The sequence below is a fragment of the Pseudophaeobacter sp. A-200-2 genome (genome assembly GCF_041008815.1).
GTDB lineage: Bacteria > Pseudomonadota > Alphaproteobacteria > Rhodobacterales > Rhodobacteraceae > Phycobacter > Phycobacter gallaeciensis_A.
The window spans coordinates 170,252-224,853 of record NZ_JAXGFU010000002.1 but is presented as its reverse complement, the minus strand read 5'-3'; the positions used below and the strand labels follow the sequence as shown (position 1 = coordinate 224,853).

Genomic DNA, 54,602 nt, shown 5'->3' with positions numbered 1-54,602 from the left:
CAGAAGGCGACAACGCACCGCTGGTACCCAGCGCCGACTAACCTACTACAGCTAGAAAATAAAATGGGGACCGTAACAGCATCTTGCGGTTCCCTTGCGCTTATTGCGCGAATCCTTTATACGTAAAGTCCCGTGATGCTGCGGTTTTTACAGGCCGTCGGGCAGCTGAAATCTGACTTCTCACGGGGGCAGCCGAACACTCATGGCGCGATTTATCTTTATCACTGGTGGCGTTGTTTCATCGCTTGGCAAAGGGCTGGCATCTGCAGCCCTTGGCGCATTGTTGCAGGCACGCGGCTACTCCGTTCGCCTGCGCAAGCTGGATCCGTATCTGAACGTCGATCCCGGCACGATGAGCCCCTTTGAACACGGCGAAGTCTTCGTCACCGACGATGGCGCAGAAACCGACCTCGACCTTGGTCACTACGAGCGGTTCACTGGCGTACCGGCGCGCAAGACCGACTCGATTTCATCGGGCCGCATCTACACCAACGTGCTGGAGAAGGAGCGCCGCGGCGACTACCTCGGCAAGACCATTCAGGTGATCCCGCACGTCACCAACGAGATCAAGGACTTCATCTCGATCGGCGAAGACGAGGTCGATTTCATGCTTTGTGAGATCGGCGGCACCGTGGGGGACATCGAAGGCCTGCCCTTCTTCGAAGCAATCCGTCAGTTCAGCCAGGACAAACCGCGCGGTCAGTGTATCTTCATGCATCTGACCCTGCTGCCCTATATCAAGGCCTCTGGCGAGCTGAAAACCAAGCCAACCCAGCACTCAGTGAAGGAACTGCGCTCCATCGGTCTGGCGCCTGACATTCTGGTCTGCCGCTCCGAAGGCCCGATTCCGAAGAAAGAGCGCGAGAAGCTGGCCTTGTTCTGCAACGTGCGCCCCGACAGCGTCATCGCCGCGCAGGATCTGAAATCCATCTACGAGGCGCCGCTGGCCTACCACCGCGAGGGCATGGATCAGGCGGTTCTGGATGCCTTCGGCATTGCCCCGGCCCCAAAACCCAATCTGATGCGCTGGGACGATGTGGCCGACCGCATCTACAACCCCGAAGGCGAAGTGAAGGTCGCCATCGTGGGCAAATACACCCAGCTGGAAGACGCTTATAAGTCCATCGCCGAGGCCCTGACCCATGGCGGCATGGCCAACCGCGTCAAGGTCAAGATCGAGTGGGTCGACGCCGAACTGTTCGACCGTGAGGACGCCACGCCGCACCTGCAGGGGTTCCACGCGATTCTGGTACCCGGCGGGTTTGGCGAACGCGGAACCGAAGGCAAGATCAAGGCGGCCCAATATGCACGCGAGCATAATGTTCCCTATCTGGGGATCTGCCTCGGCATGCAGATGGCGGTGATCGAAGCGGCCCGCAATGTGGCCGGGATTACCGAGGCCGGTTCTGAGGAATTCGACCACGAGGCAGGCAAGAAACGGTTTGAACCCGTCGTCTATCACCTCAAGGAATGGGTACAGGGCAACCACAAGGTCAGCCGCAAGGCCGATGACGATAAGGGCGGCACCATGCGTCTGGGCGCCTATGATGCGACGCTGGCCGAAGGCTCCAAAGTGGCCGAAGTCTATGGCAGCACCCACATCGAGGAACGTCACCGCCACCGCTATGAGGTGGACATCAAATACAAGGACCAGCTGGAGGCCTGCGGGCTGAAATTCTCCGGTATGTCGCCGGATGGCCGCCTGCCGGAAATCGTGGAATGGTCCGACCATCCCTGGTTCATCGGTGTGCAGTTCCACCCGGAACTGAAATCCAAACCCTTTGCGCCGCATCCCCTGTTCAAGGACTTCGTGCGCGCGGCCAAGGAAACCTCGCGTCTGGTTTAAAACCAGAGTGACAAACCAAATTCAGCAAACGGCAGACCTAAACGTCTGCCGTTTTGCATTTCACCCTGCACAGTCCCCGCGACACTATACCGTTCTTGCAACTGGCTGCGGTCCACCCCATTCTGCCACTCATGATACGGGCCTTTCGCAAACTCATCGAAGATCAGATCCGCTCGGCCAATGCCCGGGGGCAGCTCTCTGGGCTTGAGGGCGAAGGCAAACCCCTACCCGACCGCACCGGACAGGAACTGGTTGATCCCGGTTTAGCGGCGGGATTGGGGGTGATGGCTGAGGCAGGCGTGGTTCCCGAAGAATTCACGCTCAAGAAAGAACTCGACGCAGCCCGGGCGGAATACGCCACACTGACCGATCCAGAGGAGCGCCGCGCAGCCATGGCCCGTATCGCGGATCTGGAACTGCGCTGGGGCATGGCGCGGGATGCGCGTAAATCCTTCTTCCGTTAGCGCAATCGCTCACACTGTTAGCGCAACCGTATGACAGGCCAGTTGTTTCTGTTCACGGGCACGGTATAGACGGTTGGAAATAGTCCAACAGATATTCGCGGAGATCCCGACCCATGGCGCAAGAGACGTCCACCAAGCAGGAACAGTTTGACCGTATTGCAAAGGGCAAGGGCTTCATCGCCGCATTGGATCAGTCGGGCGGCTCCACCCCCAAGGCGCTGGCGCTTTATGGTGTGATGGAAGACGCCTATTCGAACGATGATGAGATGTTTGGCGAGATCCAGAAAATGCGCGCCCGGATCATCACCGCGCCGGATTTCAACAGCGACAAGATCCTTGGCGCGATCCTGTTCGAAAAGACGATGGACAATGCAATTGATGGCATTCAGGTCCCCACCTACCTGTGGGAAAAATGCGGCGTAGTGCCCTTTCTGAAGGTGGACAAGGGTCTGGCCGACGAACAGGACGGCGCCCAGATGATGAAACCGATGCCTGATCTGGACGCGCTTCTGGCGCGGGCCGTGGCAGCGGGGATCTTCGGTACCAAGATGCGCTCGGTCATCAAGGAAGCCAACAAAACCGGCATCAAGAATGTGGTCGCCCAGCAGTTCGAAGTGGGCAAGCAGATCGCCGCCGCCGGACTGGTTCCGATCATCGAACCCGAGGTCGACATCCACTCCGCGACCAAGGCCGAAGCCGAAGCCATCCTGAAGGCCGAGCTGAAAGCAGCGCTCGACGCCCTGCCGAGCGGCACCAAGGTTGCGCTGAAGCTGACCATCCCGAATGAAGCCGGTCTTTATGATGATCTGGCCGACCACCCCGAGGTGGTGCGCGTTGTTGCCCTGTCCGGCGGCTACAGCACCGACGATGCCTGCGCGAAACTGTCCCAGAACCCCAAGATGATCGCCTCCTTCAGCCGTGCGCTGACCGAAGGTCTGAATGTGTCGATGAGCGATGCGGAGTATAATGCCGCCCTTGGCGCGAATATTTCCAAGATCTATGACGCGTCGCTGTAAGGCGAGCTAACAGCAAAAGATCCGGGCCGCGTCTGATATCAGGCGCGGCCTTTTCCTTTTGTCCCGGATGTGAAATCCTGTTTCTAGTATTGCAGCTCCGGGCAACAGCCACAGGCATGATGATTTGCAGCAGGAACCACCCAGCGGGATTTACGATGGCACAGAGTGACGACGACAAGATTGATGGCCGTCTGCACGGCGAACAATTTGAACCCGAGGGCGAGGATGGCCTGCTGACACGGCTGATCTACATGCTGATCATCGCCGTCCTGATCTCACTGGCGCAGACAGTGCTGGGCGTGGTGACTGTCATTCAGTTCGTGGTGATGTTGCTCAACAACAAGCAGCCAAACGAACGGCTGGCGGAGTTCGGCACGGACCTTGGCATCTGGGTCGCAAAGGCGGCGCGCTATCAGACCGCCGCCAGCAAGGTTAAACCCTGGCCCTGGACGGATCTGGACTGACAAGGGCGCTCCACACCCTATCGCAGGACAAAGACCAGCAGCGCCAACAGGGTCACAATGACCACCGCCCGGATCGCCAGAGCCACCCGGCGCCGCATTGGTCGGTTTCGCAGGAACTCAGCCATAGTCGAACCTTTCTGACAGGATCCGGCCGGATGAGACGCCACGTGCGATCAGGTGATCCTCGACCGTATCCATCATGATCGGCGGCCCGCAGAGGACGAACAGCCACTCTGCAAACTCATCATCCGTGAAACTCCCATCCAACAGGTCTGGGCCGATCATCCCAGTCTCCCCCTGCCAGCCCACAGGTGGCTCTGACAGTACCAGAATCGTATCCTCGCGCTGCAGATCCTCCCGGAACACGATCTGCTCTTCTAGGCGGTTGCCATAGATCAACCGGACCCGGCGCGAATCCCCGGTCAGGCGCATCTGGTTCAGAATGCTCAGCATCGGTGCGATACCGACGCCGCCCGCGATCATTGCGATCCCTGGCTCTGACCGCCCCTCAACCGACATGCTGCCATAGGGACCATCCAGATAGGCGCGCATACCCGGCGTCACCTGGTCCAGAGAACCGGTGAAATCGCCAAGCTCCTTGATCACGAAAGACACCTCTGCCCCCGCAGCCGGGGCGGAGCTGATCGAGAACGGGTTTTCATCAAGCGAGAAGGCCGAGTGACCAATGCTCAGCCAGGCAAACTGCCCGGCCTTGTAACGCAGCCCATCGTGCCCTTCCGGTCTCAGGGTCAGGCCCCATTGCCGGGGCGTCAGACGTTTGATCTCGGCCACCCGCCAGGGCCGCGCCCGCAGCGGCTCAACCACATAGACCCAGACCAGCGATCCCACCGCAACGGCGGTCATCCCACCCCAGAGCCAGACCATGGCAGGGTCAGCACTGTAGCGCCCCGCTACCAGAGCATGATGCAGCAAGGCACCGGCGATCAGCACCGCGCCAACCCCGTGCATCAGGCGCCAGGTCTCGTACTTGTAATCCAGTTGCGTGCGAAAGGCAGCCAGCGCCACCAGTGCGGGCAGCAGCAGGAAGGCGACAATCCCAGTCGACAGGGCGGAAAAATCGGTCGTCACGGTCAAAACCCGCGTCTGATCCCAGGGCCGTTGCCCGCCGACAAGGCTGCCGCCGTAGAAAAACGGGTGCAGCAGCGCAAACACCAGCGCCACCCGCGCCATGACCTGATGAAACCGCATGGTCACATCCATACCGATCTCGGACGACACCCGCCTGAACCGGCCAGACAAGACGAATTCGGTCAAAATCATGGCATAGGCGAACATCCCCAGCCCGGTGCCCAGTTCAGCCCCGAAAGAGCGCGGCGGTCCCCCGAAAATCGCAGAGACCACAAGCGGCGATATGACCACAGCAACGTAAAGCAGTATGAGAAATAGCGATTTCATAGGCCTTGTCTGATCGGTTTCCCTCCCGGCGTCCTTGATCCGTCTCAATATCCCGCAGTGCGATCACTGCCCTTGTGGCTTGTGGCCTATTCCGGTTCTTCCCACAGGCGGGCGGTATCGGCCAGAATCGCATCGGCGCGGCTGCGGACCAGTTTGTAGAACACCCAGTTCTTGATCTTCTTGCTGGTCACCAGCCCTGCCTCTTGCAGGACGCGCATATGGTTCGTCACGGTCGGCTGCCTCAGCCCGATCTTTTCGGTGATGAACCCCACACAGACCCCGTCCCTGACCAGATCGCCATCCTCCTGCGGCGGGAAATGCTGCTCCGGATCGCTGAGCCAGTGCAGAATCTGCAGCCGGTTCTCATTGGCCAACGCCTTCAACGCAGTGGCCGTTGACAGCAAATCGACAGACGTATAGTCAATCATCTATATAGATTCTCCGCTATGCAGGTCAGTCATGTCACAGCGCAACCGCTCTTACAACTTTGTCCATTGTGATGTCTTCGCATCCCGCCCCTACTCCGGCAACAGTCTTGCGGTTTTTCCCGATAGTGCGGGCCTCAGCGCCGCACAGATGCTGACCATGACGCAAGAGCTGCGCCATTTCGAATCCATCTTCCTGACGGAAACCGAAGGCCAGATCGAAGCGCGGGTCTTTGACCTGAGCGAGGAACTGCCTTTTGCTGGCCATCCGATCATCGGAGCGGCCTGTAGCCTTCATATGCAATGCGGGGCGCCCGGGAAAAAATCCTGGACCTTCACCCTGCAGGGCGGCCGATCAGTGCGCGTGACCACCATGGCCCGCGCCGGACGCTACTTCGGAACGCTGGATCAGGGACAGCCCGATTTCCTGGGCACCGCGCCGGACAACAGCCGCACCGCCTTCGCCGAAGCCTTCAACCTGTCCACTGGTGACCTGTCGCCCCTGCCGCTTGAGATTATATCGACGGGGTTGAAGTACCTGGTGGTCCCCGTGACCGGCGGACTACGTGAGGCCCGGATCATGGTTCCCGACCTTGAGGACAGGCTGCGGACCGTTGGCGCTGAATTCGCCTACCTTTTCGACACCAAGAGCTTCGAAGGCCGCCACTGGAACAACGACGGTCTGCTTGAGGACGTCGCCACCGGCAGTGCCGCTGGTGTCATCGGCGCCTATGCAATGAAACACGGACTGGCGCAGGCGGACCACACCTTTACCCTGACGCAAGGCCACTACATCGGACGGCCCAGCGCCCTGCTCGTGACCCCCTATGGCACCCCCGATGCCATCAGCCATGTCACCGTTGCGGGCGAGGTTGCCTTTGTCGGAACCGGAGAGATCAGCGCGCCATGATCCCGATCTACACCGCAGAGGATATTCGTCCCCATATGTCTGTCGCGGATCTGATCCCCTCCGCGAAACAGGCCTTTCGCGCGCTGTCCGACGGGACGGCAACAGCGCCTGTGCAGGTGCTCTACCCATCACCGGGCGCAGACATTCATGTGAAATCCGCGACGCTTGCAGGCTGCCCCATTTTCACCGTGAAGATGGCGGGATGGTCGCAGGATCTCGCCAACATCGGCGCACCGCCGTCGAGCGGAATGATTGTGGTGTTCGACAGCCAGACCTGCAGGCCAGTTGCTATCCTGCAAGATGATCATCTGATCTCGGATTACCGGACCGCCGCCGCTAGCGCGGTCGTGGCCGATCTTCTGGTCATCGACCGGGCGCAACACGCCGTCGTCATTGGCACCGGCACGCAGGCGCGGCTGCAGGTTGAGGCGCTGCTTTTGGTACGCCCCGTGACCTCGGTTCAGGTCTGGGGGCGAGACCATGCCAAGGCGCAGGCGCTGGTGGATAAGTTGCAGGCACAATTTGCCAGGGTGCGGTTTGAGGTCGCCGATGATCTGGAACAGGCCGTCCGGTCCTCCGATGTGATCCTGACCGCCACCGGAGCAAAACAACCGCTGATCCATGCCGATTGGCTCAGCCCCGGCCAACATATCACTTCGGTCGGATCAGACGACGAAACGAAATGCGAAATTGATCCCGTGGCCCTGTCGCAGGCGCAGGTCTTTGTCGATGCGCGCGCGTCAGGTCTGGCTTTTGGCGCGCCGCACCGTGCGATCCGATCCGGACTGATGGCCGCGACGGATCTGACCGAGATCGGCGCGGCGCTGAAGGCAGGCACTTGCAAGAACCCTGAGCGGACAAGCATCGCCTGCCTGTCCGGGCTCGGGGTTCAGGATCTCACCGCGGTCAATGCCATCTGGCCCAAGCTGTTGCACAAGGCGCCGTTGCCGCCTCAGGGCGCGCCTATCAGTCCTTAAACTGCGGCGGGCGTTTCTGCATCTGCGCTGCGATGGCCTCCATCTGGTTGGGCGTGCCAATCAGGGCCACCTGCTCGCGGCTTTCCTCCATCAGCACTGTGGCCTGATCCGCGGTTTCGGCCACACCGATCAGCCGTTTGGCCGCGCGGATGCCTTCGGGGTTCTTGCCTGCGATCTCTGCCGCCAGCGCCTGCGCAGCGGCAAGGGGATCGTCGGACACTTCGGTCACTAGCCCCCAGTCCAGCGCCTGCGGAGCCTCGAACACTTCGGCGGTATAGGTCAGGCGTCGCAGCACGTCCGAGCGCAGCAGCCGGGGCAACAGCGCCATGCCGCCCATGTCGGGGACGATGCCCCATTTCATCTCCATCACCGAAAACCGCGCATCCGACGCAGCAATGCGGATATCCGCGCCGAGCGCCAGTTGCAAACCGCCGCCAAAGCAGACGCCCTGTACGGCCGCGATCACCGGCACCGGTACCCGGCGCCAGGCCATCGCGACCTCCTGCACCTCGTTTGCATCGTCAAAGCTGCGGGCCATCAGCCATTCTTCGGGATCCATCTGCCCCATCTTGGCAAAGCTCATCAGGTCAAGCCCGGCGCAAAACGCCTTACCCTCCCCCGCCAGCACCACGGCACGCGCCTTGGAGGCGGCGACCTCGTGCCCAGCGGCGATGATCCCCTTGATCATCTCGTCGTCCAGCGCGTTCATCTTGTCCCCGCGCGTCAGCGTCACATGGGCGATGTGGTCTTTGTACTCGACGGATACCCGTGCCATCTGCGGCTCCTCCTGCTTTCGGTTTGCGCCAGACTGCACCGCAACGCCGCCGCGATCCAGTCTAACGCCGGGGCAGATTGGACCGAGCCGAACCCGCCTAGGGCCGGATCGGCGGCAGATCCGCCACCGGCAGCCGCGCGAAACTGTCACTATCCAGCGTCATCACGTAAAGCTGGTCGCCGACAATGCGCCCGCCAGTGGTGATCCCCAGCCCGCCCGCAGGATCCTGAAGGGTGCGTAGAATGTTACCATCCGCATCGAACTGCATGATCATGCCGCGATGGATCGGCGCCGGGCGCACCTTCGGCCCCAGCCGCCACAGCACCTTGCGCAGGAAGGGATAGGGCATCAGCACTTCGGACGGCACGCGCGGGCTTGCAAAGGCCAGCCAGAAGGTGCCATCACCCTGCGCCTCAAGGTTATCCGGATAGCCCGGCAGATTGCCGAGAAACAGTTCCTGCTGCCCGGCGTTGGGACCGGTCAACCACAACCGGTGCACCCGGGCGCGGCCCGTTTCGTTGATCAGCAGGAAATCCTCATCCGGCGACAGGGCAACACCGTTGGTATAGACAAACCCGGTGGCGATCTTCTCAACCGTTCCATCGGGGGTGCGGCGGGCCACGTAGCCCGTGTCGGACTGTTCCCAGACGGTCAGCACCGAGGTGGGTTTGGTGCCGCCCATGGTCTCCGGGTCGAACCGGTCCGAGGAATTGGAGAAATAGATCGTGCCATCGCGCGCCACATCCAATTGGTTGGCATAGATCACCGGGGCACCGTCAATCTCGCTCACCAGGGTTTCCAGCGTGCCGGGGCCGCTCCAGCGCATGATGCCACGGAAACTGTCGGCGATATAAAGCGCGCCATCCGGCCCGGCCTTCAGCCCCAGCGGCCGCCCGCCCAGCGCCTCCACCAGTTTGGGTTGGTCGCCATCAATGCGATAAAGGTTCCCGTCCAGATCGGTGGTGTAGACCGTCCCATCCGGCATCACCGCCAGATCTTCGGGACCGATGGCGCCATTGGGCAGGACCACCTTCTGCGCGCCCTCAAGGGCGGTGTTTTCCTCAAACTCTCCGGTAAATCCCGGCCCCTTGGGCGGGTCATAGGACACAGGTTCGACCGGCACCGGCCAGAACAGAAGATAGGCCAGCCCCAGCGCCAGCACGCCCAGAAAAATGCGCATCGTTAAATTCTCCCAAAACTGGCGCCAGTCTGCGCTGCCCGGGCGCCCTCTGCAAGGCTTGCCACCCGCAGAACCTGCGACATTCGCTGCCGCCATGCCCACTTGATGCGGCGGGCCGGTTCACGTTATCTGCCCGCATGACCACACCTCGTTATACCCCGCTTACCCAGTCCCGGCCTGCAACCGTGCCCTTTGTTGGCCCCGAAACGCAGGAGCGTGAGCGCGGCGCGCCCTTTGCCGCTCGCCTTGGCGCCAATGAGAACATCTTTGGCCCCTCGCCCAAGGCGATTGCCGCGATGCAGGCCGAAGCGGGCGAGATTTGGAAATACGGCGACGCGCAAAGCTATGATCTGCGCATGGAACTCGCGAGGTTCCACGGCGTCGCGCCTGAGAATATTCTGGTCGGCGAAGGCATCGACGGGCTGCTTGGCTATCTGGTACGCCTGCTGGTGACCAGCGGCGATCACGTGGTGACATCGCTGGGCGCCTATCCGACATTTAATTACCACGTCGCGGGCTTTGGCGGCACGCTGCACACGGTCCCCTATCGCGACGACCACGAAGATCCCGAGGCCCTGTTTGCCAAGGCGGCGGAGGTCGATGCCAAGCTGGTCTACCTTGCCAACCCCGACAACCCGATGGGCAGCTGGCACAGCGGCGCCGATATCGTTGCCGCACTGGATCACCTGCCAGATGGCTGCCTGCTGTTGCTGGACGAAGCCTATGTGGAATGCGCGCCCGAAGGCACCGCAGCGCCGATCGACATCAACGATACCCGCGTCATCCGCATGCACACCTTTTCCAAGGCCTATGGCATGGCGGGCGCCCGCGTTGGCTATGCCATGGCGCAGGCGGATCTGATTTCGGCCTTCAACAAGGTGCGCAACCATTTCGGCATGAACCGCATGGCGCAGGCGGGCGCATTGGCGGCGCTGCTGGATCAGGACTGGCTTGCGCATGTGACGAATGAGATCGCAGTGGCCCGGACCCGCATTGGAGAGATCGCCAGTGAGAACGGGCTGACTGCCCTGCCCTCAGCCACCAATTTCGTTGCTATTGATTGCGGACAGGACGGAGCCTTTGCCAAGGCGGTACTGGACGGGCTGGTGGATCAGGGCGTTTTTGTGCGCATGCCCTTCGCCGCGCCGCAAAACCGCTGCATCCGCGTAAGCTGTGGTCGACCCCAGGATCTGGACGCCTTTGCCAAGGCGCTGCCCATCGCGCTGGAGCGCGCCCGACAAGCCTGAGTGAAGGGTATCGACCAAAACCCTGCGACCGACTGGCCGCAGGGCGCTTTACGCCGCATTCACCGAATTATGTCAGTCTTGAGCCCGAACCACGTCACATCGCGTTTGGGGAACTGCATCATGCAACAGGACAAGACCGCACGGAAACAGCCGCGTCAGGCGGCGGCGCAGGCACCGGATCTGCTGGAAACCACCCTGCGTTTTGCCGTCATCAACATGCCGTGGATCTTTTTCACGCTCTGGCTGCTCTACGGCATGGTGCCCGTGTTGCTACTGGCCGCGCTGATCAACCACATGATCACTCGCCTAGAGATGAGAACCTGAAACGCGAGCCTGACCTCAGACGGGGACAAGACCCCGCCTGATCAACTGTTTTGGCTCACGCCCTCTCAGGACGCCTTTTGCCCGGCTTCGGACAGAACTGCAGCCGCCGCATCCAGCGCCCCGGCGCCGTGGGGAATATCAAGGGCGCGCAGGCCCGCCTCGATACCGCCCAGAAGCCCCATGACCATGTGACCGTTCAGGTGGCCCATATGGCCCAGCCGGAAGAACCCGTGCCATTCCGGGCTGCGCGGTGGCGCCATGCCAAGGCCGATCCCCAATGTCAGCCCCAGGGTCTGCTCCAGCCACTCGCGCAGCTGCGTCGCGCGCGATCCGCCCAGACGCAGTGCCGTCACCGCATGAGAGCGCAGCGCGGGATCGGTCACGTTCATTGCCATGGGTCCGTCCTGCCCCCAGGCCTCACACGCCGCCCAGATCGCACGGGCCAGCTGCGCATGCCGTGCCCAGACGTTTTCGATCCCTTCGGCGTGGATCATGTCGAGCGAGGCCCGCAACCCATAAAGATGATGGGTCGGAGCGGTGCCGCCGAAATACTGGTAGAACTCTTCCGGGTTGGCGCGCGGGGTCCAGTCCCAGTAGCGGCTGACCCGCGGCATCGCGGCGCGCACCGTGGCGGCCTTGTCGTTGAAGAACACGAAGGCCAGCCCCGCCGGGACCATCAGTCCCTTCTGGCTGCCGGTGACCATGACATCGACGCCCCAGTCGTCCATCTCGAACCGGTCACAGCCCAGCGAGGCGATGCAATCGGCCATCAACAGCGCCGGGTGCTGCTCCGCATCCAGAACCCCGCGCAGGCCGGGTACGTCGTTACGGATCGAACTGGAGGTATCGACATGCACCCCCAGCACCGCCTTGATCTGATGGCTGGTATCCGCCTTCAGCCGCTCGGTCACACGGGCCAGATCCCAGGGCGCATGGTTGCCAAAGTCGATGACCTCCACGTCAATGCCCAGCCCCTCAGCCATTTCCGACCAACCGATAGCAAACCGCCCCGAGGACGGGACCAGCACCTTGTCCCCCGGCTGCAGCACATTCGAAAGGGCAGCCTCCCAGGCGCCATGACCGTTGCAAATGTAGATCGCCGCGTGATGCTTCGTGCGCGCCACCCGGCGTAGATCCGGGATCAGTGTCGCGGTCATATCCACCAGCTCGCCCGCGTAGATATTGGGTGACGGACGGTGCATCGCCTGCAGCACCTGATCCGGAATCACCGAAGGTCCCGGGATCGCCAGATAGGATCGCCCTGCCGATAGGTTTAAAGTCCCGCTCATTTTTGATCTTCCCTGCAATGGAACCCTGGGCCAGGGGCCGGTTCGCGCTCAAATTTCCGGTACAGTACAATGCGGCAGAGGAAGGTCAATTCCACAATGGGTGCAGTGCAGCGGGACTGCCCATCAACCGGGCATGGCGCAAAGCTTGCGCCTAAAGCCTCAGCTGCTTAAATGGCCCGGGTCAAAAACAGAAAGCGCCGCATGACCCGCACATCCTGCAAATACACCAGCCGGAACCGTCCTGCATGACCCGCAAACACACCTCCTCGAAAGAGCTGATCATCTGGCTGTGGCGCGGTTATCTGCGCCATTACATGGGCCTGCTGGGCCTTGCGGTGATCTTTATGCTGATCGAAGGCGGCACTGTTGGTGCGCTCAGCTACATGATGCAGCCGATGTTCGATCTGGTCTTTGTCGCCGGAAATTCCGACGCCCTGTTCTGGGTCAGCCTGGCCTTTCTGATCATCTTTTCCCTGCGCGGTGTCGCCAGCGTCTGCCAAAAGGTCATCCTGTCGAAGATCTCGCAGACCTCGGCTGCGCATATGCGCAAGGACATGCTGGACCGGCTGATCCGTCAGGATCCAGCCTTTCACCAGGTGCACCCGCCGGGCTTCCTGATCCAGCGCGTTCAAAGCGACGTCATGGCGATCAATCAGGTCTGGCAAGCGCTGATCACCGGTGCGGGGCGCGACATGGCACAGATGGTGGCCGTCCTTGGCGTTGCCATCAGCGTCGACTGGCGCTGGACCGCGATCATGCTGATCGGCCTGCCCCTGCTGTTGCTGCCGATCTCGGCGCTGCAACGCTATGTCCGCAAGAAAGCCGCCACCGCGCGCGATCTTGGTGCTTCGCTGGCGACGCGGCTGGACGAGATTTTCCACGGCATCGTGCCGATCAAGCTGAACAGCCTGGAACAGTATCAGGCGCGCCGGTTCAGCACCCATATGGACCAATTCGTGCGCTCCGAAGTGCGCGCCTCTTTCGGCACTGCCTCGATCACCGGCATGATCGATATCATGGCCGGTCTCGGTGTCATGGGCGTAGTTCTTTATGGCGGGCAGGAAATCATTAGCGGCGAAAAAACCGTCGGCCAGTTCATGAGCTTCTTCACCGCCATCGGTCTGGCCTTTGACCCGATGCGCCGCCTCGCCTCCATCAGTGGCACCTGGCAAAGCGCCGCCGCCGCGATGGAGCGCATCAAGGAACTGCTGGACGCACCTATCAAGCTGCTGCCACCGGTGAAACCCGTGGCCGCGCCAAAGGGCCTTCCCGAGGTGCGTCTGGATCACGTCACCCTGAACTATGGCGACACCACGATCCTGAAGGATCTGTCGCTGATCGCCGAGCCAGGCAAGACCACGGCGCTTGTCGGGGCCTCGGGCGCCGGTAAATCCACCATTTTCAACCTGCTGACAAGGCTGGTCGATCCGCAATCCGGACTGGTCACCATTGGCGGCACCCCGGTGGGCGATCTCGCCTTCGAGGACCTGCGCGGCCTATTCTCGGTGGTCTCGCAAGAGGCGCTGCTGTTTGATGAAACCCTGCGGGAAAACATCCTTCTGGGACGCACGGATGTCAGCGAGGCGCGCCTGAAAGAAGTTCTGGACGCCGCCCATGTCTCTGACTTCCTGCCCAAGCTGGCCAATGGTCTTGAGACGCTTGTTGGGCCGCGCGGTTCTGCCTTGTCAGGCGGGCAGCGGCAGCGGGTGGTGATCGCGCGCGCCCTGCTACGCGACACGCCAGTGCTGCTGCTAGACGAGGCGACCTCGGCGCTGGACGCGCAATCGGAAAAGGTCGTGCAGCAGGCGCTGGACCGGCTGTCGGGCGGGCGCACCACGCTGGTCATCGCCCACCGCCTGTCCACCATCCGCAACGCGGACAAGATCGTGGTGATGGAGCGCGGCGAGGTGATGGATCAGGGCACCCATGCCGAGCTGCTGGAGCGCGGTGGGATCTACGCCGATCTCTATCGCCTGCAATTCCAGGACGGCAAGACGCTGGTAGAACGCGAAGACCTCAATATGGCGCAGCCTCTGGCGGCGCAGCAGTCTGCGGATCAATCCGGTCTGTTCCGGCGTGTCTGGCGCCGGGTCTTCCGGTAAAGAAGCAGAGGGTTATTTGCGATAGGCCCGCGCCAACCGCTCTGGGCTGACGCCAAGGGCATAGCGCGCGAGTGTCCAGAGATTGCGGGCGCCGCGCCGCAGCCAGCCGTCGCGCTCGTATCGCGCGGCCGAGGTCCGCGCCTGAACCGGGATCTCGACAAGACCCTTCAGGCGCAGCGACAGGGCAACATCCTCCATCAATGGCTGATCGAGGTAGCCGCCCATTGCCTCATAATCGCTGCGGCGCACAAGCAGCCCCTGATCGCCGTAGGGCAGACCAAACAGACGCGCCCGCAGGTTCGCCCAGCCTGCCACCAGCGCGGGGCGCAGCCCCCGGGCCCGGAACGCCAGGCGGAAATACCCCGGCCTGCCTTCGCCCTGCTCCAGATGGCGGGACACCGCATCGCTCCAGCCCGCGGACAGTCGGGTATCGGCGTGCAGGATCAGCAGCCAGTCGCCTTGTGCCGCTTCGCAGCCCCGGCGCAGCTGTCCGCCCCGCGACGGCGCGCCGCACAGCAGTTCGGCACCGACCTCTTCGGCGATGGTGGCCGTGTGATCCTGCGATCCGCCATCCGAGATCACCAACTCCCGGATCAGTCCTGAGGCCAACCCCTCCATCAGCGCCTCAAGGCAGCCGGGCAGTTCCGCCTCGGAATTGAGTGTCGGGATCACGATACTGATCGGAGCGGGCATGGGCAGTTTCCTGTTCAACTCGGCTGTGATTTCTATATCACTTGCTGAAACAAGAACATGGTGATCTGCTGATCCGCCCCCATCAACTGGAGAACAGACATGAGTGCCCGCACAATTCTTCGCCTGTCCGGCCCCGACACCCGTGACTTCCTACAGGGGCTGGTCACCAACGATGTCGCAAAACTGGACCAGAACGTGCTGGTCTATGCCGCGATGCTGACGCCGCAGGGCAAATACTTGGCCGATTTCTTTCTGGCCCCTGACGGTGCAGATGTGTTGCTGGATGTAGACGCGGATCTGGCCGAAGGGCTGATGAAACGCCTGTCGATGTACCGCCTGCGCGCCGATGTTCAGATCGAGGTCACGGATCTGCAGGTGCGTCGAGGCACCGGCCCCGCCCCCGAAGGCGCCTTTGCCGATCCGCGCCACCCGGATATGGGCTGGCGCCTTTATGGCGCGGAGGGCGGCGATGACGGCAGCGACTGGGATGCGCTGCGCATCGCCCATTGCATACCCGAAAGCGGCGTCGAACTGACGCCGGACAGCTATATCCTTGAGGCCGGGTTCGAGGCGCTGAACGGGGTCGATTTCCGCAAGGGCTGCTATGTCGGACAAGAGGTGACCGCCCGGATGAAACACAAGACCGAGTTGCGCAAGGGGCTGCAGATCGTGGAGATCGAAGGCACAGCCCCCGTGGGCACCGATATCACCGCCGGAGACAAGGCCGCAGGCACCCTGTTCACGCAAAGCGGTGGCAAGGCGATTGCCTATCTGCGCTATGACCGTGTTAGGGACAAAGACTTGCAGGCAGGCGAGGCAAGACTCTCCTGGTCCGAATAGGCGGCCCTACAGCACGCAAGCCTCATTTAACCTGTTGGGTTTAGATACGCAGATGCCGGCATGTTATGGCGGCGACGGTATCACTGAGGGATTACTCAAATGCGTGCGATTTTTCTGCTGGCCCTGACCAGCCTGCCCCTGCAGGCAGGTGCAGCCGATTACTGGGAATACAAGGACTGGCGCGTCTGGAGCGAGCAGATCGACACTGGCGAAGACCTGCGCCGCACCTGTGCGGCCTCGACCGGCGGCGATGGCGACCCGGTGCTGCGCCTTGAGGTGTCGGACGGCGATGTCGGCCCGCCGGATTTCTACCCCTACCCGGTGATCAGCGAAACCGCGCCGCGCCATTACACCACGCAGATGCAGGACGGTCAGGTCATCCAGTTCCGCGTCGACACCGGCACCATCTTTTCCGGCGCCGCCTTCGTCACGCTCACGAATGAAGGTCTTGCGCACGCCGAGGCCGCGATCAACCTGCCCAACAACCGGCCGGTCCTGAAGGCCATGAAAAAGGGCAGCAGCATGGTGATCGAGGCGGGCGGCCGCACCATCTTCCACGCCTCTCTCGCCGGGTTCACGGCGGCCTATGGCAAGATGATGGATGTCTGCGGCTTCAGCCTATCGCTCGACTGACCGCAAAGAACGCAAAGACGTTATGCAAAAGAAAACCCCGCGCAGGACTGCGCGGGGCATTATAGCGTCAATGCAGCAGGCCGGATCAGGCGCGCTCGGAGTATTCCATGGTTTCGGTGTTCACCACGATCATCTCGTCCTGACCGACGAAGGGCGGCACCATGACTTTGACACCGTTATCAAGGATCGCGGGCTTGAAGGAATTCGCAGCCGTCTGGCCTTTTACAACCGGCTCGGTTTCGACGATCTTGCAGGTGACCTTCTGCGGCACGGTGGCGTTCAGAGCTTCGGACTCGTAGAACTCGACAACGATGGTCATGCCATCCTGCAGGAACGGGCGACGATCCCCCAGCAGATCGGCGGGCAGTTCGATCTGCTCATAAGTCTCGGTGTCCATGAACACGAGCATGCCGTCGTTTTCATACAGGAATTGCTGGTCTTTCTGCTCAAGGCGCACACGTTCGACCTTGTCGGCGCTGCGGAACCGCTCGTTCAGCTTGGAGCCGTTACGCAGGTTGCGCAGTTCGACCTGAGCAAAGGCGCCGCCCTTGCCGGGTTTGACGTGATCGACCTTCACAGCGGCCCACAGACCGTCGTTGTGCTCCAGAACATTGCCAGGGCGGATTTCGTTACCGTTGATCTTGGGCATCGGAAAAATCCCTCTCGGGTGGTTGATGAACTCTTAACTGCCCCTATATCTGGCGTGGACTCGGCTGGCAAGACAACGATATCTCGTGGGCACCCCCGGCAAGCTATGCACAAATCGCATGAAAGCTATGCATCTACGGGCTATCCGAATCGTCATAGTTCCGTCATAAGGAGCGCCACGCCGAAATTGCAATAGCAAGAACAACAAAGGAAACGGGATGCGAGATTTCGTTGACGGCACCGCTTACAATAACGAGCAAGGCAACCGCGCACGCAAACTTTTTGCCGCCGTGGTGCTGGCCGCATTGGACGACGCCATCGCTGACGACAAGAAATACGGGAACGGCCCCGAGCAGATCGCGCGGTGGGCGCGCTCTCGCGATGGCCGTGAAGTCCTTTCCTGCGCCGGGATCGACCCGAACGAGCGCGTGGTCGAAGGGCTGATGGAATTCGTCGGTCGTGGCGTGCGGACTTCGGTCGCACTGTCGCGTGAAGAAAGCGAGCGCCGCAATGCTGCACAGGCCGAAGCTGCCTGATCTAAGCTGCCATTGAGACACAGAAAAGCGCGTCCTGGGGGGCGCGTTTTTCTTTTGTGGCTCCGCTTTTTTCGCCTGCGCTTTCCGTACACCTCCTGACCCCCAATAACGCCGCACAGCTTCTGCAGGCCCCTGCCCGGCCATCCGATCAGGCAATGCTTTCGATTGCCGTTGACCTGCGCCCGCCCGCATTGCAACTGTCTGCGCGAACAAGGGTGAGCAGTAAGGCAGGCGCATGACGGCACGGGCACTGATGATCCAAGGCACCGGCAGCAATGTCGGAAAATCGCTTCTGGTTGCGGGGCTGGCGCGCGCCTATACGCGGCGCGGCCTGCGTGTGGCGCCGTTCAAACCGCAGAACATGTCGAACAACGCGGCTGTCACCCCCGAAGGTGGCGAAATTGGCCGCGCGCAGGCGCTGCAGGCCCGCGCTGCCAAGCGCGTGCCGCATACGGATATGAACCCGGTGCTGCTGAAGCCCGAAACCGATACCGGTGCGCAGATCATCGTTCAGGGAAAACGGCGCGGAACCCAAGGCGCCAGATCCTTCATGCGCGATAAATCGGGGCTGCTCGAGGCTGTACTCGACAGCTATTACCGGCTGGCCGCTGACGCTGATCTGGTGCTGATCGAAGGGGCCGGTTCTCCGGCGGAAACCAACCTGCGTCCGCGCGACATCGCCAATATGGGTTTTGCCTGCGCGGCAGAGGTGCCGGTGGTACTGGTTGGTGACATTCACCGCGGCGGCGTCATCGCGCAGATCGTCGGCACCAAGGCAGTGCTGGAGCCTGCGGATCTGGAACGCATCGTCGGCTTTGCCGTGAACCGGTTCCGCGGCGATCTCAGCCTGTTTGACGGCGGGCGCGATGACATCGTGGCCCGCACCGGCTGGCCATCACTGGGCGTTGTTCCCTGGTTCTGGAACGCCTGGAAACTGCCAGCCGAGGATATGATGGACATCGCCTCCCGCGCGGGCGGCGCCTGCAAGGTGGTGGTGCCACAGCTGGAGCGGATGGCGAATTTCGATGATCTGGATCCGCTGGCCGCCGAACCGGATGTGACGGTCGAGATCGTGCCCCCCGGGCGCGCCCTGCCCGGCGATGCGGATCTGGTTCTGATCCCCGGCAGCAAATCCACGATTGGCGATCTCGCCTTCTTGCGCGCCCAAGGCTGGGACATCGACATCCTCGCCCACCACCGGCGCGGTGGTCATGTGCTGGGCCTTTGTGGCGGCTATCAGATGCTTGGCCAGACCATTGATGATCCGGAGGGGGTCGACGGTCGCCCCGGGAAGGTGGCCGGGCTTGGCCTGCTGGACGTGCATACAACCATGGTGGGCGACAAGCGCGTGACCCTGACCGAGGCCACCACGCGGGACGGTAACCTGCCGGTCTCTGGCTACGAGATCCACATGGGGCGCACCAGTGGCCCCGATACAGACCGTGCCTGGCTCAGCGTCGAAGGCCGGGCCGAGGGCGCGGCGTCACCGGATGGGCGCGTGCGCGGTTCATATTTGCATGGGCTGTTCAGCTCCGATGCCTTCCGCGCTGCCTTTCTGGCCGATCTGGGGCACGAAAGCCGGACTTCCTACGAAGATGGCGTCGATGCGGCTCTCGACGATCTTGCAGCGCATCTGGAGCACTACATGGACCTCAATCAACTACTCGAGCTGTCGCAGCCCGTCAGCCCGCGCACATAGGCGCAGCGCCCCGTGCCAGAGCGCGACCGCGCCGAGCGCAGCCCGGCGCCCGACCCAACGGGAGAGGGGAATTGAAAAATGCCCGATCCGGGCGGGAGCGCTCTGCCCTTATGTTCGGCTTGCGCGCCACTTACACGGGACATGACCGTAACTCAGGAGGCAACCAATGCCACCTAATGCCGTAGCGCAGGAGGTCAGAGCAGCTCTTGTGCTGCCAGCGCCCGGTGGATTTCCCGGCGCACCAGTTTGCGGACGTTGCGGGTGATGCGCTCACCAAGCGCGCCCTGCAATTCTTCGCGTACGATCTCGGCCACCAACTCGCGCAGGCTGTCTTCGTCCAGATAGCTGTCCTCTTCAGTCAGCGCGTCCAGCGTCTCGGCTGTGATGGCCTCTTCGGCAATGCCGCGTGCCGGGTCGACAAGATCAGCTTCGGTCCCAAAGTCGGCATCTTCACCAGCAGCTTCTGCAGTCGCGCTGTCAGGCCAGGACACAACTTCTTCATGCTGTTCAGCGGTCTCCTCAGGATGCAGATCCTCGTCATGATGATCCTGCCACTGCAGCGTTTCAACGTTGGTGCCTGCATAGGGGTCGCTGGACCTGCCGTCTGGCTCCCATTGCTCTTCGGAGCGCGCAACCTTGGCTTCCAGCTCCGTAATTTTCTGCACAACGGCGAACACCCGGTCAGCTGGGCCAGTCTCTTCCAGCATTGCATCGGACAGGGAGGCTTCAAACTGCGCCTCTACCTCATCAGAAGCATCCTGAAAGCCTTCAACTCCGGTTACGCCCGCCGCTTGATAGAGGGTCGCCCAGGGATCTTTCCAGGGCGCATCTTCCCCCGCATCAGTGGCATCCTCATCGGAAGTACTCTGGGCTTCCTCTGCCGGTGTTTCTTCTGCCGGATCAACGGCCTGCCCCGCTGCCCCTGCGGCTGTCTCATCAGTGGCCACCCTGGCGAGGTCTGTATCGAATTCCACCGCGGGAATCGAACTGTCGCTGCTGTCGGTAACCTCAGGGGGTACCTCCCGCGCATATGCTGTATCGATAGGGTCGGTCGCCTCTGGCTTGGCCTCTGACACCCGTAGCGCAGGAGTCAGCACAAGTCGCGTCGCCGCCTTCTCGGACCGTGGTTCGGCTGGCTCCGTCTCTGGCAACGCAGATTCTTCAGCCCCGGTGACCCGGGCAGCCCCTTTTCTGTCGTCTTCACTCACGAGACGACGGATAGAGGAAAGGACATCTTCGATTTCTGCCTGCGTCACAGGTTCGGACATAATAATCAGCACCACTTTAGCCAGTGACACAACTGTAGCCGCCGAACGGCGGCCACACAACAATTAGGGTAAATTTTCAGTTGTTCCCGGCAGCACCCGCCGCCAGAACGCGCGTCAGTCGCGGCCCAGAGCCTTCAGGACCCGGTCCAGATCCTTGCTACGCTTGCTGATATGGGCCGGAGCGTCCTTGACCAGATTATAGTACAGGGTCGGATCATAGATCTCGACGGCAAGCCCCAGATGCTCGGCTGTCAGCAGGCCCTGCGCCTGCAACAACTGATAGGCCGCCAGCGCCTGATTGGCTCGCGCCTGCACCCGCGCGGTCTGCGCGCCCAGAAGTTCCTGCTCGGCCTGCAGCACATCCAGTGTCGTGCGCGCGCCCAGCGTAGCCTCTTCGCGGATCCCTTCGAATGCGACCTGCGCCGCCCGCACCCGCTCGACCGAAGACACAAGGCTGGCCCGCGCTGCTTCAAGCGACACATAGGCCGCCGCCACCGATTGGGTCACGGATCTTTGGGTGGAGATCAGCGCGCCCTTTTCGGCATCCAGCCGGGCAATATCTGCCCGCCGCGCTGCGGCAAGCCCGCCGCCCGCATAAAGCCGTTGGGACAAGGTCAGGCTAACACCTGAGGTATCCGAATCGCCGTTGCCGTTCAGATCATAGGTATGGCCTGCATCGGCGCGCAGGCGCACGCTGGGGCCAAGGTTCTTTTCAGTGCTGGCCGCAGTATGCTGCGCTGCCTTCACCGAATGCTGACGCGCCAGAAGGCTGGGATGATTGCGCATCGCAACGCTTTCAGCGGCCTGCAAGGAGGCAACCCGCTGCGGCAGCGGCGGTTGGCCTGCAACTACGTTGATCGGGTTGCCGACCACCTCGATATAGGTCGCCTTGGCCTCCAGCAGATCGCCCTGGCTTTCGGTGAGGCTGGCCTGCGCGGCTGCCACACGGCTTTCGGCGAGGGCAACATCGGTGCGGGTCACTTCGCCGACCTCGAACCGGTCCTGAGCGGCGCGCAGTTCTTCGCGCAGAAGACGCAGGTTGTTGCCCCGCAGGCGCACGGTGTCCTGCTGCAACAGCACGTTCACATAGGCCTGAACGGCGGAAAACAGAACTTGCTGTTCGATATCCAGCAGGCTTTGACGGGTGGCCAGAACCGTTTCCTGCGCCGCCAGCTGACCCAGCCGCGAGGCGCCGCCATCGTAAAGCAGCCATTCCATCGAGACACCGACATCAAGGCCATTGGTATCGTGGTCGCGGAACCCGAAGGTGGAGATGCCCCGGCTGTAGCGGTGACTTGCGGTCATCGCAAAATCAACGATCGGGCGCAAACGGGCCACTGCAACAGCGACGCTTTCATCCGTGGCGCGCAGCAGCGCCCTGTTTTGCTCCAGCAATCCGCTGGTTTTGTAGGCGCCTATCATGGCGTCCGACAGGTTGTCCGCCACTGCGGATTTTGGCGCGGCCAGCGCCGCTGCAACTGCGCCGACATATACAAACGTTTTCAAAAAACGGACCGAGAATTTCTTTCGCATCGGTTGCCTTATCGTTTGCCGCGCCGCCAGCCGCGGTTGGTTTGCCTCACCCCGCGCCCCCTGCCCGGGACGCGGGAATATTCTGCCCCGGCGGGTTATAGTGCGAATTCGCGAACCTTTTCAAAGCCCGGCAGTACCGGGGCGCCCGCGTTGAATGCAAAACGCCAGGAAACCTGGCCGCCTGTCTTATGGCCGATCTTCACCTCTCCCAGCGCGCCGGTCATGAAGACCGCGGCGATCCGGCCACCATCGCGCAGCTGTTCGAGCAGCGCCGAAGGAACATCTTCGACACCACCCTGGATCATGATCACATCATAGGGACCATGTTCCGCCGCGCCTTCGGCCAACGCACCAACGTGCACGATGGCATTGTCAGCTCCGGCCTCGGCCAATTGATCCTGAGTGTCGCGGCCCATGTCCTCGTCCTGCTCGACGCCGATCACCATCTGGGCAACGCGGGCAGCCACAGCCGTGGAATAGCCCAGCCCGCAAGCCACATCGAGCACCATCTCATCATTCTGGATATCCAGTGCATCCAGAATCTTGGCCAGGGTGCGCGGCTCCAGCAGGACGCGGCTGTCGCCAAGATCGATGTTCTGATCCGCATAGGCGGCTTCACGTTGTGCATCAGGCACAAAGCTTTCGCGAGGTACCGCGAGCATCGCTTCGATAATCGGGTATTTCGTCACATCCGAGGGGCGGACCTGGGTGTCGACCATCATGCGGCGACGTTCGGCGAAGTCAGTCATGTGCTAAACTCGTCTGTTCAGTCTGTTGATATTGCTTGTGCCACATCGCGGAAGGCGCGGCAACGGTGGCTTTGGGAAATTGCTGGGCTGATGCCATGCGGCATCTACTTCTTCTTCACGAATTTCGTGAGGATGACGATCCGCTGACCCTCGACCCGCCCTTCGATGTGTTCGGGGTTGTCCTGAACCAGGGAAATACCGCGCACCGCCGTACCGCGTTTGGCGGTGAACCCGCCCCCTTTAACCGGAAGGTCCTTGATCAAGACAACGTTATCACCTTGCGCCAGAGGCGCCCCGTTGCTGTCCACATGGGCGCTGGCCGCCGGAACATTGTCGGCCCAGGCGCGGGTTTCATCGTCCAGCCACAGCTGCTCGGCCAGATCGCGGGCCCAGTCCTGATCGGAAAGACGTGCCAGAAGACGCGCCGCCAGCACCTGCACGGCAGGCTCTTCCGACCACATCGATGATGACAGGCAGCGCCAGTGGTTGGGATCAAGATCTCCGGCGATCTGCTCCGCACAGGTGGCACAGATCTCAACCCCGGCGCCGTCCGGCCCTCCCGGAACCTCAACAAAGGACAGGGGCGCGTCGGCGGAACAGAGGGCGCAGGGCATAAGGGTATCTCCGTGTCAGAATAGCTATGATCGCTTTAGACCCGGCGCGCGCCAAAGGAAAGCACCGCCCGACGCCACGCGCGCCTATGCCCCGGTCACCAGTCTTATTTGGCGCATTTCTTGCAAAAAGGTGTCGCAGGAAGCAGGTCCAGCCGTTCAGCCGAAATGGCATCACCGCAGATCTGGCAGAAACCGTAGTCACCGCTTTCGATACGCGCCAGTGCCGCATCGATCTGGCGCAGCTCATCCAGTTCAGCCTTGCCAAGGCTTTCCAGCACCTCGTCGCCCTGCCGCTCGGACGATCGGTCCTCCCAATCCTTGGGCATGGGCGCGTCCAGCGTGTGCTCCACCTCGACCAGATGCCCTGTCAGGGCCTTACGCCGCGCCTCAAGCGCCTCTTTACGGATCTCAAATGCCATTCGTCTAATCCTCCCGATAGGTCGTGTTCGGCACATGTTGCCACGTGCTTATCCCCGAACACCTATTAGAGAACATTGACCTCCATCAACAAAGCTGTCGAACCGCGCAGCTCGATGAGCAGCGACTTTCCGCCTCTGGCTGCTCATCTCAGGCGATGCTAGACAACACGCAAAGAACGATGGAGTACACCATGATCAAACATGTCCTGATTGCCCTGAGCCTGCTGAGCCTTGCTGCCTGCGAAACCGCAAAAGGTGCGGGCCGCGACATCAACAAAGCCGGAACCGCCCTTGAGCAGGCGGCCGACGACATTCAGAAGAAACTGTAAGGCTGGGCGCAGGTCAGCGCAGGTTGTAAAGCTTGCGCGCGACCAGCCACGTCACCGGAAAGGCCGCGATAAAGCCAAGCGCTGCCGCGATCAGGATGGGCTGAAGGCTGTCCTGCCCCGTGGCCAAGGCCGCTACCACGGCGCTACCTGCAAGGGTGGAGCCGATAAACAGATGCAGGATGAAAGCAAGACGATACATGTGATGGCCTTTCCGAATAGATGAATCGGGGTCCTGTCGGTGAACCGGACCCATGCCATCATGTTTCAGAATTTGCTGGCAATCGCCTTGATCTGGGTCAGCTTCGGCACTGCGCGCACCTGAATGGCAGGCCCCTCACAACTTCAAGGCGGACAACCTCACGATTGCCCACCTCAGTCTATATTCAAAATGGTGTGAATTGGGCCAGAGGTCAGTCGCGCGGCTGTTTCCGGCGATCCTGCGGGCGCGGCGCCACGGCTTTTACCCGGATCGGTTCAAAATGGTTCACCACCGGAGTTCCCCGGCGCGGCCCTGCGTCATCATCGCGGGCCAGTGACATCACCGCCCAAGCGAATTGCACCCCGGCAAAAACAATCCCGTTCATGAACCAAAGAATGCCAATCGCCAAAAGCCCGACATCAGACGTGCTGACCAGCCCCCAAAGGTTCATTACGTTGAACCAGAGCAGCAGCCCGACGAAGACCGCAGCGATTCCGAACCCCAGCGCAACGTTGCGGATATAGAGTTGAATGAGCTTTGGCATGAGATTCCCTCCATAGGCTGCTTCTTAATGTTAGCACCCGGCGGCAGGCGGTCCAGAGAATAAAGCGGAAAATACATGCGATCGGCGGAATTTGTCCTGCATCTCCTCCACGATCGGAACGAATAACGATCCCCCCCCTGTAAAAACAAAAACAGGCGCACCGGGGTGCGCCTGATTGCAAAGGTCACCTGAAAAGAAGGTTCAGAACGCCTCGGGGCGCGCTTCGCGGGCCATGTGATCCAGAACCGCGTTGACGAATTTCGGCTCCTTGCCTTCGGGGAAAAACGCGCGCGCCACGTCGACGAATTCGTTGATCACCACCTTGGGCGGGGTCTTCGTCTCGACCAGTTCCGAGCCTGCAGCGCGGAACAGCGCCCGCAGGGTCGGGTCGATCCGGGCAATCGGCCATTTCGCAACCAGCGCGCGGTCGGTCATCTGGTCGATCTTGGCCTGATGATTGACGGCGCCTTCGACCAGCTGGCGAAATAACTTGGGGTCACCCTCGGCGTATTCATCACCTTCATAGACAGCGCCGAAACGGTGATCCTCGAATTCGACGATCACCTTGTCGTAGGTCTGGCTGCTGTGCTCCATCTGGAACAGCGCCTGCACGGCAAAAAGCCGGGCCGCCGATTTCATCTGAGTCTTGCCGTTGCCCTTCGGGGCGCTGTCTGGGTTGGTCATGCCGTGGTGGATCCGTTGTCTGTGCCAGCCAGCTGGATGGCCTCGGAAGGGGCCTTAAAGCCGACTCCCTTGCTCTGGGCGCTCCACTTACGCGTCAGTGCGATCAGATGCAAGGCCGCAGCCGCAGCGCCCCCGCCCTTATTCTGATCGGCGGGATCGGCGCGCACCTCGGCCTGGGCGCGGTTCTCTACGGTCAGGATGCCGTTGCCGATGCACAGGCCCTGCAGGCCCATCAGCTGGATCGCGCGGCTGCTGTCGTTGCAGACCGTATCATAATGGGTGGTCTCGCCGCGGATCACGCAGCCCAGTGCCACGTAGCCGTCAAAGTTCGAGGTGCGATCGGCAATAGAGATCGCCGTAGGAACCTCCAGCGCGCCGGGCACTTCGACCAGATCCCAGGTGCCGCCTGCGGCCTCGATCTCGGCCTTGGCACCAGCCACCATATTGTCGGCGATGTCCTTGTAGTAAGGCGCAACCACGATCAGCAGCTTGACCGGTTTGTCAAAGCTGGGACGCGGCAGGATGTAGTGGCTTTCGTGTCCGGCCATATCAGTCTTCCTTCAGGATGGGGCGGCTGCCGACGATGGACAGCCCATAGGCATCAAGACCCACATATTTGGTCGAGGGGGAGTCGGTCAGCAGGATCAGGTCCTTCAGGCCGAGGTTCGACAGGATCTGCGCGCCAATGCCGGTCTGTTTAATGGTCACCGTGCGCGACCCGTCATCCTCATAGGCATAAAGCGCGTTGCGCGGCTGGCGGAACAGGGTCACAACCCCGCGCCCCTCGGCAGCGATGATCTCCATCGCGCGGGGCAATTGACGGGCGGATTTGGGACCGAGGCCCAGAATATCCGTCGCCTCGTGCAGCGCATGGGTGCGGGCCAGAACAGGCTCGGGCGTGGTGATGTCACCCTTGATCATCACCACATGTTCAACGCCGTGGGTCTGGTCGGTGAACAGGCGCATGTCCCATTCGCCGCCGAATTCCGAATTCACGATCTCCCGTGAGGTTTCGGTGACCAGATTGTCGTTGCGGGCGCGATAGGCGATCAGATCGCTGATGGTGCCGATCTTCTGGCCGTGCTCAGCCGCGAAGTCCACCAGATCGGGCAGCCGCGCCATGGTGCCGTCTTCCTTCATGATCTCGCAGATCACCCCCGACGGATGCAGCCCGGCGAGGCGCGAGATATCCACGGCCGCTTCGGTATGGCCCGCACGGACCAGAACGCCGCCGCGTTTGGCGCGCAGCGGGAAGACATGGCCCGGCGTTGCGATTTCCGCCATCGAATTCTGCTCGTTGATCGCGGTCGCGACGGTCAGCGCCCGGTCAGCAGCGGAAATGCCGGTCGAGACACCTTCGCGCGCCTCGATCGAGACGGTAAAGGCGGTCTCATGCCGGGAGGAATTGTTGACCGCCATCATCGGCAGCCCGAGGCTGTCGATCCGGTCCGCGGTCATCGGCAGGCAGATCAGCCCGCGCCCGTGTGTCGCCATGAAGTTGATGGCATCGGCATCCGCGAATTGCGCCGGGATCACCAGATCGCCTTCGTTTTCGCGGTCCTCGTGGTCCACAAGGATGAACATGCGGCCCTGTCGGGCCTCTTCGATGATCTCTTCAATCGGGCTGATTGCGTCGCGCAGGCGGGCCTCGACCGGCCCCGGTGTTTCAAAGCTCATGTCATGGCCTTTCATGATCCGTGTCGCAGGCCCTCGAATGGCGCTGCCGCGTTGCCAGCGAAATAGCGCAGCCGCGCCCCAAAGGCCAGCCCGCTTGGCTCTCTTGGAATCACGGACGCCACGTTTGCAGATGCGCAGAAGACTGCTAGCGTTCCAGCATAAAACTAAAATCAGACCAAACGCGAAAGCCAAGCCCATGCGCACTTCCCGTATCCTGCAAGCCGTTGAAGCCCAAGCCGAGGGCGAACCGGGCCGTGTCATCACCGGTGGCATGCCGCTGCTGAAGGGCGCCAGCGTGTTTGAGAAAATGCAGGACATGGCGGCCAACCACGATGAAATCCGCCTGATGATGCTGCGCGAGCCGCGCGGCAATCCAGGGCTTTGCGGCAATGTCCTCGTGCCGCTCTGCCATCCGGAGGCGGACGCCGGTTTCATCATCTTCGAGCAGACCGAATACCCGCCGATGTCCGGCTCCAACACCATCTGCGTGGTGACGGTGCTGCTGGAGACCGGCATCCTGCCGATGATTGAGCCGGTGACCGAGCTGACACTGGAAGCCCCCGCCGGGCTGATCCGGGTGCGCGCGGAATGCCGTGACGGCAAGGTCACGCGGGTCAGTTTTCGCAACGTGCCCGCCTTTGCCGTTCATCTGGACGCCAAGGTCGAGGTGACGGGACTCGGCACCGTCACGGTCGATGTCGCTTGGGGCGGGATGTTCTTCGTTCTGGCCAATGCGGACCGGCTGGGCGTCGATCTTTCGGCAGACAATGGCAAGGACATCACTCGGGTGAGCGAGGCCATCCGCCACGCCACCGCCGAGCAGCTGCCCGTCATCCACCCGGAGAACCCCGCGATCAGCGGCCCAACGATCACCAACCTCTGGGGGGCGCCCATTGCCAAAGACACCCATGGGCGCGGCGCCATCACCCTCTCCACGGGCCCCTTTGATCCGGACCGCCCTCAGGATGCCAGCGGCATTCTGGACCGCTCCCCCTGCGGCACCGGCACCTGCGCCAAGATGGCCGTGCTGCACGCCCGGGGCCTGCTTGCGCCGGGACAGGACTACGTCAACGCCGGGCCGCTTGGCACCACCTTCACCGGACGTATTGTCGAAGAAACCAAAGTCGGCCCCTACCCCGCCATCGTACCAACCCTGTCCGGGCAAGGCTGGATCTATGGATTGTCCAGCTACACGCTGGATCCCAGCGATCCTTTTCCTGCGGGCTATACCGTCGGCGATATGTGGTGATGCGCGCCGCGGCAGCGGCGCGCCTGGCCCAACGCCTCGGGCCAGCATCTTCGATGCTGGCTCAGGGGGCGGGAGCCTCCCTGCGGTTCGCAGGATGGGCCGCTCAGGCGGACTGATGCGCGAAATACTCGCTCGCGGACAGATAGGCAGCTGCGCGCCCGGCGGTGCTCCATTCGCTTTCCAGCGGCGCATCCCCGATCACCACCACCGAGGCGCCGGGCAATCCCTGGCGACGCATCACGTCCTGAACCCGCACGCGCATCTCGGACCAGCTTTCACTGAACCGCGGCGCCGCACCCGCATCGTTCAGAACCGGGTGGGCGGCCAGAACCGCCTCGGGCGTATTGGGCCGGTGCACTAGCGCCAGTTTGCTGGCGTTCTGCACCGCCTCCAGCGCATGCCGCTCACGCTCAGGCATATGGGCGCCATAGGCAATGATGCGCAGCGCGTTGGAGGAGAACAGCAGCCCGGTGATGTCCTGCCCCGAAGTCTGCCGCACGCGGGCGTAGGTCTTGTAATCCATGCCCAGCTCCGCGGCGCGTTTGATGCGCATCTGCAGAACCAGTTTCGGGATCGTGTTGGGCATCAGCTTTTTCTGGGCGCTGCGCCAGGCGTGTACGCGCCAGGCCCGGCCCTGCTCCATGCTGGGGCCATTGTTGTGGCCGATCCCGGCGGGCGCCGCACCGGATGCCAGACCAGACATCACCCGGCCTCCGCCAGCCGCGCCACGTAGCGGGCCAGCGTGTCGATTTCCAGATTGACCTTGTCGCCCAACTTCACATCCCCCCAGGTGGTCACCTCTTTGGTGTGGGGGATGAAATTGATACCGAAATCACTGCCTTCCACATCGTTGACCGTCAGCGACGTCCCGTTGAGCGCCACCGAGCCCTTGGGGGCGATGAAGCGCGCCAGATCCTTGGGCGCACGCAGGGTCACCCGGGTGCTGTCGCCCTCATCCGTGATATCGACCACCTCGGCCACGCCATCGACATGGCCCGATACGATATGGCCGCCGAGTTCATCCCCGACCTTCAGGGCGCGCTCAAGGTTGACGCGTTTGCCCACAGTCCAGGCGCCGATGTTGGTCTTGGACACCGTTTCGGCAGAGATCTGGACATCGTACCAATCCGGTCCCAGCTCGATTACCGTCAGGCATACCCCATCCGAGGCGATGGAGGCGCCAAGGTCGATCCCTGCCGTATCATAGCCGGTGCCGATGCGCGCGCGCAGATCGCCCTCTTGTTCCAGCGCCTTGATGGTGCCGACGTCGGTGATGATACCTGTGAACATGGAGCTGCTCCTTGCCAGTCGTCCGAACGGGTCAGCGCCCGTCCTCCATTCCGTGTTGGCCAAGAGGTAGCGCCTGCACCCTGGCTTCACAAGTCCCCGCAGGCCCTGCACGCAGTGACTTGGCACCGAACCCGTTTGCACGCCCGCCGCCTCAGCCTTAGTTTCGCCCCAGTCATTCGTTAACCGGGAAATGGTACATTCCCGGAAACCCGAGAAATCGCATGTCCGAGCCTGACACAGATCCGCATCGTCGCTTCCTGTTTCTGCAGGGGCCGCATGGGCCGTTCTTCAACCGCCTTGGCGCGATGCTGCGCGCGGCAGGTTGTTCGGTATGGCGGGTCGGGTTCAACGCCGGGGACAGCGCCTTCTGGCGCCACAGGGCCAGCTACATTCCCTATCAGGGCACGCCGCAGGTCTGGCCCGCGACCTTTGCCGGGATCTGCGACCAGCACCAGATCACCGATATCGTGCTGTACGGTGACACCCGCCCGATCCACGCCGAGGCGATCAAGGCCGCAAAACAGCGGGGCCTCTGCGTGCACGTCTTTGAAGAAGGTTACATGCGCCCCTATTGGGTGACCTATGAACGGGGTGGCTCCAACGGCAATTCCCGGCTGATGGACATGTCAGTTCCGGATATGCAGCAGGCACTGGCCCTGTCGGATATGGAGGCGCCGCTGCCCCCATCCCACTGGGGGGATATGCGGCAGCATATCTTTTACGGCGCGCTCTATCACTGGTTCGTCATGTTCCGGAACCGGCGTTACCGGAACTTCCGCCCACACCGATCACTGCCGGTGGCACGTGAGTTCCAGCTCTACCTGCAACGGCTCTTGCTGATGCCTGCGCAGGCGCTGGACCGGCGGCTGGCCACATGGCGCATCCGCAGCGGTGGCTTTCCCTACCATCTGGCGCTCTTGCAGCTGGAGCATGATAGCTCGTTCCAGATGCATTCCCCGTTTGAAAGCATGGCCGATTTCCTGGCCGAGGTGATCACCGGTTTCGCCGAAAGCGCGCCGCGTCACCACCATCTGGTGATCAAGGCGCACCCGCTGGAGGATGGCCGTGTGCCGCTGCGCAGCGTGGTGCGCAGGCTGGCGCGGGAGCACGGCATCAAGGACCGCATTCACTACGTGCGCGGTGGCAAGCTGGCGCAGCTGCTGAACGAGGCGCGCACTGCCATTACCGTCAATTCGACCGCCGGACAGCAGGTCCTGTGGCGCGGCATACCGCTCAAGGTCTTTGGCCGCGCAGTCTATGACAAGGCCGAGTTCGTCTCGACCCAGAGCCTGGGGGAGTTCTTTGCCACCCCGGCCCGCCCCGACAACCGCGCCTATAAGGATTACCGTCGCTTTCTCCTCGAAACATCGCAACTGCCGGGGGGCTACTACTCTCGCAAAGGACGGCGGCAATTGCTGCGTCAGGTGGTGGACATGATGCTGGCGCCGGACGATCCCTACGATGCGCTGAGGCGTGGCACAGCGGCTCCTCGGCAACAGTTGCGTATCGTGAACTGAGCCGCACAGACCGCAAGACTGGATTTCCGTTACCTGCTCCGCTATCCTGTCTGAAAAAATTGAGGCAAAACAATAACAGGTCGAGGAGACCGAGCAGTGACAAACGTCCCATTTCGCTGGGCGCGCCCTATCGCGATTCTCGCCGCAGTATCGCTTGCGGCGTCCTGTGGCTTGCCCAAGGTTGGCCCGAACAAACGCCAGATCTTTGCCGGTTCGGTGCAGAAAGAGGGCGATGCCTTTATCGTTTCCGTGAATGACCGGGTGGCTCGGGCAACCGCTGTGGTGCCCGCGCTTGGCTTTTCATCCGATTTTACCTCGGCCGGCCGACTGACCTCTGACATCATCCGGCCCGGCGACGTCCTGGGACTGACCATCTGGGAAAACGTAGATGATGGCCTTCTGGCCGCCGAAACCTCGAACGCGACCGCGCTTGAAGAAGTGCAGGTCGATGGCGCCGGCTATATCTTCGTGCCCTATGCCGGTCGTCTCAGGGCTTCGGGCAACACCCCGGAGCAACTGCGTGAAGAGATTACCAAGAAGCTTGAAGACCAGACCCCGGATCCGCAGGTGCAGGTCCGCCGTCTGGCCGGCGATGGTGCCACGGTCAGCCTGACCGGCGCCGTGGGCGGACAGGGGATTTATCCCATCGAGCGTCCCACCCGCACATTGGCCACCATGCTGGCCCAGGCTGGCGGTGTGACGATCCAGCCCGAAATCGCCCAGGTCACCGTGATCCGCGGCAAGCAGCAAGGTAAGATCTGGTTCCAGGACCTCTATGATCATCCCGAACTCGACATCGCCCTGCGCGGCGGTGACAAGATCCTTGTCGAAGAGGACACCCGCTCCTTTACCGCGCTTGGCGCCACCAGCGCCCAGGCCCGCGTTCCCTTTGAAAGCCAGGACCTGTCGGGGCTTGAAGCCATCGCCCAGGTTGGCGGTCTGATTTCCACCGCCTCGGACCCGACCGGGGTGTTCATCCTGCGCAACGAACCGGCCGAGATCGCCAATCGGGTGCTGGGCCGCGACGACCTGATCGGTGCCCAGCGGATGGTCTATGTGCTGAACCTGACGCAGCCGAACGGGCTGTTCATTGCCCGTGATTTCGTGATCCGCGATGATGACACGCTCTATGTCACCGAGGCGCCCTATACCCAGTGGACCAAGACGATTTCCCTGCTGGTCACGCCCCTTGGATCGCTGTCGAGCGCCGCGTCCATCGCTGGCGGGTAACGCCGCAATGCTAAGGTCGCCGACAGGCATAACGAAAGCCGGGAACGACACATCCCGGCTTTTTGTTTACAACGGCGGTTTCCTGACCCAATCCCGATTGCGCCGGATCCTGTCCCTTGCCGGTTATGACATCCGGCTGGGGCTACCCGGCGATGGGGATCTGGTCGGGGTCTGGGGCAACTCCCCCACTGCCCACCGTGGAAAGGCTATCGCTCACAAATATGGTTCTGCCCTGCTGCGGGTCGAAGACGCCTTTCTACGCTCGGTCTATCCAGGCCGCGCGGGTGAGCCACCTCTGGGGCTGCTGCTGGACCGCTCGGGCGTGCATTTCGACGCCAACACGCCATCTGACCTGGAGCAGCTGCTGGCCACGCACCCCTTGGATGACAGCAGCATGATGCGCCGCGCCCGTGATGCCATCGGGCGGCTGATGGATGCGCATCTCAGCAAGTACAACGCCTATGCTGCCGAAGCGCCGGTTCCCGATCCCGGTTACGTGCTGGTGGTGGATCAGGCGCGCGGCGATGCCTCGGTCACGGCCTCAGGAGCAGATGCAGCTCGGTTCCGCGAAATGCTGGTTTTCGCGCAAGAGGAAAACCCCGGCGCCCGTATTCTGATCAAGACCCATCCGGAAACCCGCGCCGGATACCGGCCTGGCTATTTCGGCCCGGAAGATGCCAATGATCGGATAGAACTGCTGACGCGTCCCGTGTCGCCCTGGCCGCTGCTGGAGGGTGCGGTCGCGGTCTATACCGTCTCCTCGCAACTGGGGTTCGAGGCCATTCTGGCTGGCCACAAACCGCGCGTCTTTGGCCAGCCCTTCTATGCCGGTTGGGGCCTGACGCAGGACGAGATGCCGGCGCCGCGCCGCAACCGCCGCCTGACCCGCGCACAACTGTTTTCCGCGGCAATGATCCTGTACCCCACCTGGTACGACCCCTTCCGCGACCAGCTGTGCGAGCTGGAAACCGTGATCGACGCGCTGGAGGCCCGCGTGCGCGCCTGGCGTCAGGATCGCGTCGGCTGGGCCGCCTCCGGCATGCGGATGTGGAAACGGCGGCCACTGCAGGGCTTTTTCGGCAGTGAAAAGAAAATGCTGTTCACCGAGGATCCCGAAAAGGCACGCAAGAGCGGGCGCAACTGGATGGTCTGGGCCTCCAAAGCAGACAAATCCCACGCCGGGGCTTTTCATCTAGAGGACGGCTTTCTGCGCTCCCGCGGTCTTGGCGCCGAACTGGTGCCGCCGATGTCGCTGGTTCTGGACCGTCAGGGGATCTATTACGATCCGCGCCAGCCCTCGGATCTGGATGATCTGATCGCCCAGCGCGAGGACCTACACGATGCCGAGGCCCGCCGCGCCGAACATCTGATCAAGAGCCTGACGCAGAACAGCCTGTCGAAGTACAATCTGGGCGGCGACATCCCCGATCTGCCCGCGGGGCACCGGATCCTCGTACCCGGTCAGGTCGAAGACGATGCCTCGATCCTGGCGGGGGCGGGCAAGATACGCAGCAATCTGGATCTTTTGCGCGCTGTGCGCGGCGCCAATCCCAAGGCGGTGATCATCTACAAGCCCCACCCAGATGTCGAAGCAGGTCTTCGCAAGGGGCAGATCGTGCCCGAGGATCTGGCCGATGTCGTGGCGCAGAATGCCGATCCGATGGCGCTTCTGGATCACGTGCAGGAGGTCTGGACCATGACCTCGCTCTTGGGGTTCGAGGCACTGCTGAGGGGCGTCAAGGTGACCGTGGTCGGATCCCCCTTCTATGCCGGCTGGGGGCTGACCCAGGATATCATCTCCGCCCCGGCCTGGCGCAAGGCCCGGCCAGGTCTCACGGGGTTGGCTCATGCGGTACTGATCGACTATCCGCGCTATCACGACCCGGTCACAGGGCTGCCCTGCCCTGTCGAGGTCGTGGTTGAGCGCCTGATCAAGGGCGAGCAACCATCGCCTGGCCTTGCCAACCGCAGCCTGTCAAAACTACAGGGCCTGTTTGCAACCTACGTCCACCTGTGGCGGTGAGCTGTCGTCCTTAGCTCAGCGCCCGGCGCCAGCGGTGCAGGATATCGCCACCCAGCGGGCGCACCTCAGCCAGTTCAAAACGGGGTGCCTCATCCAGCCGCCCAAGGCCAAGCGCGCCAATCGAAGGCAGCCCCTCGGCGCCGATGCCGATCCCGGCGGTAAAGCCGATCAGCTCATCCACCAGATCAAAGGCCAGCAATGAGGCCGCCAGCGCGCTGCCGCCTTCGCAGAACACGCGGGTCAGACCCGCCTGACCAAGCTGCTGCAGGATATCCACCGCCGAGAGCTGCACCCCGTGGCTGGCACAGGGCAGCAACCGGGCGCCCAGCCCTTCCCAGGCGCGCAGCCGCTCGATATCGGCGCCCTGCCCGTGGCACAGCCAGACCGGCACCTCTTGCGCAGTGCGGGCCAGCTGGCTCATCAGCGGCAGATCCAGATGGCGGGAGGCAATCACCCGCACCGGCTGTTTGTCGATGCCTAAGTCGCGCACGGTCAGCGACGGATCATCCGCCCGCACGGTTCCGGCGCCGACCATGACCGCATCATGACAGGCACGCATCGCATGCACTGCGCGGCGTGCTTCGGGGCCCGTGATCCATTTGCTCTGCCCCGATCCGGTGGCAATCCGCCCGTCAAAACTGCTGGCCAGCTTCAGTGTAACGAAGGGACGCCCCTGTTCGGTCTTCAGGAAGAAACCAGCGTGATCGCGGGCGGCCTGTTCTGCGAGAACCCCGGTGGTGACCTCCACCCCGGCATAACGCAGCATTTCAAACCCCTGCCCAGAAACCCGCGGATCACTATCGCCGATGGCCGCGACCACACGCGCCACCCCGGCGTCGATCAGCGCCTGCGCACAGGGCGGTGTCGCACCATGATGCGAACAGGGTTCAAGAGTCACATAGACGGTGGCGCCACGCGCCGCCGCGCCTGCCTGCGCAAGCGCCTGCGGCTCCGCGTGCGGGCGGCCGCCCGGTTGGGTCCAGCCTCGCCCGACGATGCGGCCATCCTTGACGATGACGCAGCCCACTGCGGGGTTGGGCCAGCAATTGCCATGCCCACGCCGCCCCAGGGACAGGGCCAGCGCCATGAACCGTTCATCCACGGCAATGTCATAACGGCTCATCGGGGTGATCACTCTTCCGGGGGGTGCGGGCGCAGCTCGTGGACGAAGTCCTCGAAATCATCGGCGGCCTGGAAATTCTTGTAGACGCTGGCAAAGCGCACATAGGCGACGGTGTCGATCCGGGCCAAGGCCTCCATGACGATCTCGCCGATCTTCTTGGACTGAATATCCGTCTCGCCCATGCTTTCAAGGCGGCGGACAATGCCCGAGATCATCTGATCGATACGCTCGGGGTCGATCGGGCGCTTCTGCATCGAAATGCGGATTGAGCGCTCCAGCTTGTCCCGGTCGAAGTCTTCGCGTTTGCCGTTGGTCTTGACCACCACCAGATCGCGCAGCTGCACCCGTTCGTAGGTGGTGAAACGCCCGCCACAGGCCGGGCAGAAGCGGCGGCGACGGATCGACACGTGATCCTCTGCCGGGCGCGAATCCTTGACCTGAGTATCGATATTTCCGCAAAACGGGCAGCGCATCAGCCAGTCCCCTTCATGATCAATGCCTGTAGATTGCGCCTGACCCGGCGCAGTTATCCACAACTATAGGACAGCCTCAACAGTTTGGGTAGAGGCGAAATCACACCGCTAGATCAAGCAGTTCAGGCAAGATGCGCCGCAACCTTGCGCCGGTGCGGCGCGTCGCGGTGTTCAAACAGGTAGACCCCCTGCCAGGTGCCCAGAACAGCCGCGCCATCCGTGACCGGGATCGACAGGCTGACCGGCATCATTGCTGCCTTGATATGGGCCGGCATATCATCGGGGCCTTCGTAGGTATGGCGCAGATAAGACATCGACGGGTCCGTGCTGGGCGGCACCAGTCGGGCAAAATAGGCCCGAAGATCCGTCTGCACCTCGGGGTCAGCGTTTTCCTGTATCAGCAGGGAGCAGGAAGTGTGCCGCACGAACAACGTCAGCACCCCCTGCCGCATACCGCAGGACCCAACCCAGGACTGAATATCGCGGGTGAATTCGTAAAGGCCCTGCCCGGCCGTTTCGATCTGAAATTCGGTTTGCATGAGGACAGCATTGCCGCAGGACGCGCTGCTTCACAAGTGCCCCTATGAAGTGATCAGGGGCGCCGGAAGAAAGGATCGTCGAACCGGTCATAGCAATAGTTGCGGGCGGTGGCGGCGTTCAGGTTATAGCCCGGCTTTTTCACTGACAGGGAATACCCCTTTTCCGTACTCGCTCCCGGCGGTGGGGTCAGCGCGAATTTCACCGATTTTCTGCCGGGGCGGTTGACCGAAGGGCCGACGCCCTCCCAGACATAGATCCGCTGGGTGGCGCTGGTACGCAGCTGCGATATGGCAAAATCCCCGATCCCACACCAGTAATCCTGCGCCGAGGTGCCGACCCGGCTCACCACTTCCCAGACACCCTCTTCGACAGGCAGCACTTCGTGGCGGTTCCAAGACCACCAGGCCTGCACCGAGACGGATTGCGCGGTAACAGGCTGCACCGCAAGGGCTGTCGCAAAGGCCAAGGCAGGCCAGAACATCGGTTTCATCGGTCTACTCCCCTGTTGCGTCACCAGAAGTATAGCACAGGCCCGCTGTTCGGCGACCTCAGCCGGTTCGCCAGCGCCCGTCAGCGGGTCAGAAACCCGTCGGCAATTGGTGACAGAATGACAGGGCTGCGCGCACCTGCATCGCATCGCCGACGTTCAGGCGGTTGATCGGCGGATTAGTGATAGGCTCCGCTCCCGCCAGCATATTCGCATCGAGCGTGAACTGCACCGCAGAGCGGCGGTTGGTCGTGTCGCTGGGTCCCATGGCGCGGGACACATAAACCATTGCCGACATCGGCGCGCCAAGCGCACGCACGGCATAATCCCCAGCGCCACACCAATAGTCCAATCCGGTCCCGCCTGCGATCGGAACGACCTCGAACACCTGCTCCGATACCGGGTTGACCCGCGCCGACTTGCGGCTGGTAAAGGCGTCAGCCGCCCCGGCAAGGCCAAGAGCCGCCGAGGCCGAAAAGACGACCACTGCAAATGAAAATCTTCGCGCCATTGCGACACCCTCCAATACCGTCAAGTTCTATTCCTGACACGGTATGATCCTAGGGCCAGCCCCGCTTCGCGCCAGCCCCGGGGCTATCACGCTCTCGTGTATCTGTCGCTTCGAACGTGGCGCGCCCACCGGCCTGCGTATCAGGGACGGATCGGACGCTGGTTGCAATAGGTTCTGGCCTGCTGGACCGACATGGAGTCGCCGGGACGGATGCCAAAGGTGAACCAACCGCGATCCGCGCCCAGCCCGGCGACCTGATCAGCCGAAAGGGTGAATTGCACGGCAGACCGCTTACCTGTGGTGACGCTTTCACCGCGCCCACGCAGGACATAAATCGGGTCGCGCCAATCCGCGCCAAGCACGCGGCGGGCATATTCGGAGGCCCCGCACCAGAATTCCTCAACAGTGCCAGAACTGCGCGGAACGACTTCGAACACCGTGTCACTCACGGCATTCACCTGCACCCCATTGGCAAGCGTGAAGGCCTGCCCGACGGAGGGAGACAGGAGAAAAAGGGCGCACCCGAGGCTAGATAGAAAATTCTTCATGGCAGGAAATCCGTTGTTTTCTCAAACATAGGGATCCCCGCAGGCAGAACCAAGGGGCGGCGCCCTCACTTAGAGAAGATCAGCAAAGAGCTGCTTTAGCTCGCATTCCGCAGTGGGTATGCAGCCGCCTGCACATCCAGCTCCCCTGACGGGCCGGGATCAGTTGCGCTTGGGAAAGGGAATGATCTGCGCGCTTTGCTGTGTGCCGAGTGTCTGTTCCAGAATGGCCAGAACTTCGGGTTTCGGCGTCTTTCCCTTGGTCGGGCTGAACCGGCTTCGTGCCTGCTCCCGCAGCATGCTGCGCGCGGTATCGCCGTCGATTTCCTGGAAGCGTTCGCCCTGATCCTTCAGAACCTCCAGCATGAACTGGTTGGCCTCGGTCAGGTTCTTGAGATGCAGCAGCTTTTCCTCAAGTTCACTCAGAGCGGCGGTGGTTCCCCGGTTTGCAGACATCATTTCCCCCGAAATGCAAAGTTCCTTAACCAAAAGTTTACGCAGCTCCCCCGCCAAGGGCAAGGATCAGGGTAAAGAGATGGTTAACGACGTGCGCAGGCCCGTCGCCCTTCCCGCGAGATGCCTGCACGGGAAGGGCATTCAACGCCTTTCGGAACAAAGAAAAAGGCGCCGTGAGGGGCGCCTTTTTGATCACTGATCGAGGAAGCTGCGCAGCTTGCGGCTGCGGCTGGGATGTTTGAGCTTCCGCAGCGCTTTCGCTTCGATCTGACGGATCCGTTCGCGGGTCACGCTGAACTGCTGACCGACCTCTTCGAGCGTGTGGTCGGTGTTCATGCCAATGCCAAAACGCATCCGCAGAACCCGTTCCTCGCGCGGGGTGAGCGAGGCCAGAACCCGGGTGGTGGTTTCCTTGAGGTTTTCCTGAATGGCGCTGTCCAGGGGCAGCACCGCGTTCTTGTCCTCGATGAAATCGCCCAGCTGGCTGTCTTCCTCGTCCCCGATCGGGGTTTCGAGGCTGATCGGCTCCTTGGCGATCTTCATCACCTTGCGGACCTTCTCAAGCGGCATCTGCAGCTTTTCAGCCAGTTCTTCCGGCGTCGGCTCGCGGCCGATTTCGTGCAGCATCTGACGGCCGGTGCGGACCAGCTTGTTGATCGTCTCGATCATGTGGACCGGGATCCGGATCGTGCGCGCCTGATCCGCGATGGAGCGGGTGATCGCCTGACGGATCCACCATGTGGCGTAGGTCGAGAACTTGTAACCACGGCGGTATTCGAACTTGTCCACCGCCTTCATCAGGCCGATGTTGCCTTCCTGGATGAGGTCGAGGAACTGCAGGCCGCGGTTGGTGTATTTCTTCGCGATGGAGATCACGAGACGCAGGTTCGCCTCGACCATTTCCTTCTTGGCCTGACGCGCCTCTTTTTCACCCTTCTGCACCTGCTGCACAATGCGGCGGAATTCGCTGATATCGAGACCGACATACTGGCCGACCTGCGCCATGTCAGCGCGCAGCTCTTCCACCTTGTCAGTGGAGCGTTCGATGAACATCTGCCAGCCCCGCCCCGGTTTCGCGGACATATCCGCCAGCCAGTTCGGATCCAGCTCGCGGCCACGGTATTCCTCGACGAATTCGCGACGGTTGATCCGGGCCTGGTCAGCCAGCTTCACCATGGCGCTATCGATCTGCATCACGCGGCGGTTGATGCCGTAAAGCTGGTCGATCAGGGCTTCGATACGGTTGTTGTGCAGGTGCAGACCATTCACCAGTTCCACGATCTCGGACCGCAGCTGTTGGTAGGTCTTTTCGTCCTGCGCGCTGAACGATCCGTCCTCATTCAGAGTGGCCGAAATCCGGCTGTCCTGCATTTCGCTCAGCTGAGCGTAATCCGAGGAGATCTGCTCCAGCGTGGTCAGCACGCGATCCTTGAGCGCAGCCTCCATCGCGGCCAGGGACATGTTGGCCTGTTCGTCCTCGTCATCGTCGTCATCGCTGGCAATCGGATTGCCGTCGGCGTCGAGTTCGGGCCCCTTGTCTTCCTTGGCGGGTTTGGCAGCATCGGACACCGCACCGGTGTTCACCACCGGTTCGCTGACCTCGCCCTCTTCGTCCATCTGGTTGCCAAAGGTGGCCTCAAGATCGATGACATCGCGCAGCAGAATGTCTTCGGACAGAAGTTCGTCGTGCCAGATGGTGATCGCCTGGAAGGTCAGCGGGCTTTCGCAGAGGCCCAGGATCATCGTATTCCGGCCGGCTTCGATCCGCTTGGCGATGGCGATCTCGCCTTCGCGGCTCAGCAGTTCGACAGAGCCCATTTCACGCAGATACATGCGGACCGGATCATCGGTGCGGTCCAGTTTTTCCGCAGCCGCCCCGGCCACCGCGACTTCGCGGTTGGATTCGGTCGTCACCAGTTCGGTCGAGCCTTTGTTCTGCTCTTCCTCTTCGGCCTCTTCGTCCTCGATGATATTGATGCCCATTTCGGAGAGCATCGACATCACGTCCTCGATTTGTTCCGAGCTGACCTGATCCGGCGGCAGGACCTGATTGAGCTGATCGTAGGTGATGTACCCCTTCTCGCGGGCCTCCGCGATCATCTTCTTGACCTGGGCCTGGCTCATGTCCAGAGAGATTTCGGCTTCCTGATCGTCAGGTTTGCGGTCGTCGGTGTCTTTGGCGGCCATTCAATGCTCCTCTAAGAGGCTGGGGCGATTCGGGTATCGCGAATCATTAGCGCGAACTTCTGATTCGTCACCCCGTTTACCCAATTTTCTTTCGCTCTTCCTTAGGAAAACACCCTTTTGTCCAAAGGTGTGTCATTTCTCGGAAAAGCCGATTCGGTCCAGAAGGGCGCCAAATGCATCGCGTTCCTCGCGATCCAGACGGGCGCCGTTCTCGCCAACGTCATATTGTGCCCTGTCTTCATTTTCACTTCGCACGGCCCTGTTCCGCGCCTCGGCGGCCTGCTTCAACCGCCAGGTCAAAGCCTCGTCCGCAAGACCGCTCAGGTCCTCCTCCGCCTCGGCCAGTTCCGCGTCCAGCCCGCGCAGGGCTTCGAGTTTCGGGAACTCTTCGGCCAGTGTCAGCCGGGCAGCCTCAGCATCGCCGGGTTTGCGCAGGCAGGGGATAATTGCCACATGGCGAAGGGCAAAGAGATTTTCAAGAGCGTGCGGGCCTAGGCTGTATTCGATTTCTTCTTTCAGCCGCTCCGGTGCGTCGATGCCATAGCGCAGGACCATGTCGCGCAGGGCCGCCAGATCCGGATCGGTGCACAGCATCCGCTCCAGATTGGTTTCGAACTCATGGACCACCGAAGGGGTGGTGATCACGGTGGCCAGAATGACGGCCTCACGTGCGCGGGCCAGGCCTGCCTCATCCGATCCGGCCAGCAGCGAGCTGCGGGTGCTGGCCAGTGGGGTCAGAACCGCTCCCGGTCCGCGCCAGGGCGGTCGCGCTCCGTCGCGAAAGCCTCGCCCGCCCTTGGGGCTGCTGCCCGTCGGGGAAAACCCTTCGCTGCGCTGCGGACGGTTGCCGCGGAACAGCTGCCAGCGCAGCTCCTTGATATCCTCGCCATAGTGCTGGCGGATGGAGGGATCTCGGATCAGGCGGATCTTTTCGCGCAACGCCTTGTCCAGCGCCGCCTTGCGTTCGGGGCTGTCGAACACCCGCCCTTCGGTTTCGCGCTGCCACAGCAGTTTCACCATCGGCATCGCCTGATCCAGCACCGCCTGCACCGCGGCAGGGCCTTCGCTGCGGATCATGTCGTCGGGATCCTTGCCCTCCGGCATGATCGCAAAACGCAGGGATTTCCCGGCCTCGAGACGCGGCAGCGCTAGATCGATCAGCCGCATGGCGGCGCGGATACCCGCCTTGTCGCCATCAAGGGCGATCACCGGCTCATCCGACATCCGCCACAGCATCTGCAGCTGATTTTCGGTAATCGCCGTGCCCAGCGGCGCCACGCAGGAGGCAAAGCCGCCTTCTGACAAAGCGATCACATCCATATAGCCTTCGGCCACGATCAGTGGCGTGTCCCGCCCAGCGGCGGCGCGGGCCGGGCCGTGATTGTACAGGCTGCGGCCCTTGTCAAAGAGCTCGGTCTCGGGAGAGTTCAAGTATTTGGCGTTGTCGTTAGGGTCCATCGCCCGCCCGCCAAATGCAATCGCCCGTCCCCGCGCATCGCGGATCGGGAACATGATCCGGTTGCGGAAGGTGTCATAGGGTTTGCCGCCCTTGCTTGAGGGCTTGGCAAGCCCAGCCGCCATGATCAGGTCCTCGGGCACGCTTTTGCCGCGCAGGTGATCCCAAAGCCCCTGCCAGCCATCCGGAGCAAAGCCGATCTGCCAGCGCTCCAACGCCTCCCCGGTCAGCCCGCGCCCAGCAAGATAGGCGCGTGCGGCGGTGCCGCCTTGGGTGTTCAGCTGCAGGCGGAAGAACTGCACCGCCTGTTCCATCACTTCGGCCAGTTGGCTGCGGCGATCCTGTTTCTGCTGCGCCTGCGGATCGCGCCGGGGCATCTCCATGCCCGCCTCCCCCGCGAGGATCTCAACCGCCTCCATGAAACCGACGTTTTCGGTTTCCTGCACGAATTTCAGCGCATCACCTTTGGCCTGACAACCAAAGCAGTAGTAGAAGCCCTTGCGGTCATCGACGTGGAAACTGGCGGATTTTTCGTGATGAAACGGACATGGCGCCCACATGTCGCCCTTGCCCATGTTGGATTTGCGCTGATCCCACATGACCTTGCGCCCGACCACCGCGGTCAGGCTGGTCCGGGTACGCAATTCATCCAGAAAACCGGGCGGCAGGGACATGTCAGTTCGATTGTAGCTGTTTTTTCATCGCCTGGATCTGATCCCAGTTTTCCAGGCACTGCTCTTCAAAGGTGGCGCCAAGGTCCACCTTGCGCAGATCACGGCGCTTCAATGAGTAGACATGCGCGGTCAGCTGCGGGATCGCCTTGGAATACTGTTTCGGCCAGTCGGGATTGTCCGCCAGAATCGTCTGTTCCACCTTTTCCTGCCGCACCCGGTCCATCCGCGCCTGCTGCACGGCGGCCATTACCTGCCCTTGATACTTGCAGCTTTCTTCTTTGCTTTCAGCGGCATAGGACGGTGCGGCGAGCAAGGCAGCCAGAATGGCTGCGACAGGGGTCGCGACGGGAAGAATGCGGATCATAGATACGCTCCGGGAATCAGTTGGTGATCCCGGAAGACTACCCCCGCGCGGCGACGGCTTCCATGGCTGTTTTCAGATCGTGCACCAGCGTGCGCGCCAGAGAGCGGAACACCATGATCTGGAAACTGTCCGCGCCAATGCGGGTGACCGAAGCCATCATGTGACGCAATTCGGTACGCGCAGTGTGGCCGCGCTTGAAGCTCTGCACGCGCAGATCGATAGGACACAGCCGAGCCAGGACATCTTCAGCCCCAGCCCCTTCAAGCCGCACCACGGCCCAGGCATCGCTTTGATCCGTCAGCGCAGCATGGTCGGCCAGCGTCGCATCTGGCTGAGGCCCGGCCAGCAGCGCCATGTTCCGACCGAACCAGATGGCTCGGCTGCCCGCCTTGCCGGTGCTGCGTCCCGGCGCTGGCAGTTTCATGCCATGGGCGGCCTCAAGCGCCGCCTCCAATGCCTGATCCTTACCGTTGAACACCGCGATGGTGGTCAGATGGCCAAGATCCTCTTCGCTCAGCTTCAGGGCGCCAACGGTGACCGGCAGCAGACCGTCACAGGAGCTTTTTGCAGTCAGTTCAGCCACGGGCACGCTCTCCTTCTGGGTCATAGAATTGCGGTTCAACCACTTCGCACAGGGTGTCGATGCCACGCATGTGATCGACCAGACGCACGGTATCGCCGATCCGTTTCGCTCCCTTCGTCAGGAAGGCCAGTGCAATGGAATACCCCAGCGTGGGCGAGAACCCGGCCGAGGTGACATAGCCCTGATCGTGCACCCGCTCGACCGGGTCCTCGGGATTGAACAGATGCGCCCCAGCGGTCAACTGCTTGACCGCGCCGACGGGTTTGAGGCCGACCATCTGCATACGATCCTCTGCCATCAATCCTTCGCGCTGGGACATGGGCTTGCCAAAGAAGTCCTTCTTCTTGGACATCATGCCCTGCAAACCAAGGTCAAAGGCGGTCACGGTGCCGTTGATCTCGGCATGGGTGATAAAGCCCTTTTCGATCCTGAGGACATTCAGCGCCTCCATGCCGTAGGCGCCACCGCCTGCGGCCTCCGCGCGCGAGACCAACTCGCGGAACAGGGCATCGCCATAGCGGGCCGGAACCGCCAGTTCATAGGCTTCCTCGCCGCTGAAGGAGATGCGGAACAGCCGCCCCGCGACACCCATCACCGAGACCTCGCCACAGGCCATGAAGGGCCAGCTTTCGCTGTCGATCTCACTGTCGAGAAGACCATTCAGCAGCGCCCGTGCCTTGGGACCGGCGACGGCAAACTGCGCCCATTGCTCAGTGACCGAGGCAATGCGCACATCCCAGTCGGGGCGCAGGATCTGCATCACATATTCCAGATGCGCCATCACCTGACCGGCACCAGAGGTGGTGGTGGTCATCACAAAATGCTCGTCGCCCAGCCGCGCGGTGGTGCCATCGTCCATAACAAAACCATCTTCGCGCAGCATCAGACCATAGCGCGTGCGCCCGACCTTCAGGGTCGAGAACATGTTGGTATAGACGTAATCCAACAGCTTGCCCGCGTCGGGGCCCTGAATGTCGATCTTGCCCAGGGTCGACACATCGCAGATGCCCACATGATTGCGCACATATGTGACTTCGCGGTCGCAGGACTGACGCCAGTTCGTCTCCCCGTGTTTCGGGAAATAAGCGGCCCGGTACCACAGGCCGACTTCCAGCTGCTGCGCGCCGCGTTCCTCGCTTGCCTGATGCGAGGTCAGGTGGCGCTGCGGCTTGAAGCCCTGCCCCTCGGCCCCCGCGCCCATGGCACCGATACTGACCGGCACGAAAGGCGGACGGAAGGTGGTTGTGCCGGTTTCAGGGATGCTGCGCCCAGTAGCATCAGCCAGTACCGCCAGCGCCGCCACGTTCGAATTCTTGCCCTGATCGGCCGCCATACCTTGGGTGGTGTAGCGTTTCATATGCTCGACCGAGCGGAAGTTCTCCCCGGCGGCCTGTTTCACATCCTTGACGGTAACGTCGTTCTGGAAATCGAGCCAGGCGCGCCCCTTGCCCGGCACCGCCCACAAGGGGGTGATGCGATAGGGATCATCCTCGGCCTGCGGCAAATCCGCAGAGACCACCTTGAGGCCCAGCGCCTCAAGCGCAGCACTTGCCGCTGCAGCGCCTTCGCGCAGGGCACCGGCAGTGGAGAACTCGCCATTGCAGGCCCCCGCTGTCACCAGACCCGGCACGCTGCCCTCGCGCGGCACAAAGGCGGCGATATCGCGGCGCCAGACCGGGCGGGCATTCAGATGGCAGGTCAGATGCACCGACGGGTTCCAGCCGCCCGACATGGCGAGGCAATCTGTCTGGATCTTTTCCTCACCAGCGACAGAACGCACGGTGATGTTTTCCAGCCGCTTGCGCCCGCCTGCATCGCAGACCTGCGCGCCCTTCATTACCGGGAAGAGATCACTTCCCGGCGCATCGTGGCGGCTGTCGATCAGCGCCGCGACATGCACGCCTGCCTGCGCCAGATCACGGGCGGTGCGGTGCGCATCGTCGTTATTGGCAAATATGGTAACCCGCTCCCCCGGGGCAACGCCCCAGCGGTTGAGATAGGCCCGCACCGCGCTGGCGGTCATGATGCCTGGGCGGTCGTTGTTGCGGAAGGCAACCGGACGCTCGATCGCGCCGGCCGCCAGTACCGCGTGTTTGGCGGCGATACGCCAGAAACATTCCCGCGGCAGATGGCATTCCTTCAGCGAATGACGGCGCGGCATGTGGTGGGCGACACGCTCCAGCGCGCCATAGGTGCCCTGATCATAGGCGCCGGTCACTGCTGTGCGCGGCATCAGGCGCACATTGTCCATCTCCGACAGCTCTTTCAAAGCGTCCTTTGCCCAGAGGTTGGCAGGCTTGCCGTCGATGTCTTCCTGTTCTGCCAGAAGACGCCCGCCCATGCGGCTGTCCTCTTCGGCCAGGATCACATCGGCGCCCGCGCGCCCCGCCACCAACGCCGCCATCAGACCCGCAGGCCCCGATCCGATCACCAGAAGGTCGCAGAAGGCATAGGCCTTTTCGTAGCAATCCGGATCGGCCGCGCCGCTGAGTGCACCAAGCCCCGCCGCGCGGCGGATCATCGGCTCATACAGCTTTTCCCAGAAGGCTGCCGGCCACATGAAAGTCTTGTAGTAGAACCCCGCGCCCAGGAACGGCGCCGCCAGATCATTGACCGCCATCAGGTCGGTCTCGACCGAAGGCCAGCAATTCTGGCTGCTAGCGCTCAGCCCTTCGAACAGCTCCTGCGTGGTGGCCCGCACATTGGGATCGGCGAATTCGCCGCTGCCCACGGTGACCAGCGCGTTCGGCTCTTCACTGCCAGCGGTGAGGATGCCACGCGGGCGGTGGTATTTGAACGACCGGCCCACCAGATGCACCCCATTGGCCAGCAAGGCCGAAGCCAGCGTGTCCCCTTCGAGCCCCATCATGTGGCGACCATTGAAGGAGAAGGTGACCGGCTTTGCGCCCTCGACCAGCCCCTTGCCGGGCAATCTCATACTCATGCCGCACCTCCCAGACCCGCGTCCGAGGCCAGTGTCACCTCAAGGATCTCATGGCTTGCGGTATTGCGCAGCACCTTCAACCAGGCGCCGCAGCCCATTTCGTGATACCAAAGCTCTTCCAGCGGGCCTGCCGGGTTTTCCCGCAGGTTCACGTGCTGGTGCCAGACGTCCAGATCCGCATCCGCTGCGGGCTGCTCCAGCGCCGCACCGCGATAGTAGAATTCGCGGCGGTCCCGCTCTCCGCAATTCGGGCAGGTGATCCTCATGACTGCCGCTCTCCCGTGGTTCTGATCCGTATTCCGTTCATCTGTGTTGCCGCTGTTCGGCGCGTCGCGGGGTCAATGCAGGTTATGCTGAGCACCGGTCCCCTCCTCATCCATGAGTCCGACGCCGGTGCGGAAACGATCCAGTTTGAACCGGGTTGCCGCGCCATGCGGGCGGTCGGTGGCAATAAGATGCGCGTAGACATTTCCGGAGCCCGGCGTTGCCTTGAAGCCGCCGTAGCACCAGCCGCAATTGAGATAGAGCCCGTCGATGGGCGAATGGTCGATGATGGGCGATCCGTCCGGCGTCATATCCATGATGCCGCCCCAGCTGCGCAAAAGCCGTGCCTTGCCCACCGCAGGCACCATGGCCATGCAGGTTTCCATAGTGTGTTCCACCATCGGCAGGTTCCCCCGCGCCGCATAAGAGCTGTAGAAATCAAGATAGCTGCCAAAGACCAGCCCGCCCTTGTCGGACTGGCTGATATACAGATGCCCCTCGGCAAAGGTGATGACGTTGTCGATGATCGGCTTCACCCCTTCGGAAACGAAGGCCTGCAAGACGTGGCTTTCGATCGGCAGGGTCAGCCCCGCCATTGCCGCCACCTGACCGGAGCGCCCGGCGGCAGCCATCGCGACCTTCTTGGCCCGGATCGGCCCGCGCGCGGTCTGCACCCCCGTGACGCGTCCGTTTTCAACGTCGATACCGGTGACTTCGCAGTTCTGGATCAGATCGACCCCGCGCATATCGGCGCCACGGGCAAATCCCCAGGCCACGGCATCGTGGCGCGCAGTGCCGGCCCGGCGCTGCAGCAGACCGCCCATGATCGGAAAGCGGTTGTTGTCGAAGTTCAGGAAAGGCGCCATGCGGCGCACGCCTTCGCGATCCAGCAGCTCGGCATCGTCGCCCTGATTGACGATGGAGTTGCCGCGCCGCACGATGGCATCGCGCTGGCCGTCGTTGTGAAACAGGTTGATGATCCCACGCTGCGACATCATCGCGTTATAGTTCAGCTCCTGCTCCAGGCTTTCCCACAGGCGCAGGGAGTGAGAGTAGAATTCGGAGTTGCCCGGAAGGTAGTAGTTGGCGCGCACGATGGTGGTGTTGCGCCCTACGTTGCCACCGCCGATATAACCACGCTCCAGCACCGCGACGTTGGTAATACCGTGCTCAGCGGCCAGATAGTAAGCCGTCGCCAGACCGTGGCCACCGCCGCCGATGATGATCACATCATATTCGCGCTTGGGCTCGGGATCGCGCCAATGCGGACGCCAGCCCTTGTTGCCGGTCAGCCCTTCCTTCAGCACCCGCCAACCCGAAAACCGCATCTGTGACCTCCACCTTTCAGTCCCGCCCTCGCTGCGCATGTATGGCGCCGCAGGCTCTATCGTAGTGCTAGCGATTTTACTGGGCGGCTCCTACCCCTTTTTCGACAGAAAGCCCCGGAACCGCGCATCGCACTGGCCGCAATGCACCCTTTCTGGGCAGTTCTGTCTAGTCCTCAATACGACAGATCGTGACGCAACTGGACCAAGGTGCAAATTCCCACACTGCCGTAGCCTCATCAGCAAGCCTCTCACACACAGAAACGGCGGGCACAGGGCCCGCCGCAAGATTGCGATCAGCTCTTTGCGAGAAATGCCCCTTACAGCCCCTTGGCGCGGTAGCTAGCAGCGACTTTTTCGATCGAGACCAGATAGGCGGCAGTGCGCAGATCCATCACGTCGTCGCGGTCATGCCAGACCTCGCGCATCGACTGGTAGGCGATACGCATGGTATCATCGAGGCCGGAACGCACCAGCTCAAGCTCATCGGCACCGCGCAGATACCTCTGTTTGAAATCCGGGCTTGGCGACCAAGTCTTGCCCAGCGCCTCGCTCAGGCTCTCCATCTGGTCCACCACCAGTTGGTGACGCGCCTCTTCCTGACGGCGCTGCATACGGCCAAAGCGGATGTGGCTGAGGTTCTTGACCCATTCAAAGTAAGAGACCGTCACGCCGCCCGCGTTGGCGTACATGTCGGGAATGATCACCGTACCCTTGTCGCGCAGCACCTCATCCGCACCGGCGGTGACCGGGCCATTGGCGGCCTCAATGATCAGCGGCGCCTTGATGCGGGCTGCATTGGACATGTTGATGACACCTTCCAGCGCTGCCGGGATCAGGATGTCGCAGTCCTGCTCCAAAAGCGCGGCACCATCGGCGGTATGGGTGGCGTCGGGATACCCGGAGATGCCGCCATGCTTGACGATCCAGTTGCGCACGGCCTCCACGTCCAGCCCCTCTTCGCGGTGCAGGGCACCGTCGCGTTCGATGATCCCGGTAATGAGGGCACCATCTTCCTCGCTCAGGAACTTGGCGGCGTGATAGCCCACGTTGCCAAGCCCCTGCACAATGACGCGCTTGCCATCGAGGGGGCCCGACAGGCCCGCCTTGGCAATATCCTCGGGGTGGCGGAAGAACTCCCGCAGGGCGTATTGCACGCCGCGCCCCGTTGCCTCGACCCGGCCAGCGATCCCGCCAGCATTGAGGGGCTTGCCGGTGACGCAGGCACGAGAGTTGATATCGGTGGTGTTCATGCGCGCATACTGGTCGGCAATCCAGGCCATTTCGCGTTCACCGGTGCCCATGTCGGGCGCCGGAACGTTCTGGCTGGGGTGGATCAGATCGCGTTTCGCCAACTCATAGGCAAAACGGCGGGTGATCAGCTCCAGCTCGTGCTCTTCGTATTCGCGCGGATCGATGCACAGACCGCCCTTGGAGCCGCCAAAGGGCGCTTCGACCAGGGCGCATTTATAGGTCATCAGCGCCGCCAGCGCCTCGACCTCGTCCTGATTGACGCCCATGGCATAACGGATACCGCCCTTGACCGGCTCCATATGTTCGGAGTGGACCGAGCGATAGCCGGTGAAGGTATGAATCTTGCCGCGCAGGCGCACGCCAAACCGCACCGTGTAGGTCGCGTTGCAAACCCGGATCTTTTCCTCAAGCCCCGGCGGCAGGTCCATGATGGAGACCGCCCGGTTGAACATCAAATCGACGCTCTCGCGGAAACTGGGTTCGTTCTGGCTGCTCATGCTCGCTTCTCCGTGCTTTCTGGGCGACTCGTGATGAAACTTAAGGCAACTCTATGCACGGATGTTTAAGGCATGCGACCTTTTTGACCATTCCCACCCAAAAGAATCAGCTCGACACCTTTTGGTCAGTGATTCGATATTCCTCCGCGCAGGAACTTTTTCCCAAACCGAAACAATCTACCGCCCCTCACCTAGTATTGATTAAGCGGATGGTAACAATTGTTAAGGTTTTACCCCTGTCGCGCCCCATTTCCGCCATCTTCCCCAAGCAATCATAAACGCCAGCCACCAAAAGCCGAAGACCGTCGTCCGAAACAGAACGGGCATAGGGGATGTGTAATATGAGTGTGCGTCGCAGAGCCGCAAAAGATATCAGTAAGGACGTCCTGACCCGGCAGATGGCCCGGATGCGCGCCTTTGCACGGGACGACAGCGGTGCCATGGCCGCGCCGACCATCTTCTTCTTTCTGGCGATGCTGGCCGTTGGCGGCATCGGGATCGACCTGATGCGGATGGAGCGCGACCGCACCGTTCTGCAATACACGCTGGACCGCGCGGTGCTGGCCGCCGCCGATCTGGATCAGCCACTGGCCCCCGAAGTGGTGGTGCAGGACTACCTGAGCAAAGCCGGCATGGAAGAATACTATCAGCCGCCTGAGGTGTCGCAGGGTCTTGGCTACAAAAGTGTCGAAAGCACAATCAACACGACCTTCAATGCCCACCTGCTGAAGTTCTCTGGTGGCGGTGACATGCCGATGTACGCCAATTCGCGCGCCGAAGAGACCATCGGCAGCGTAGAGATTTCCATGGTGCTGGATATCTCCGGCTCAATGAACTCGAACCGGCGGCTGATCAACCTCAAGTCCGCCGCGCATAGTTTCATCGATCAGATCACCCAGAACACCAACACCGACAACCTGTCGATCTCGATCATTCCCTATGCCACCCAAGTCAACGCGGGCGAAGCGCTTCTGAGCAAGTACAACGCAGGCTTCGATGACCTTCCGGCAAGCGAATGGAACTACTCGCACTGCGTGAACTTCGTCTACGATCAATACGCCAAGACAACGCTGGACCCGGCCGAGCGGCTGGAGCGCACAGCGCATTTCGACCCGTTCACCTATTCTGAGAACATGATCGCCCGCCCGGTCTGCCCGACACGTGACGGATCGGCCATCCTGCCCTTCACCAACGATCCGACCACCCTGCACAATTACATCGACGGGCTGACAGCCTGGGGCAATACCTCGATCGATATCGGCATGAAATGGGGCTCTGCCCTGCTGGACCCGACCGCGAGGCCGGTTGTCAACTCACTGATTGACGATGGCGAGATCGAAGCGCAGTTTCTGAACCGCCCGACCGAGTACAACAACGGTGACACCCTGAAAATCATCATTCTGATGTCCGACGGCGAGAACACAAACCAATACATGATCAACCCTTCGCGCCGCAGCACCATGTCAGATGTCTGGTACAACGCTGAAACTGGGCGCTACTCCGTCTACCACTCCAATGGCACGAAAAATTACTACTGGCCGCACAAGAACGACTGGTACGACCACCCCTACGGCAATGGCACCCATACTGTATGCGATTACTACTACGGCAATCCCTACAACTGCAGAGATGAGGCGGAGCCCGGTACAGCCGTGCAGCTGAAGTACCATGAGCTTTTTGCACGGGCCTCGCTCGCATGGAACGCGCGCTACAACTACGAGTTCAGTTCCAGCGCCTGGGCAGACTGGTACAATGCCGGAACGTATTTCCACAATCGCGTAGCCAAAGACCAGCACACCAAGAATATCTGCGACCGCACCCGGGACAAGGGCGTGATGATCTACACCGTTGGCTTCGAAGCACCGCGCAACGGGACCCGCGTGCTGGAAGATTGCGCCAGCTCGCCCGCACATTTCTTTGATGTGGACGGGCTGGAAATCTCCGAGGCCTTTGCCTCGATCGCCACCTCCATCCGCCAGCTGAGGCTGACCCAATGATCCGCCACATGCATACCGCCCTTACGCGTTTCCGCCGTCAGGACGACGGCAGCGCCACGCTGGAATTCGCCATCATCATCCCGGCCTTCCTGATGATCCTGATGTCCACCGTTGAGCTGGGTCTGGTCAATATCCGCCAGTCGCAGTTGGAGCGGGCACTGGATCAGACGGTACGCGAGCTGCGCCTTTCAACGGGTGAGCCAGCGCAACATGACGCAATCCGCGACCGTGTATGCGCCCTGTCGGGCTTCATCGAGAATTGCGCCACCTCCCTGCGTCTGGAGATGGTCAGCCAGGACCCCTTTAACTGGACCGGCATCAACCCCGAACCCGACTGCGTCAGCCGCATCGAAGACGTGCAGCCAGTGCGCACATTCACAAACGGGCAGTCCAACGAGCTGATGCTGATCCGCGCCTGCATGAAATTCCGTCCGATTTTCTCCGATTGGGGGTTGGGCGGAGATCTGGGCAAGGATGCGGACGGCCGTGTCAGCCTTTTTGCCGCGTCAGCCTTCGTTCAGGAACCGAGGTAAGCCATGTTCAAAGCCCTGCGTCACCGCCTGAAATCCTTCTGTCGCGACAGCGAAGGCTCGGTCTCGGTTGAATTCGCGCTTTATGCGCCGCTTCTTCTGGGAACCTTTGCGGCCTTTTACACCTTCTTTGATGCCTTCCGGCAGGAAAGCATGAACCTGAAGGCGGCCTACACGATCTCAGACCTGATCTCGCGCGAGACCAATTATATCAACGACACCTATCTGGACAGTATGTACGCCATGGCCGGGCTGCTGATCCGCGGTGACAGCTCGCTTGGAATGCGGGTATCTGTCGTGCGCTGGGATGAAGCAGACCAAAGCTATTACGTGGACTGGTCCAAAGTGCGCGGTGGTGGCTACGAGGAATGGACCGATGCCACCATCCATCTGGTTAAGGACGATCTGCCGTCGATGCCCGATCAGGAGCGCGTGATCCTGGTGGAAACCAACAACACAGTGGAACCGGCCTTCCGCATCGGCATTCCGACGATGGACATCAACAATTTCGTCTTCACCCGCCCGCGTTTTGCGCCGCAGGTCGTCTTTGTCGAAGACAAGGCCAACGGCAACAGCCATAACGACAATTCGATGGGCCTCTGAACCCGCCTCTGGCCGGAACGGGTTAGTCAGATAACAACAGGAGAGAACGCGCGCTCTGTGTCAGCGCGCTCAGCCCTCTAGGTCAGCACCCATATCGCGCCGGGCGATCATGGCCGCCAGGATTTCCGACATAGCCTTGCTTTGCGAGCCCGGCGTCACCCCACCAATCCCGATCCGGCGCCCCATGCGCCACCAGAGGCCTGGCATCCAGGCGCGGGAACCCGGGGTTTTCCGGCGCATCAGAAACCCGTTCGAAGGCTTGAAGGCAAAGAAACCGCGATCGATGGTTTCGATATCCGCAACCCGTGCAATCTCGGTCCCGTCCGTGCAGCGCAACACCTCTTCAGTGAGCTCGATCCGATAGGCCGTCGCCTGCCACATGCGCACCGCCAGCCACAGGGCGGCGCAGCCAACCACCAGAAGAAACACCAGCCAGGCTGCCGAGGGCGGCGTGGAAAAGGCCACGTAGATCAGGATAACCCCCACCGAAGCCAGCATCCCTACTCCCATGACACGCCGGGGACCGGATGCCTCGATCTTTGCCACCACCTCGTCATTCATGCGCCTGTCTCCTGCACTGTGCTCTAGCGCGGCATAGCCTGAAATGGCGCAGGCGAACAGCCCTGCGATGCAATGCGACCCTCGGCGGGCCGGTATTGCGCATTTGCGCACAGTGCCTCTCCCACCATCGTGATTTGCGGGCAGCCCAAACCCCTCTATCTGTACATCAAAGCGAAAAGGCCAGGAGACTCCAAATGTCCATCAGACCGATTGTCGAGACCCGCAACGCCATGCCGACCATGGAAGGCGCCGGTGTAAAGCTGCACAGGGCCTTTGGATTTCATGACCCCAGCGAACTGGATCCGTTCCTGCTGTTCGATGACTTCCGCAATGAGCACCCGCAGGACTATATGCGCGGCTTTCCCTGGCACCCCCACCGCGGCATCGAGACCATCACCTATGTGCTCTCCGGCACCGTG

The 54,602-nt window shown here is 61.9% G+C and carries 58 protein-coding genes (2 of these 58 running past the window's edge); 23 read left to right on the top strand and 35 right to left on the bottom strand.

All coding sequences use genetic code 11. The annotated features are described in order from the left end of the window. The 5 genes from secG to SM766_RS03650 form a co-directional block, all read left to right on the top strand. On the top strand, positions 1-41 hold the 3' portion of the coding sequence (secG, locus tag SM766_RS03670) for a preprotein translocase subunit SecG (protein ID WP_065270873.1). Its footprint begins 328 nt before the window's first position; 41 of the gene's 369 nt are visible here — the last part of the coding sequence; its start codon lies off the left edge, out of view; its stop codon occupies positions 39-41. A 161-nt stretch (positions 42-202) separates the two neighbouring features. Further along, a complete protein-coding gene (gene pyrG, locus SM766_RS03665) occupies positions 203-1,846 on the top strand; it encodes a CTP synthase (protein ID WP_065270874.1) in 1,644 nt (547 codons plus the stop codon). Positions 1,847-1,977: 131 nt separating this feature from the next. Beyond that, the gene (locus SM766_RS03660) at positions 1,978-2,310 is read left to right on the top strand and encodes a DnaJ family domain-containing protein (protein ID WP_368946970.1); all 333 of its coding nucleotides are present in this window, start codon (positions 1,978-1,980) and stop codon (positions 2,308-2,310) included. A gap of 113 nt (positions 2,311-2,423) precedes the next feature. After that, entirely contained in the window at positions 2,424-3,326 is a 903-nt protein-coding gene (locus tag SM766_RS03655) for a fructose bisphosphate aldolase (protein ID WP_368946969.1), read from the top strand. 155 nt (positions 3,327-3,481) lie between these two features. Then, positions 3,482-3,790: a DUF4389 domain-containing protein gene (locus SM766_RS03650; RefSeq protein WP_065270877.1), complete on the top strand. Its 309-nt coding sequence runs from the start codon at positions 3,482-3,484 to the stop codon at positions 3,788-3,790. Between the two features lie 117 nt (positions 3,791-3,907). On the opposite strand, the gene SM766_RS03645 is transcribed toward SM766_RS03650, so the two are convergent. Further along, positions 3,908-5,206 carry a ferredoxin reductase family protein gene (locus tag SM766_RS03645; protein ID WP_368946968.1) on the bottom strand — a complete coding sequence of 433 codons (1,299 nt, stop codon included), beginning with the start codon at positions 5,204-5,206 and terminating at the stop codon, positions 3,908-3,910. A gap of 86 nt (positions 5,207-5,292) precedes the next feature. Next, positions 5,293-5,634, bottom strand: coding sequence for an ArsR/SmtB family transcription factor (locus tag SM766_RS03640; RefSeq protein WP_368946967.1), 342 nt, complete (start codon positions 5,632-5,634; stop codon positions 5,293-5,295). A 31-nt stretch (positions 5,635-5,665) separates the two neighbouring features. On the opposite strand from SM766_RS03640, the gene SM766_RS03635 reads away from it, so the two are divergent. Further along, entirely contained in the window at positions 5,666-6,541 is an 876-nt protein-coding gene (locus SM766_RS03635) for a PhzF family phenazine biosynthesis protein (RefSeq protein WP_368946966.1), read from the top strand. Further along, positions 6,538-7,518, top strand: a complete 981-nt coding sequence (locus SM766_RS03630) for an ornithine cyclodeaminase family protein (protein WP_368946965.1) — start codon at positions 6,538-6,540, stop codon at positions 7,516-7,518. The genes SM766_RS03635 and SM766_RS03630 overlap by 4 nt, the downstream gene beginning before the upstream one ends. Here SM766_RS03630 and SM766_RS03625 read toward each other — a convergent pair. Beyond that, on the bottom strand, positions 7,508-8,293 hold the full coding sequence (locus SM766_RS03625) for a crotonase/enoyl-CoA hydratase family protein (protein ID WP_368946964.1): 786 nt from the start codon (positions 8,291-8,293) through the stop codon (positions 7,508-7,510). The genes SM766_RS03630 and SM766_RS03625 overlap by 11 nt on opposite strands. Before the next feature lie 97 nt (positions 8,294-8,390). Next, on the bottom strand, positions 8,391-9,473 hold the full coding sequence (locus SM766_RS03620; protein WP_368946963.1) for an SMP-30/gluconolactonase/LRE family protein: 1,083 nt from the start codon (positions 9,471-9,473) through the stop codon (positions 8,391-8,393). A 137-nt stretch (positions 9,474-9,610) separates the two neighbouring features. Between SM766_RS03620 and SM766_RS03615 the strand changes: the two genes are divergently transcribed. Both SM766_RS03615 and SM766_RS03610 read left to right on the top strand, forming a co-directional pair. Continuing rightward, positions 9,611-10,720: a pyridoxal phosphate-dependent aminotransferase gene (locus SM766_RS03615; RefSeq protein ID WP_368946962.1), complete on the top strand. Its 1,110-nt coding sequence runs from the start codon at positions 9,611-9,613 to the stop codon at positions 10,718-10,720. Between the two features lie 120 nt (positions 10,721-10,840). Beyond that, on the top strand, positions 10,841-11,044 hold the full coding sequence (locus SM766_RS03610; protein ID WP_274828273.1) for a histidinol phosphate aminotransferase: 204 nt from the start codon (positions 10,841-10,843) through the stop codon (positions 11,042-11,044). Between the two features lie 65 nt (positions 11,045-11,109). On the opposite strand, the gene SM766_RS03605 is transcribed toward SM766_RS03610, so the two are convergent. Continuing rightward, complete coding sequence (locus SM766_RS03605) at positions 11,110-12,333, bottom strand: pyridoxal-phosphate-dependent aminotransferase family protein (protein WP_368946961.1); 1,224 nt, start codon at positions 12,331-12,333, stop codon at positions 11,110-11,112. Between the two features lie 245 nt (positions 12,334-12,578). Between SM766_RS03605 and SM766_RS03600 the strand changes: the two genes are divergently transcribed. Further along, positions 12,579-14,435, top strand: coding sequence for an ABC transporter ATP-binding protein (locus tag SM766_RS03600; protein WP_368946960.1), 1,857 nt, complete (start codon positions 12,579-12,581; stop codon positions 14,433-14,435). 12 nt (positions 14,436-14,447) lie between these two features. On the opposite strand, the gene SM766_RS03595 is transcribed toward SM766_RS03600, so the two are convergent. Further along, positions 14,448-15,128, bottom strand: a complete 681-nt coding sequence (locus tag SM766_RS03595; RefSeq protein ID WP_368946959.1) for a TIGR04283 family arsenosugar biosynthesis glycosyltransferase — start codon at positions 15,126-15,128, stop codon at positions 14,448-14,450. Positions 15,129-15,227: 99 nt separating this feature from the next. Here SM766_RS03595 and ygfZ point away from each other — a divergent pair, with 99 nt between their 5' ends. Further along, positions 15,228-15,968 carry a CAF17-like 4Fe-4S cluster assembly/insertion protein YgfZ gene (ygfZ, locus tag SM766_RS03590; RefSeq protein WP_368946958.1) on the top strand — a complete coding sequence of 247 codons (741 nt, stop codon included), beginning with the start codon at positions 15,228-15,230 and terminating at the stop codon, positions 15,966-15,968. 99 nt (positions 15,969-16,067) lie between these two features. Beyond that, positions 16,068-16,601 carry an invasion associated locus B family protein gene (locus SM766_RS03585; protein WP_274832425.1) on the top strand — a complete coding sequence of 178 codons (534 nt, stop codon included), beginning with the start codon at positions 16,068-16,070 and terminating at the stop codon, positions 16,599-16,601. 85 nt (positions 16,602-16,686) lie between these two features. On the opposite strand, the gene efp is transcribed toward SM766_RS03585, so the two are convergent. Further along, the gene (efp, locus tag SM766_RS03580; protein ID WP_065270890.1) at positions 16,687-17,250 is read right to left on the bottom strand and encodes an elongation factor P; all 564 of its coding nucleotides are present in this window, start codon (positions 17,248-17,250) and stop codon (positions 16,687-16,689) included. A gap of 217 nt (positions 17,251-17,467) precedes the next feature. Between efp and SM766_RS03575 the strand changes: the two genes are divergently transcribed. Together SM766_RS03575 and SM766_RS03570 are read left to right on the top strand one after the other, a co-directional pair. After that, positions 17,468-17,785: a DUF6280 family protein gene (locus SM766_RS03575; RefSeq protein WP_065270891.1), complete on the top strand. Its 318-nt coding sequence runs from the start codon at positions 17,468-17,470 to the stop codon at positions 17,783-17,785. A 235-nt stretch (positions 17,786-18,020) separates the two neighbouring features. Beyond that, on the top strand, positions 18,021-19,484 hold the full coding sequence (locus tag SM766_RS03570) for a cobyric acid synthase (protein WP_368946957.1): 1,464 nt from the start codon (positions 18,021-18,023) through the stop codon (positions 19,482-19,484). Positions 19,485-19,678: 194 nt separating this feature from the next. Here the strand turns inward: SM766_RS03570 and SM766_RS03565 are convergent, their stop codons facing one another. The 5 genes from SM766_RS03565 to SM766_RS03545 all read right to left on the bottom strand — a co-directional run bounded on the left by SM766_RS03565 (position 19,679) and on the right by SM766_RS03545 (position 24,067). Next, positions 19,679-20,635, bottom strand: a complete 957-nt coding sequence (locus SM766_RS03565) for a hypothetical protein (protein ID WP_368946956.1) — start codon at positions 20,633-20,635, stop codon at positions 19,679-19,681. A gap of 231 nt (positions 20,636-20,866) precedes the next feature. Next, on the bottom strand, positions 20,867-22,285 hold the full coding sequence (locus SM766_RS03560) for a TolC family outer membrane protein (RefSeq protein ID WP_274836013.1): 1,419 nt from the start codon (positions 22,283-22,285) through the stop codon (positions 20,867-20,869). A 95-nt stretch (positions 22,286-22,380) separates the two neighbouring features. Beyond that, a complete protein-coding gene (locus SM766_RS03555; RefSeq protein WP_368946955.1) occupies positions 22,381-23,034 on the bottom strand; it encodes a protein-L-isoaspartate O-methyltransferase family protein in 654 nt (217 codons plus the stop codon). 104 nt (positions 23,035-23,138) lie between these two features. Beyond that, complete coding sequence (locus SM766_RS03550; protein ID WP_065270896.1) at positions 23,139-23,648, bottom strand: PhnA domain-containing protein; 510 nt, start codon at positions 23,646-23,648, stop codon at positions 23,139-23,141. A 104-nt stretch (positions 23,649-23,752) separates the two neighbouring features. After that, on the bottom strand, positions 23,753-24,067 hold the full coding sequence (locus SM766_RS03545) for a TraR/DksA family transcriptional regulator (protein ID WP_065270897.1): 315 nt from the start codon (positions 24,065-24,067) through the stop codon (positions 23,753-23,755). A 191-nt stretch (positions 24,068-24,258) separates the two neighbouring features. On the opposite strand from SM766_RS03545, the gene SM766_RS03540 reads away from it, so the two are divergent. Beyond that, entirely contained in the window at positions 24,259-24,396 is a 138-nt protein-coding gene (locus SM766_RS03540; protein WP_116560370.1) for an entericidin A/B family lipoprotein, read from the top strand. Between the two features lie 13 nt (positions 24,397-24,409). On the opposite strand, the gene SM766_RS03535 is transcribed toward SM766_RS03540, so the two are convergent. The 5 genes from SM766_RS03535 to ribB all read right to left on the bottom strand — a co-directional run bounded on the left by SM766_RS03535 (position 24,410) and on the right by ribB (position 27,500). After that, the gene (locus tag SM766_RS03535; RefSeq protein WP_065270898.1) at positions 24,410-24,595 is read right to left on the bottom strand and encodes a CTP synthetase; all 186 of its coding nucleotides are present in this window, start codon (positions 24,593-24,595) and stop codon (positions 24,410-24,412) included. Between the two features lie 211 nt (positions 24,596-24,806). Then, positions 24,807-25,139 carry a hypothetical protein gene (locus SM766_RS03530; RefSeq protein ID WP_274828262.1) on the bottom strand — a complete coding sequence of 111 codons (333 nt, stop codon included), beginning with the start codon at positions 25,137-25,139 and terminating at the stop codon, positions 24,807-24,809. A gap of 201 nt (positions 25,140-25,340) precedes the next feature. After that, positions 25,341-25,823, bottom strand: coding sequence for a transcription antitermination factor NusB (gene nusB / locus SM766_RS03525; protein WP_065270900.1), 483 nt, complete (start codon positions 25,821-25,823; stop codon positions 25,341-25,343). Next, positions 25,820-26,371, bottom strand: coding sequence for a 6,7-dimethyl-8-ribityllumazine synthase (locus SM766_RS03520; RefSeq protein WP_274828261.1), 552 nt, complete (start codon positions 26,369-26,371; stop codon positions 25,820-25,822). Before SM766_RS03520 ends, nusB begins: the two co-directional genes overlap by 4 nt. Position 26,372: 1 nt before the next feature. Then, the gene (gene ribB, locus SM766_RS03515) at positions 26,373-27,500 is read right to left on the bottom strand and encodes a 3,4-dihydroxy-2-butanone-4-phosphate synthase (protein WP_065270902.1); all 1,128 of its coding nucleotides are present in this window, start codon (positions 27,498-27,500) and stop codon (positions 26,373-26,375) included. Positions 27,501-27,696: 196 nt separating this feature from the next. Between ribB and SM766_RS03510 the strand changes: the two genes are divergently transcribed. Continuing rightward, the gene (locus tag SM766_RS03510; RefSeq protein WP_368946954.1) at positions 27,697-28,749 is read left to right on the top strand and encodes a proline racemase family protein; all 1,053 of its coding nucleotides are present in this window, start codon (positions 27,697-27,699) and stop codon (positions 28,747-28,749) included. A 103-nt stretch (positions 28,750-28,852) separates the two neighbouring features. Here SM766_RS03510 and SM766_RS03505 read toward each other — a convergent pair whose 3' ends face one another. Continuing rightward, complete coding sequence (locus tag SM766_RS03505) at positions 28,853-29,452, bottom strand: hypothetical protein (RefSeq protein WP_368946953.1); 600 nt, start codon at positions 29,450-29,452, stop codon at positions 28,853-28,855. Beyond that, positions 29,452-30,039 carry a riboflavin synthase gene (locus SM766_RS03500; RefSeq protein ID WP_368946952.1) on the bottom strand — a complete coding sequence of 196 codons (588 nt, stop codon included), beginning with the start codon at positions 30,037-30,039 and terminating at the stop codon, positions 29,452-29,454. Before SM766_RS03500 ends, SM766_RS03505 begins: the two co-directional genes overlap by 1 nt. Before the next feature lie 221 nt (positions 30,040-30,260). Here SM766_RS03500 and SM766_RS03495 point away from each other — a divergent pair, with 221 nt between their 5' ends. The 3 genes from SM766_RS03495 to SM766_RS03485 all read left to right on the top strand — a co-directional run bounded on the left by SM766_RS03495 (position 30,261) and on the right by SM766_RS03485 (position 34,809). Then, positions 30,261-31,556 (top strand): capsule polysaccharide biogenesis protein, encoded by a 1,296-nt coding sequence (locus tag SM766_RS03495; protein ID WP_368946951.1) that lies wholly within the window; start codon positions 30,261-30,263, stop codon positions 31,554-31,556. Positions 31,557-31,652: 96 nt separating this feature from the next. Next, complete coding sequence (locus SM766_RS03490; RefSeq protein ID WP_368946950.1) at positions 31,653-32,786, top strand: polysaccharide biosynthesis/export family protein; 1,134 nt, start codon at positions 31,653-31,655, stop codon at positions 32,784-32,786. 7 nt (positions 32,787-32,793) lie between these two features. Beyond that, positions 32,794-34,809, top strand: a complete 2,016-nt coding sequence (locus SM766_RS03485) for a capsule polysaccharide biogenesis protein (protein ID WP_368946949.1) — start codon at positions 32,794-32,796, stop codon at positions 34,807-34,809. A gap of 10 nt (positions 34,810-34,819) precedes the next feature. Here SM766_RS03485 and ribD read toward each other — a convergent pair whose 3' ends face one another. From ribD to SM766_RS03410, 15 genes are all read right to left on the bottom strand, one after another. After that, positions 34,820-35,896, bottom strand: a complete 1,077-nt coding sequence (gene ribD, locus SM766_RS03480) for a bifunctional diaminohydroxyphosphoribosylaminopyrimidine deaminase/5-amino-6-(5-phosphoribosylamino)uracil reductase RibD (RefSeq protein ID WP_368947113.1) — start codon at positions 35,894-35,896, stop codon at positions 34,820-34,822. A gap of 44 nt (positions 35,897-35,940) precedes the next feature. Next, positions 35,941-36,405 (bottom strand): transcriptional regulator NrdR, encoded by a 465-nt coding sequence (gene nrdR / locus SM766_RS03475; protein WP_065270909.1) that lies wholly within the window; start codon positions 36,403-36,405, stop codon positions 35,941-35,943. A gap of 122 nt (positions 36,406-36,527) precedes the next feature. Further along, entirely contained in the window at positions 36,528-36,944 is a 417-nt protein-coding gene (locus SM766_RS03470; protein WP_368946948.1) for a secondary thiamine-phosphate synthase enzyme YjbQ, read from the bottom strand. 53 nt (positions 36,945-36,997) lie between these two features. Then, positions 36,998-37,435 carry a hypothetical protein gene (locus SM766_RS03465; protein ID WP_274828253.1) on the bottom strand — a complete coding sequence of 146 codons (438 nt, stop codon included), beginning with the start codon at positions 37,433-37,435 and terminating at the stop codon, positions 36,998-37,000. Between the two features lie 88 nt (positions 37,436-37,523). Beyond that, a complete protein-coding gene (locus SM766_RS03460; protein ID WP_274867319.1) occupies positions 37,524-37,943 on the bottom strand; it encodes a hypothetical protein in 420 nt (139 codons plus the stop codon). Between the two features lie 140 nt (positions 37,944-38,083). Continuing rightward, on the bottom strand, positions 38,084-38,392 hold the full coding sequence (locus SM766_RS03455; RefSeq protein WP_368946947.1) for a hypothetical protein: 309 nt from the start codon (positions 38,390-38,392) through the stop codon (positions 38,084-38,086). 258 nt (positions 38,393-38,650) lie between these two features. After that, a complete protein-coding gene (locus tag SM766_RS03450; protein ID WP_368946946.1) occupies positions 38,651-38,944 on the bottom strand; it encodes a hypothetical protein in 294 nt (97 codons plus the stop codon). A gap of 192 nt (positions 38,945-39,136) precedes the next feature. After that, positions 39,137-41,131 (bottom strand): RNA polymerase sigma factor RpoD, encoded by a 1,995-nt coding sequence (gene rpoD / locus SM766_RS03445; RefSeq protein WP_368946945.1) that lies wholly within the window; start codon positions 41,129-41,131, stop codon positions 39,137-39,139. Positions 41,132-41,263: 132 nt separating this feature from the next. After that, positions 41,264-43,261, bottom strand: coding sequence for a DNA primase (dnaG, locus tag SM766_RS03440; protein WP_274832407.1), 1,998 nt, complete (start codon positions 43,259-43,261; stop codon positions 41,264-41,266). A gap of 1 nt (position 43,262) precedes the next feature. Next, the gene (locus tag SM766_RS03435) at positions 43,263-43,625 is read right to left on the bottom strand and encodes a hypothetical protein (protein ID WP_368946944.1); all 363 of its coding nucleotides are present in this window, start codon (positions 43,623-43,625) and stop codon (positions 43,263-43,265) included. A gap of 37 nt (positions 43,626-43,662) precedes the next feature. Beyond that, positions 43,663-44,208, bottom strand: coding sequence for a sarcosine oxidase subunit gamma (locus SM766_RS03430; RefSeq protein ID WP_368946943.1), 546 nt, complete (start codon positions 44,206-44,208; stop codon positions 43,663-43,665). Next, positions 44,201-47,146, bottom strand: a complete 2,946-nt coding sequence (locus SM766_RS03425; RefSeq protein ID WP_368947112.1) for a sarcosine oxidase subunit alpha family protein — start codon at positions 47,144-47,146, stop codon at positions 44,201-44,203. Before SM766_RS03425 ends, SM766_RS03430 begins: the two co-directional genes overlap by 8 nt. Positions 47,147-47,148: 2 nt before the next feature. Beyond that, positions 47,149-47,418: a sarcosine oxidase subunit delta gene (locus SM766_RS03420; RefSeq protein ID WP_065270917.1), complete on the bottom strand. Its 270-nt coding sequence runs from the start codon at positions 47,416-47,418 to the stop codon at positions 47,149-47,151. A gap of 72 nt (positions 47,419-47,490) precedes the next feature. Further along, positions 47,491-48,744 carry a sarcosine oxidase subunit beta family protein gene (locus SM766_RS03415; RefSeq protein ID WP_065270918.1) on the bottom strand — a complete coding sequence of 418 codons (1,254 nt, stop codon included), beginning with the start codon at positions 48,742-48,744 and terminating at the stop codon, positions 47,491-47,493. Positions 48,745-49,061: 317 nt separating this feature from the next. After that, positions 49,062-50,492, bottom strand: a complete 1,431-nt coding sequence (locus SM766_RS03410; RefSeq protein ID WP_368946942.1) for a Glu/Leu/Phe/Val family dehydrogenase — start codon at positions 50,490-50,492, stop codon at positions 49,062-49,064. Positions 50,493-50,833: 341 nt separating this feature from the next. On the opposite strand from SM766_RS03410, the gene SM766_RS03405 reads away from it, so the two are divergent. From SM766_RS03405 to SM766_RS03395, 3 genes are read left to right on the top strand one after another with little or no spacing between them, the layout of a single operon-like run. Then, positions 50,834-52,489 carry a TadE/TadG family type IV pilus assembly protein gene (locus tag SM766_RS03405; RefSeq protein WP_368946941.1) on the top strand — a complete coding sequence of 552 codons (1,656 nt, stop codon included), beginning with the start codon at positions 50,834-50,836 and terminating at the stop codon, positions 52,487-52,489. 8 nt (positions 52,490-52,497) lie between these two features. Beyond that, the gene (locus SM766_RS03400) at positions 52,498-53,022 is read left to right on the top strand and encodes a TadE/TadG family type IV pilus assembly protein (protein ID WP_274838323.1); all 525 of its coding nucleotides are present in this window, start codon (positions 52,498-52,500) and stop codon (positions 53,020-53,022) included. Positions 53,023-53,025: 3 nt separating this feature from the next. Next, a complete protein-coding gene (locus tag SM766_RS03395) occupies positions 53,026-53,622 on the top strand; it encodes a TadE/TadG family type IV pilus assembly protein (protein ID WP_274832402.1) in 597 nt (198 codons plus the stop codon). Positions 53,623-53,691: 69 nt separating this feature from the next. Here the strand turns inward: SM766_RS03395 and SM766_RS03390 are convergent, their stop codons facing one another. Then, a complete protein-coding gene (locus tag SM766_RS03390; RefSeq protein WP_368946940.1) occupies positions 53,692-54,183 on the bottom strand; it encodes a hypothetical protein in 492 nt (163 codons plus the stop codon). 194 nt (positions 54,184-54,377) lie between these two features. Here SM766_RS03390 and SM766_RS03385 point away from each other — a divergent pair, with 194 nt between their 5' ends. Continuing rightward, a protein-coding gene (locus tag SM766_RS03385) for a pirin family protein (protein WP_368946939.1) crosses the window boundary here: on the top strand, positions 54,378-54,602 show its beginning. It continues 687 nt past the right edge of the window; only the first 225 of its 912 coding nucleotides appear in the window; its start codon is at positions 54,378-54,380; its stop codon lies beyond the right edge, outside the window.

Excerpts from the sequence above, each read along its gene's own strand:
- pyrG (WP_065270874.1), top strand. The coding sequence starts at position 203 with ATGGCGCGATTTATCTTTATCACTGGTGGCGTTGTTTCATCGCTTGGC.
- SM766_RS03660 (WP_368946970.1), top strand. The coding sequence starts at position 1,978 with ATGATACGGGCCTTTCGCAAACTCATCGAAGATCAGATCCGCTCGGCC.
- SM766_RS03655 (WP_368946969.1), top strand. The coding sequence starts at position 2,424 with ATGGCGCAAGAGACGTCCACCAAGCAGGAACAGTTTGACCGTATTGCA.
- SM766_RS03650 (WP_065270877.1), top strand. The coding sequence starts at position 3,482 with ATGGCACAGAGTGACGACGACAAGATTGATGGCCGTCTGCACGGCGAA.
- SM766_RS03645 (WP_368946968.1), bottom strand. The coding sequence starts at position 5,206 with ATGAAATCGCTATTTCTCATACTGCTTTACGTTGCTGTGGTCATATCG.
- SM766_RS03640 (WP_368946967.1), bottom strand. The coding sequence starts at position 5,634 with ATGATTGACTATACGTCTGTCGATTTGCTGTCAACGGCCACTGCGTTG.
- SM766_RS03635 (WP_368946966.1), top strand. The coding sequence starts at position 5,666 with ATGTCACAGCGCAACCGCTCTTACAACTTTGTCCATTGTGATGTCTTC.
- SM766_RS03630 (WP_368946965.1), top strand. The coding sequence starts at position 6,538 with ATGATCCCGATCTACACCGCAGAGGATATTCGTCCCCATATGTCTGTC.
- SM766_RS03625 (WP_368946964.1), bottom strand. The coding sequence starts at position 8,293 with ATGGCACGGGTATCCGTCGAGTACAAAGACCACATCGCCCATGTGACG.
- SM766_RS03620 (WP_368946963.1), bottom strand. The coding sequence starts at position 9,473 with ATGCGCATTTTTCTGGGCGTGCTGGCGCTGGGGCTGGCCTATCTTCTG.
- SM766_RS03615 (WP_368946962.1), top strand. The coding sequence starts at position 9,611 with ATGACCACACCTCGTTATACCCCGCTTACCCAGTCCCGGCCTGCAACC.
- SM766_RS03610 (WP_274828273.1), top strand. The coding sequence starts at position 10,841 with ATGCAACAGGACAAGACCGCACGGAAACAGCCGCGTCAGGCGGCGGCG.
- SM766_RS03605 (WP_368946961.1), bottom strand. The coding sequence starts at position 12,333 with ATGAGCGGGACTTTAAACCTATCGGCAGGGCGATCCTATCTGGCGATC.
- SM766_RS03600 (WP_368946960.1), top strand. The coding sequence starts at position 12,579 with ATGACCCGCAAACACACCTCCTCGAAAGAGCTGATCATCTGGCTGTGG.
- SM766_RS03595 (WP_368946959.1), bottom strand. The coding sequence starts at position 15,128 with ATGCCCGCTCCGATCAGTATCGTGATCCCGACACTCAATTCCGAGGCG.
- ygfZ (WP_368946958.1), top strand. The coding sequence starts at position 15,228 with ATGAGTGCCCGCACAATTCTTCGCCTGTCCGGCCCCGACACCCGTGAC.
- SM766_RS03585 (WP_274832425.1), top strand. The coding sequence starts at position 16,068 with ATGCGTGCGATTTTTCTGCTGGCCCTGACCAGCCTGCCCCTGCAGGCA.
- efp (WP_065270890.1), bottom strand. The coding sequence starts at position 17,250 with ATGCCCAAGATCAACGGTAACGAAATCCGCCCTGGCAATGTTCTGGAG.
- SM766_RS03575 (WP_065270891.1), top strand. The coding sequence starts at position 17,468 with ATGCGAGATTTCGTTGACGGCACCGCTTACAATAACGAGCAAGGCAAC.
- SM766_RS03570 (WP_368946957.1), top strand. The coding sequence starts at position 18,021 with ATGACGGCACGGGCACTGATGATCCAAGGCACCGGCAGCAATGTCGGA.
- SM766_RS03560 (WP_274836013.1), bottom strand. The coding sequence starts at position 22,285 with ATGCGAAAGAAATTCTCGGTCCGTTTTTTGAAAACGTTTGTATATGTC.
- SM766_RS03555 (WP_368946955.1), bottom strand. The coding sequence starts at position 23,034 with ATGACTGACTTCGCCGAACGTCGCCGCATGATGGTCGACACCCAGGTC.
- SM766_RS03550 (WP_065270896.1), bottom strand. The coding sequence starts at position 23,648 with ATGCCCTGCGCCCTCTGTTCCGCCGACGCGCCCCTGTCCTTTGTTGAG.
- SM766_RS03545 (WP_065270897.1), bottom strand. The coding sequence starts at position 24,067 with ATGGCATTTGAGATCCGTAAAGAGGCGCTTGAGGCGCGGCGTAAGGCC.
- SM766_RS03540 (WP_116560370.1), top strand. The coding sequence starts at position 24,259 with ATGATCAAACATGTCCTGATTGCCCTGAGCCTGCTGAGCCTTGCTGCC.
- SM766_RS03535 (WP_065270898.1), bottom strand. The coding sequence starts at position 24,595 with ATGTATCGTCTTGCTTTCATCCTGCATCTGTTTATCGGCTCCACCCTT.
- SM766_RS03530 (WP_274828262.1), bottom strand. The coding sequence starts at position 25,139 with ATGCCAAAGCTCATTCAACTCTATATCCGCAACGTTGCGCTGGGGTTC.
- nusB (WP_065270900.1), bottom strand. The coding sequence starts at position 25,823 with ATGACCAACCCAGACAGCGCCCCGAAGGGCAACGGCAAGACTCAGATG.
- SM766_RS03520 (WP_274828261.1), bottom strand. The coding sequence starts at position 26,371 with ATGGCCGGACACGAAAGCCACTACATCCTGCCGCGTCCCAGCTTTGAC.
- ribB (WP_065270902.1), bottom strand. The coding sequence starts at position 27,500 with ATGAGCTTTGAAACACCGGGGCCGGTCGAGGCCCGCCTGCGCGACGCA.
- SM766_RS03510 (WP_368946954.1), top strand. The coding sequence starts at position 27,697 with ATGCGCACTTCCCGTATCCTGCAAGCCGTTGAAGCCCAAGCCGAGGGC.
- SM766_RS03505 (WP_368946953.1), bottom strand. The coding sequence starts at position 29,452 with ATGTCTGGTCTGGCATCCGGTGCGGCGCCCGCCGGGATCGGCCACAAC.
- SM766_RS03500 (WP_368946952.1), bottom strand. The coding sequence starts at position 30,039 with ATGTTCACAGGTATCATCACCGACGTCGGCACCATCAAGGCGCTGGAA.
- SM766_RS03495 (WP_368946951.1), top strand. The coding sequence starts at position 30,261 with ATGTCCGAGCCTGACACAGATCCGCATCGTCGCTTCCTGTTTCTGCAG.
- SM766_RS03485 (WP_368946949.1), top strand. The coding sequence starts at position 32,794 with ATGCTAAGGTCGCCGACAGGCATAACGAAAGCCGGGAACGACACATCC.
- ribD (WP_368947113.1), bottom strand. The coding sequence starts at position 35,896 with ATGGCGCTGGCCCTGTCCCTGGGGCGGCGTGGGCATGGCAATTGCTGG.
- nrdR (WP_065270909.1), bottom strand. The coding sequence starts at position 36,405 with ATGCGCTGCCCGTTTTGCGGAAATATCGATACTCAGGTCAAGGATTCG.
- SM766_RS03470 (WP_368946948.1), bottom strand. The coding sequence starts at position 36,944 with ATGCAAACCGAATTTCAGATCGAAACGGCCGGGCAGGGCCTTTACGAA.
- SM766_RS03465 (WP_274828253.1), bottom strand. The coding sequence starts at position 37,435 with ATGAAACCGATGTTCTGGCCTGCCTTGGCCTTTGCGACAGCCCTTGCG.
- SM766_RS03460 (WP_274867319.1), bottom strand. The coding sequence starts at position 37,943 with ATGGCGCGAAGATTTTCATTTGCAGTGGTCGTCTTTTCGGCCTCGGCG.
- SM766_RS03450 (WP_368946946.1), bottom strand. The coding sequence starts at position 38,944 with ATGTCTGCAAACCGGGGAACCACCGCCGCTCTGAGTGAACTTGAGGAA.
- rpoD (WP_368946945.1), bottom strand. The coding sequence starts at position 41,131 with ATGGCCGCCAAAGACACCGACGACCGCAAACCTGACGATCAGGAAGCC.
- dnaG (WP_274832407.1), bottom strand. The coding sequence starts at position 43,261 with ATGTCCCTGCCGCCCGGTTTTCTGGATGAATTGCGTACCCGGACCAGC.
- SM766_RS03435 (WP_368946944.1), bottom strand. The coding sequence starts at position 43,625 with ATGATCCGCATTCTTCCCGTCGCGACCCCTGTCGCAGCCATTCTGGCT.
- SM766_RS03425 (WP_368947112.1), bottom strand. The coding sequence starts at position 47,146 with ATGAGATTGCCCGGCAAGGGGCTGGTCGAGGGCGCAAAGCCGGTCACC.
- SM766_RS03420 (WP_065270917.1), bottom strand. The coding sequence starts at position 47,418 with ATGAGGATCACCTGCCCGAATTGCGGAGAGCGGGACCGCCGCGAATTC.
- SM766_RS03415 (WP_065270918.1), bottom strand. The coding sequence starts at position 48,744 with ATGCGGTTTTCGGGTTGGCGGGTGCTGAAGGAAGGGCTGACCGGCAAC.
- SM766_RS03410 (WP_368946942.1), bottom strand. The coding sequence starts at position 50,492 with ATGAGCAGCCAGAACGAACCCAGTTTCCGCGAGAGCGTCGATTTGATG.
- SM766_RS03405 (WP_368946941.1), top strand. The coding sequence starts at position 50,834 with ATGAGTGTGCGTCGCAGAGCCGCAAAAGATATCAGTAAGGACGTCCTG.
- SM766_RS03400 (WP_274838323.1), top strand. The coding sequence starts at position 52,498 with ATGCATACCGCCCTTACGCGTTTCCGCCGTCAGGACGACGGCAGCGCC.
- SM766_RS03395 (WP_274832402.1), top strand. The coding sequence starts at position 53,026 with ATGTTCAAAGCCCTGCGTCACCGCCTGAAATCCTTCTGTCGCGACAGC.
- SM766_RS03390 (WP_368946940.1), bottom strand. The coding sequence starts at position 54,183 with ATGAATGACGAGGTGGTGGCAAAGATCGAGGCATCCGGTCCCCGGCGT.